General features: G+C 46.3%; 47 protein-coding genes. 33 read left to right on the top strand and 14 right to left on the bottom strand.

What is annotated here, in order from left to right; genetic code table 11:
* From HY807_09920 to HY807_09910, 3 genes are all read right to left on the bottom strand, one after another.
* Positions 1-3,473 (bottom strand): hypothetical protein (locus HY807_09920; protein ID MBI4826716.1); only part of this gene is annotated, 3,473 nt, incomplete at its 3' end.
* Between the two features lie 92 nt (positions 3,474-3,565).
* A complete protein-coding gene (locus HY807_09915; GenBank protein ID MBI4826715.1) occupies positions 3,566-5,224 on the bottom strand; it encodes a ShlB/FhaC/HecB family hemolysin secretion/activation protein in 1,659 nt (552 codons plus the stop codon).
* A 332-nt stretch (positions 5,225-5,556) separates the two neighbouring features.
* Entirely contained in the window at positions 5,557-8,181 is a 2,625-nt protein-coding gene (locus HY807_09910) for a CBS domain-containing protein (GenBank protein MBI4826714.1), read from the bottom strand.
* 272 nt (positions 8,182-8,453) lie between these two features.
* Here HY807_09910 and dsrA point away from each other — a divergent pair, with 272 nt between their 5' ends.
* The 25 genes from dsrA (at position 8,454) to HY807_09785 (ending at position 28,621) form a co-directional block, all read left to right on the top strand.
* Positions 8,454-9,644, top strand: coding sequence for a dissimilatory-type sulfite reductase subunit alpha (gene dsrA / locus HY807_09905; GenBank protein MBI4826713.1), 1,191 nt, complete (start codon positions 8,454-8,456; stop codon positions 9,642-9,644).
* A 33-nt stretch (positions 9,645-9,677) separates the two neighbouring features.
* Positions 9,678-10,748, top strand: coding sequence for a dissimilatory-type sulfite reductase subunit beta (gene dsrB, locus HY807_09900; protein ID MBI4826712.1), 1,071 nt, complete (start codon positions 9,678-9,680; stop codon positions 10,746-10,748).
* A 146-nt stretch (positions 10,749-10,894) separates the two neighbouring features.
* Entirely contained in the window at positions 10,895-11,173 is a 279-nt protein-coding gene (locus tag HY807_09895) for a hypothetical protein (protein MBI4826711.1), read from the top strand.
* A gap of 99 nt (positions 11,174-11,272) precedes the next feature.
* Positions 11,273-12,664, top strand: a complete 1,392-nt coding sequence (cobB, locus tag HY807_09890; GenBank protein ID MBI4826710.1) for a hydrogenobyrinic acid a,c-diamide synthase (glutamine-hydrolyzing) — start codon at positions 11,273-11,275, stop codon at positions 12,662-12,664.
* Positions 12,665-12,688: 24 nt separating this feature from the next.
* Positions 12,689-13,027, top strand: a complete 339-nt coding sequence (locus HY807_09885) for a hypothetical protein (GenBank protein MBI4826709.1) — start codon at positions 12,689-12,691, stop codon at positions 13,025-13,027.
* Positions 13,028-13,086: 59 nt separating this feature from the next.
* Positions 13,087-13,743 carry a hypothetical protein gene (locus HY807_09880; GenBank protein MBI4826708.1) on the top strand — a complete coding sequence of 219 codons (657 nt, stop codon included), beginning with the start codon at positions 13,087-13,089 and terminating at the stop codon, positions 13,741-13,743.
* A 226-nt stretch (positions 13,744-13,969) separates the two neighbouring features.
* The gene (locus tag HY807_09875; protein ID MBI4826707.1) at positions 13,970-14,305 is read left to right on the top strand and encodes a TusE/DsrC/DsvC family sulfur relay protein; all 336 of its coding nucleotides are present in this window, start codon (positions 13,970-13,972) and stop codon (positions 14,303-14,305) included.
* A gap of 104 nt (positions 14,306-14,409) precedes the next feature.
* Positions 14,410-14,949: an RsbRD N-terminal domain-containing protein gene (locus HY807_09870; GenBank protein ID MBI4826706.1), complete on the top strand. Its 540-nt coding sequence runs from the start codon at positions 14,410-14,412 to the stop codon at positions 14,947-14,949.
* Between the two features lie 74 nt (positions 14,950-15,023).
* Positions 15,024-16,013, top strand: coding sequence for a sulfate reduction electron transfer complex DsrMKJOP subunit DsrM (gene dsrM / locus HY807_09865; protein ID MBI4826705.1), 990 nt, complete (start codon positions 15,024-15,026; stop codon positions 16,011-16,013).
* Positions 16,014-16,017: 4 nt separating this feature from the next.
* Positions 16,018-17,664: a (Fe-S)-binding protein gene (locus HY807_09860; protein ID MBI4826704.1), complete on the top strand. Its 1,647-nt coding sequence runs from the start codon at positions 16,018-16,020 to the stop codon at positions 17,662-17,664.
* Positions 17,664-18,062, top strand: coding sequence for a sulfate reduction electron transfer complex DsrMKJOP subunit DsrJ (gene dsrJ / locus HY807_09855; protein ID MBI4826703.1), 399 nt, complete (start codon positions 17,664-17,666; stop codon positions 18,060-18,062). Before HY807_09860 ends, dsrJ begins: the two co-directional genes overlap by 1 nt.
* Positions 18,059-18,853: a 4Fe-4S dicluster domain-containing protein gene (locus HY807_09850; protein MBI4826702.1), complete on the top strand. Its 795-nt coding sequence runs from the start codon at positions 18,059-18,061 to the stop codon at positions 18,851-18,853. Before dsrJ ends, HY807_09850 begins: the two co-directional genes overlap by 4 nt.
* Complete coding sequence (nrfD, locus tag HY807_09845; protein MBI4826701.1) at positions 18,843-20,003, top strand: polysulfide reductase NrfD; 1,161 nt, start codon at positions 18,843-18,845, stop codon at positions 20,001-20,003. The genes HY807_09850 and nrfD overlap by 11 nt, the downstream gene beginning before the upstream one ends.
* Before the next feature lie 75 nt (positions 20,004-20,078).
* A complete protein-coding gene (locus HY807_09840) occupies positions 20,079-21,581 on the top strand; it encodes a tetratricopeptide repeat protein (protein ID MBI4826700.1) in 1,503 nt (500 codons plus the stop codon).
* Positions 21,582-21,595: 14 nt separating this feature from the next.
* Positions 21,596-23,041: a hypothetical protein gene (locus tag HY807_09835; GenBank protein MBI4826699.1), complete on the top strand. Its 1,446-nt coding sequence runs from the start codon at positions 21,596-21,598 to the stop codon at positions 23,039-23,041.
* An 83-nt stretch (positions 23,042-23,124) separates the two neighbouring features.
* The gene (locus HY807_09830; protein ID MBI4826698.1) at positions 23,125-23,427 is read left to right on the top strand and encodes a hypothetical protein; all 303 of its coding nucleotides are present in this window, start codon (positions 23,125-23,127) and stop codon (positions 23,425-23,427) included.
* A gap of 71 nt (positions 23,428-23,498) precedes the next feature.
* Complete coding sequence (locus HY807_09825; GenBank protein ID MBI4826697.1) at positions 23,499-23,891, top strand: hypothetical protein; 393 nt, start codon at positions 23,499-23,501, stop codon at positions 23,889-23,891.
* 101 nt (positions 23,892-23,992) lie between these two features.
* Positions 23,993-24,241 (top strand): ribbon-helix-helix protein, CopG family, encoded by a 249-nt coding sequence (locus HY807_09820; GenBank protein MBI4826696.1) that lies wholly within the window; start codon positions 23,993-23,995, stop codon positions 24,239-24,241.
* A 1-nt stretch (position 24,242) separates the two neighbouring features.
* Positions 24,243-24,596 carry a type II toxin-antitoxin system PemK/MazF family toxin gene (locus tag HY807_09815; protein ID MBI4826695.1) on the top strand — a complete coding sequence of 118 codons (354 nt, stop codon included), beginning with the start codon at positions 24,243-24,245 and terminating at the stop codon, positions 24,594-24,596.
* 86 nt (positions 24,597-24,682) lie between these two features.
* On the top strand, positions 24,683-25,309 hold the full coding sequence (locus HY807_09810) for an SET domain-containing protein (GenBank protein MBI4826694.1): 627 nt from the start codon (positions 24,683-24,685) through the stop codon (positions 25,307-25,309).
* 97 nt (positions 25,310-25,406) lie between these two features.
* Positions 25,407-25,655, top strand: a complete 249-nt coding sequence (locus HY807_09805; GenBank protein ID MBI4826693.1) for a DUF2132 domain-containing protein — start codon at positions 25,407-25,409, stop codon at positions 25,653-25,655.
* A gap of 12 nt (positions 25,656-25,667) precedes the next feature.
* Positions 25,668-26,516 (top strand): GntR family transcriptional regulator, encoded by an 849-nt coding sequence (locus tag HY807_09800; GenBank protein MBI4826692.1) that lies wholly within the window; start codon positions 25,668-25,670, stop codon positions 26,514-26,516.
* On the top strand, positions 26,513-27,190 hold the full coding sequence (locus HY807_09795; GenBank protein ID MBI4826691.1) for a hypothetical protein: 678 nt from the start codon (positions 26,513-26,515) through the stop codon (positions 27,188-27,190). Before HY807_09800 ends, HY807_09795 begins: the two co-directional genes overlap by 4 nt.
* Positions 27,191-27,289: 99 nt before the next feature.
* The gene (locus HY807_09790; GenBank protein ID MBI4826690.1) at positions 27,290-27,850 is read left to right on the top strand and encodes a hypothetical protein; all 561 of its coding nucleotides are present in this window, start codon (positions 27,290-27,292) and stop codon (positions 27,848-27,850) included.
* A 27-nt stretch (positions 27,851-27,877) separates the two neighbouring features.
* Complete coding sequence (locus HY807_09785; protein ID MBI4826689.1) at positions 27,878-28,621, top strand: NYN domain-containing protein; 744 nt, start codon at positions 27,878-27,880, stop codon at positions 28,619-28,621.
* Positions 28,622-28,636: 15 nt separating this feature from the next.
* On the opposite strand, the gene HY807_09780 is transcribed toward HY807_09785, so the two are convergent.
* Positions 28,637-29,209 carry a VOC family protein gene (locus HY807_09780; protein MBI4826688.1) on the bottom strand — a complete coding sequence of 191 codons (573 nt, stop codon included), beginning with the start codon at positions 29,207-29,209 and terminating at the stop codon, positions 28,637-28,639.
* A gap of 181 nt (positions 29,210-29,390) precedes the next feature.
* On the opposite strand from HY807_09780, the gene HY807_09775 reads away from it, so the two are divergent.
* Complete coding sequence (locus HY807_09775) at positions 29,391-29,576, top strand: 4Fe-4S binding protein (protein MBI4826687.1); 186 nt, start codon at positions 29,391-29,393, stop codon at positions 29,574-29,576.
* Positions 29,577-29,648: 72 nt separating this feature from the next.
* Here HY807_09775 and HY807_09770 read toward each other — a convergent pair whose 3' ends face one another.
* The 9 genes from HY807_09770 to HY807_09730 all read right to left on the bottom strand — a co-directional run bounded on the left by HY807_09770 (position 29,649) and on the right by HY807_09730 (position 34,707).
* A complete protein-coding gene (locus HY807_09770; protein MBI4826686.1) occupies positions 29,649-29,900 on the bottom strand; it encodes a sulfurtransferase TusA family protein in 252 nt (83 codons plus the stop codon).
* A 22-nt stretch (positions 29,901-29,922) separates the two neighbouring features.
* Positions 29,923-30,336 (bottom strand): DsrE family protein, encoded by a 414-nt coding sequence (locus HY807_09765; protein ID MBI4826685.1) that lies wholly within the window; start codon positions 30,334-30,336, stop codon positions 29,923-29,925.
* A gap of 2 nt (positions 30,337-30,338) precedes the next feature.
* Positions 30,339-30,698 (bottom strand): DsrE family protein, encoded by a 360-nt coding sequence (locus HY807_09760; GenBank protein MBI4826684.1) that lies wholly within the window; start codon positions 30,696-30,698, stop codon positions 30,339-30,341.
* Between the two features lie 13 nt (positions 30,699-30,711).
* A complete protein-coding gene (gene dsrH, locus HY807_09755; protein ID MBI4826683.1) occupies positions 30,712-31,008 on the bottom strand; it encodes a sulfurtransferase complex subunit TusB in 297 nt (98 codons plus the stop codon).
* 155 nt (positions 31,009-31,163) lie between these two features.
* Positions 31,164-31,541: a VanZ family protein gene (vanZ, locus tag HY807_09750; GenBank protein ID MBI4826682.1), complete on the bottom strand. Its 378-nt coding sequence runs from the start codon at positions 31,539-31,541 to the stop codon at positions 31,164-31,166.
* A 3-nt stretch (positions 31,542-31,544) separates the two neighbouring features.
* Positions 31,545-33,521, bottom strand: coding sequence for a ferrous iron transport protein B (feoB, locus tag HY807_09745; protein ID MBI4826681.1), 1,977 nt, complete (start codon positions 33,519-33,521; stop codon positions 31,545-31,547).
* Positions 33,522-33,540: 19 nt separating this feature from the next.
* On the bottom strand, positions 33,541-33,984 hold the full coding sequence (locus HY807_09740) for a transcriptional repressor (protein ID MBI4826680.1): 444 nt from the start codon (positions 33,982-33,984) through the stop codon (positions 33,541-33,543).
* A gap of 198 nt (positions 33,985-34,182) precedes the next feature.
* On the bottom strand, positions 34,183-34,503 hold the full coding sequence (locus tag HY807_09735; protein MBI4826679.1) for a cupin domain-containing protein: 321 nt from the start codon (positions 34,501-34,503) through the stop codon (positions 34,183-34,185).
* An 18-nt stretch (positions 34,504-34,521) separates the two neighbouring features.
* A complete protein-coding gene (locus tag HY807_09730; protein MBI4826678.1) occupies positions 34,522-34,707 on the bottom strand; it encodes a ferredoxin in 186 nt (61 codons plus the stop codon).
* Positions 34,708-34,925: 218 nt separating this feature from the next.
* Between HY807_09730 and HY807_09725 the strand changes: the two genes are divergently transcribed.
* Genes HY807_09725 through HY807_09700 form a run of 6 tightly spaced genes read left to right on the top strand, consistent with a single transcriptional unit; the run spans position 34,926 to position 40,958 of the window.
* Positions 34,926-35,783: a hypothetical protein gene (locus HY807_09725; protein MBI4826677.1), complete on the top strand. Its 858-nt coding sequence runs from the start codon at positions 34,926-34,928 to the stop codon at positions 35,781-35,783.
* Positions 35,784-35,794: 11 nt separating this feature from the next.
* A complete protein-coding gene (locus tag HY807_09720; GenBank protein MBI4826676.1) occupies positions 35,795-36,214 on the top strand; it encodes a hypothetical protein in 420 nt (139 codons plus the stop codon).
* A gap of 12 nt (positions 36,215-36,226) precedes the next feature.
* Positions 36,227-36,481, top strand: coding sequence for a PqqD family protein (locus tag HY807_09715; protein MBI4826675.1), 255 nt, complete (start codon positions 36,227-36,229; stop codon positions 36,479-36,481).
* Positions 36,478-37,527: an ATP-grasp domain-containing protein gene (locus HY807_09710; protein ID MBI4826674.1), complete on the top strand. Its 1,050-nt coding sequence runs from the start codon at positions 36,478-36,480 to the stop codon at positions 37,525-37,527. Before HY807_09715 ends, HY807_09710 begins: the two co-directional genes overlap by 4 nt.
* Positions 37,511-38,851, top strand: coding sequence for a diaminopimelate decarboxylase (locus HY807_09705; protein MBI4826673.1), 1,341 nt, complete (start codon positions 37,511-37,513; stop codon positions 38,849-38,851). Before HY807_09710 ends, HY807_09705 begins: the two co-directional genes overlap by 17 nt.
* Complete coding sequence (locus tag HY807_09700; GenBank protein ID MBI4826672.1) at positions 38,805-40,958, top strand: urea transporter; 2,154 nt, start codon at positions 38,805-38,807, stop codon at positions 40,956-40,958. The genes HY807_09705 and HY807_09700 overlap by 47 nt, the downstream gene beginning before the upstream one ends.
* On the opposite strand, the gene HY807_09695 is transcribed toward HY807_09700, so the two are convergent.
* Positions 40,947-41,792, bottom strand: a complete 846-nt coding sequence (locus HY807_09695) for a TIGR02757 family protein (GenBank protein ID MBI4826671.1) — start codon at positions 41,790-41,792, stop codon at positions 40,947-40,949. The genes HY807_09700 and HY807_09695 overlap by 12 nt on opposite strands.
* A 571-nt stretch (positions 41,793-42,363) precedes the next feature.
* Here HY807_09695 and HY807_09690 point away from each other — a divergent pair.
* On the top strand, positions 42,364-44,677 hold a 2,314-nt coding region (locus HY807_09690; GenBank protein MBI4826670.1), incomplete at its 3' end, for a delta-60 repeat domain-containing protein.

Genomic DNA, 44,677 nt, shown 5'->3' with positions numbered 1-44,677 from the left:
TCTTCCGCATCCGCTGCCGTATCAACTATCGCTCCGGCTGTCAGGGTCAGCACCACTGTACCTGCTCCTGCGTTGATATTAAGGTCTGTCAGGCCGTTTGTCTCTGTTATATATGCGTCTCTGTTGTTGGCTGCTGTGTCTGTATTCAGCGATCCTACGGATGTCTCAATTGCATCGACGGCGGTTCCTACTCCGCCTGTCGCACTGCTCGCGATAAACGTTACAGAACCTGCCGTTACATTTAACCCACCGTTGATATCCGATATATTACCGCTTAACGCTTCGATCCAAAGGTTGTTTGCCGCGCCAACATTTGCAGTGCCGAGGCCGAGGCCGTTAAACTCTGTTACATAAGCAGAGCCGGCAGAAGTGAGATTGACAAGGTTATTTACAGATAAATTAAGGGCATCTGTGGTTGAAGTGCCGACAGAAGCAGATTCTGCAATGTTGAAATTGGTTGCTGTGATATCTGTTGTCGTATCAACTCCCGCTGCGTCAGTGATCGCCCCATCAGCATATAGAACAAGGGTGGAATCTGTCGCAAGCGCGTCGCCGTTGGCATTAAAACCAAAATTATTTGAGTAAATTACAAGAGGAGCGTTTATCGTAAGCGTAGCCCCGCCGTTTGTAATGGTTGTGTTGCCGTCCTGAGCCTCAGCGCCGAACTGTAGCTGTCCGACAGTATCAGAAAGAGCAGCGATGTCAGTGGAATCAAGGGCAAGTGTTCCTGCGGCGCCTGCTCCGCTTATGTCAGCGCCTGCTCCTGAACCGAGCGTAAGCACGGTGTCATCCTCAACAGCCCTTAACGTTATAGTCCCACCGCCGGCAGTGGCATTAATTATGTCAGCCCCGGTTGAGTTAAGCTCCATCTCATCAGAAATAAGAGTTACGCTGTTAGTTGCCGTAATGGATGATGTAGCAGCAACCGTCAGAAGACTGTCAGCAGCAAGGGTGATCGCAACAGAAGAACCAGTAATGTCTCCATTAACATCTGTCGCCCCGCCTGCCGTCAGGTTAACCGCTTGGCCTGCCGCACTGATGTTATTCAGCACCATAGTGCTTGAGCCTGTGAGGTCAAGCTGGCCGGTCACTGTTGAATCAGTGACTGTCAACGCTCCGGTGTTGCTGATGTTTGTCGTTGCTGTCGTAAGGTCAAGGTTGCTTACCGTTGTATCAAGGTCTGTGTTCTGGTTGCCCATGATATTTAAGGTAGTCGCTGTTATGTTGTTCCCTGCCCCGTTGGCGTCTGTTATCGCCCCGCCAGCTGTCAGGTTAACAGTATTGCCTCCGGCATTAACATTATTCAGCGCTATAGAGGAACTATTTGTAATTGTAAGCGCTCCTCCCACTGTTGAGTTATTGACAGTCAGCGCTCCGGTGTTGTCGATATATGTATTGGCTGTCGTAAGAGCGAGGGTTGAGACTGCCGTCTCAATTGTGTCTCCCATACCAAATGTAGAGCCACCAAGTACAGTCAGCGTGGTAGCTGTTATATTTGGGTCTGCACCGCCGCCATCCGATATACCATTGCCTGATGTAAGTGTTACGGTATTGGCCCCGGCATTAACAGTAGTAATCGCGAAATCGTCAGTATCTGTAAAAGTTATCGCGTCATTACTCGTAACTGCGGTCAGTGTCTGAACATCATTGCCTGCATTAGACAGATTTACCGTACCTCCGGCATTAATATCAAGGGTAGCGATATTTGTCAGCGCGGCTGACTGGTTGATCGTGCCGGTAGTCTCAAGATCCAAATTGCCGAGGTACATATCTCCTCTAATCATAAGATCATCGCCGGCTAAAAATACATCATTGCCATTGCTTCCGTTAACATCATTTCTTACCGCAATAACTGTCTCGTCCATACCCATAAGAGTAATGGGTGACGCATCAGTACCGATAATATCGACACCTGATGCTGTCCAGTCGGACGCATAAAGCTGCACAGCCGCGGTGTTCCCATTGGATACTGAATCTGTTATCGTCCAGGTACCGCCGCTATTTTGAATTGTTCCAAAACCACCGCCTGCCTGCCAATCACCTACCGCACCGCTTTGATGGTCTGCAAGGAGATATAACGTTACATTTCCGGCTGTTGTATCAACAGTTACATTACCGGTAATCGTTATATCTGTATCTGCCCAGACTGTCGTATCAGCAGCAACGTTGCCGCTTATTGATGCATTGGCAGGATCGATCACAAATGAACCCTGATTGCCGTCCTGTGAATAGCCGAGAACAGAACCGCCAAATGTTACATGGTCAGATGAACTCAACTCAGCAGTACCGCCGTTGCCTGATGTCGTTCCGCCTGATATGTCAATGACCTGACCTGCAAGCGCAAAAGCGTCATCATTTGACCAAAGGTAGATGTCGCCGCCGTCAGAGTTTATATCAGCGCCGCGTGCGGACAAGCGGCTTGTGCCTTCAAGTGTAAGGAGAGAGCCTGCTATTACATCTATATCGCCTGCTGTCGCGTTGTCGCCTGCATCTGCCGTGATATTGCCTGAGTTTCTTATTACATCACCGGTTATTGTAACCACACCGCCGTTCGCGCCTGCTTCTGCAGCAGAGGCTGTGATCGTCCCGCTGTTTTCAACAATACCGCTGTCGCCGCCGTCAAGGACTATCCTCCCGTTATTAGTTGAAAAGGAGTTTGCCTCGATAACACCTGAATTATTAACTACTGACTTGATTACGCCATAAGCGGTGTTTGCCTTGAGAACGACCTCACCGCCATTTGCGGTGATGATGCCGTTATTCATTATATTGGAGCTGACAGGCTGGCCGTCAGGGCCGATGATGTCTTCTGTGACCGGGCCGTCAACTGTAAATCCGATGAGGCTGTCGCCGCCAAAGTTAAGGACAGCTTCTTCACCCGCGATGCCATAGACCTTGCCAAGGTTCGCGCCGATAATGCCTTCATTCATTATAGATGGGGCCAGGAGCGCTACATAGCCGCCGTTTGCCGCAGTAATAGTGCCTTTGTTAAGTATATAAGCTAAAGGAGAGTTAGGGTCCTGTGCAAAATGATAATTGCCCGCCATGAAGTCCTGACCAGAAATATTCAATGTGCTGAGGAGGAGGTTCCCCACATTGAATACGCCGGACTGGCCTACATAGATGCCTCTGCTGTTTGAGAGCCAGAAAGCGCCCTGGGCGTTAAGAGTGCCGTAGATGGAGGAGATGTCACCACCGACGTCCCTTGCCAAATGGGCGCAACTCGGGCATTGGTTCACATTGACCGTGAAGCCGTTGCCGATGCTGAAGTTGTTCCATTCAGACACGGCCCTGCTGCTACTCTGGTTGATGTCCAGATTGGTGGCGCCGGTGGTTATGGTTGCCTGGCCGCCGGTGATCGTCCCGCCTGTCGGCAGATCCGCCGCAAAGATGAACGACGGGAATACCAACCCCCAAGTTAAAAGATAGACAAGAAAAACCTGTGAGATCTTTTTCATTAAATCACTTACCATCTGAACCCTCCTCCTGACTCTTCTTTATTGTTTAATATCATAACTATCATATTTATTGTAATTGTCAACTTATGCCTTGAATTATATATGGATTAGAACTTTACGGCGTTATAGTTAACTGAGAGATAGATGATCTCATCGCCCCAGTGGAATTCACTCGTTCTGAACGGATAGCCTACGTCAAACTTAAGATCAAGCCTGTCGAACAGGTAAATCCTTGCTCCGACACCTATGCTTGACAGATAGTTGTCCTCTGCCTTGCCGATTGTCGGGTCTTCACCATTGTCAACCTCAAATACACCTGCGTGGTCACCGAACGCAACCGCGCGTATCGTCTTCTTTACATCCTCGTCACTGATCTTCTTGCCTAACAGTAAAAAGTTCTTCAGCCAGATGAACGGGTATGAAGAACTGATCTCAAGTGATGCGAGGTATCCCTTTTCACCAACGAACTCTCCAAGACGGGTTCCCCTGACAGAGTTGGCTCCTCCTATACTGAACTTCTCGCCTGAGGTGAGTATGGCATTAGAATACTGTCCTGAACCTTTTGTAAGGACGATAATGTCTTTCCACATTTTCTGCACTCTGACAACGTCAAGATTGTACTTGTCAAAATTGCCGTCCGCTCCAAAATTGCTCGAGTCAGGGTCATTCTCTTTAATACTGCCGAATACGGAATTAAAACCGTGTGAATAAGTAAGTGAGAGATAGTTCTTTGCAGGCATCTTATCCCCGAGGAATCTGTCTATGGCATCGTAATCGAGCCTGACATAACCAACGCTCAGGTCGTCATTACTTTTCTGAACATCCATATCTGTTTCAAACATATGTTTGTAATCGAAACCCATTGTTGCAGTTAAGTTATGTTTTTTTGTCTTCACAAAAGGATAAGACAGATAACCGCCGAGGATCTGTGATTCACCCTCAAGCCCGAGGATCTCAAGGTCTCCGCCCACAAGGTAATCCGCATACAAATACCTGAGTCCCCATCTTGCGCCCTGATAGCCGATAGGTGTCTGGTAATCAATCAGGCCGTAAAAGGTCTTGTCAAAACGCTCACCCATTACGCCTTTGATATTAAGTTCGCTCCCGCTGAACGGACTCATTCCGGTTTGAAGATTAAAGCCCATCCTTCCCCTGCTGATAAGAGGGTTGCCGTGGTTGTCGTAATTTAAGTCAAGGCTCAACGGATAGCTGTCCTCAACCTTTACAATAAGGTCAGCTGTGCCTGGTTTTTTACCTCTTTTGAATGCGGTGGTTACTTTTAATGCTTTTGTATCATTTACGAGGAGGATTGCGCGTTCTATATCCTGTTCCCTTACAGCATCTCTCTTAAGATGGGAAAACCAGTTCTTTACATACTCACTGGTGTAGTACTTGTTATCAGTTATCTCGATGAAACCAAGCTCACCCTCAACAACTGCGATTGTGACGATCCCGTCTTCTATCTCCTGCTTTGGTATATATGCCTTCGCAAGAACATATCCTTCCTGCTGATAAAGGTCGGTAATGCGGTCTGCGATATCCTTCAGCCCGTCAAGCGTATAATCTTTATCCTTATAATCTTCAAGGCAGGCATGTATATCATCGGTGTCCATCGCCTTATTGCCTATGATGCTGAATTCCTTTACATGGACAGTTCCCGTCAAATCTTCACTGAAGCCATTTACCGGGATAAATGCAGCTGCTATAACAAGCAAAAAGATTAAAAGGAAACCCCATATTTTCTTACCAACTAAATTCTTCATCATTCCTCCTGAGATTTATTGGAATTCTATAGTTATTAATTTTTTATCTTTCTTTGTTTATTTTTTTCTTTTGACCTGCAATAAATAATACTCGCGCAACTACACGAGTAATGTGCTTTTTTTACACCTTGTATATATATATCACTTTTTACAGTTTTAAAAAAATACCATACTTAAGTTGCCCTGTCAAGTGAATAATGTTATTTTTTTATTATATATACATAAAAAGTTCTCAAGTCACTCTAAGAAGTTTTTCCCCATGCGGGGCATTTAAGAGATTCAATATGGCAATCCAAACCACAAAGCCCTTTAAAAAAATAATTCCGGAATAAAAACTATGATCTGTTTTTTAGCGAAAACTGCTTCTTTACAAGTTTCACTTCATCCTGACGGCTCTTGACCAGCCCTTCAAGCCTCGCCTCTATGATGGCCTTGAATATTTTTTTGAAGAGAGGGCCGGTCTTATAACCCATTAATTTCAGATCATTGCCTGCAAGCTCAGTTCTGGTGCTGCGAAGCTTTACCAGGAACAGGGAGATCGCTTTCTTCTCCTCGCTTCCCTTTGCCTTTGCCATAGCAAAAAGGATGGTGGAGATCGTAAGAGGTGAAAGGATTTGATATATCTCTTTTACAGACGCTTTTCTCAATCCTTTCAATACGTTGTCAGATTTATGAATACTCTCAATAATCTCTTTTCTTGCGCTTGCCGGCACTTTCAGCCTCTGCAACGCACTCTCCCTTTCTTCAGCATCAAGCCCCTCAAGAAGCGCTATAAGAAAGAGGTGAGTTATGTTGATCTTTTCTTCAAAATACAGCAGAGCAAACCATACATAGACCTCATGAAGAGCCTCAATTTTCATCATAAGCCCGTTTGTAAGCTTGATCGAAGGGTGGATAAATCTGAGAAGATCAAATTCAGAGAGCCTCTTGATCGCACTTGCGGGTTCAGTTTCATGAAACAGGAGGTTCAGCTCGTCATAAAGCCTTGAGCCGGAAAGTTTGTCAAACAGGTTAATGCGCACGGCTGTCCTGATCAGGTTCATTGTGTGCTTGCTTATGTTAAAACCGAACCTCTCAGAGAACCTTATCGCCCTGAAAGCCCTTGTAGGATCTTCGATAAAGCTCAGATTGTGGAGTATCCTTATGGTTTTCTCCTTAATATCCCTCTGCCCGCCGAAAAAGTCGAGTAGCTGGCCGAACTTTCCGGGATTAAGCAGGACAGCCAAAGTGTTTATAGTAAAATCCCTTCTGTAAAGGTCTTTTTTAATTGAAGATATCTCAACTTGAGGCAGGGAGGCCGGAGATTCGTAATATTCTGTTCTTGCAGTAGCCACATCAAATTTAAGGAAGTCAGTTACGATCACTGCGGTTCCAAACCTCTGGTGCACCTTGACTTTTGCCTTTAGCCTCTTCCCAAGATCACGTGCAAACTCTATGCCGTCACCTTCAACCACAATATCAATATCCAGATTCGCCTCACCACGCTTTAAATCCCTGACAGAACCGCCGACCAGATATGCTGAAAACCCTGATTTTTCAGCAACTTCTCCTGCAAGCACAAGCAGTTTGAAAACTTCTGCCGGGAACTTTGCCTTCATAATTGACGCAAGGTTCCTGCCGATAGACGGTTTATCCATGAGCGGCTCACCCGTCTCAAGCCTCCCCTTTCTTAAAAGGCTTTCGTAGATAGACCTTAAAAGGTCGGTACGTGTAATGGCACCGATCACCTTTTGCCCTTCCACAACAGGCATGAACCTTTGATTCTGTTCAATCATAAGCTGCTCCACTATATTCAATGGGGTTGAAGGCGAAACTGTCAGCGTATCAGTTGTGCAAAACTCTGATACCAGGCTATCCCAAAAACCGTGAAACAGCGCTTTTTCAACAGCTTCCCTTGATATGGTCCCAAAAAATTCTGTTCCTTTGAGTATCGGCAGAACATTTACGCTGAATTTTGTCATAGTCTTTTCAGCGGCTGTTATTGAACTTTTCCAGGATATGGACTTTACCGGTCTTGTCATGATGTCAGATGCTGTCTTTGTGGGGTGTACCTTGTCATTCAGCACCTTCAGCAGCCTCTCTTCAGCATCTTCAAGCGAGATACTGCCTGCCACTGCTGACGCAGCAGCATGGTGGCCGCCACCGCCAAAGGGTTCAAGTATCTCAGCAACATTGACCTCGGCGGCATTGCTTCTTGCTATTATATTTATCCTCTCCTCCATCCTCACAATAAGAAATATGGCGTCAATATCCTTTACATCCATTATCTTATGTGCAAGATACGCTATGTCGCCGACATAGGCATCTCTTGAGGCCTTGGCTATCTTTACCCTCGCCTCATGTATGACATAGTCATTTGCCGAATGCATAAGCTCATTAAGCAGGTCTATTTCATCAGGGCCAAGCTTTCTGCTTAAAAATTTTGAAACAACATTAAGATTTGCGCCATTTTTAAGGAGATATGCCGCTGCGTTAAGATCCCTTACAGTTGTGCTTGGGAATACAAGAGAGCCTGTCTCTTCATATATACCAAGCATCATGAGAGTAGCTTCTGCAGGCGATAATTCAACCTTGTCATTGCAGAGCATTTCGGCAAAGATCGTTGTTGTGGCGCCTACAGTATGAACCACTATCTTTTGTCCCTTAATTCCATTGAGGGATGGTGGATGGTGGTCGTAAACACGCACATCAAGCCCCTTCCGGCCTAATATCTCTGAAAAGCCCCCTATTCTTTTAGAGGAATTTATGTCAACTATGATCAGCCTCTCCACATCATCAAGGTCAACATCCCTGACGCTCTTAATATCAAACTCTGATTGTGGTGATGACAGGAATTCCCGGACGCTCTTTTCCTGTGAACCTGGAAAGACCATAACCGCCCCTGGATAATACTTTTTTGCAGCTACCATCGAGGCAACAGCGTCAAAGTCGGCATTGATATGTGTTGTAATTATTTCCATATACATTGCATTATATGGCCCGGACAGCTGACTATTCAAGGAAACGGGTAAAAAGAATCGTCAAAAACTTAAGTCTGTCAGGCAAAAATAAGTATCCATCATTAAATAATAAGATTTTCTTATTTGATTTCCAAATGTTCAACATATTATCATGGCATTCTGTCTCAAGCCACACCATTGCTTATAAGCGGACTTATTCACGCTGATAAATAATTGATTTTTAATGTACAAGAGATAATTCTTGTAAACCTCAATACCACAAGGAGGAATAAATGAGTAAGTACAAAACCCCAATGCTTGACGAGCTGGAAAAAGGCCCATGGCCGAGTTTCGTCACAGAGATCAAGAAGGCAAGTCAGAGCAGCTCAATGCCACAAATGGCAGATGATGAGCTGGGCCAGGTTGAGAAGTCCTACACCACCAAGCGCGGATACTGGAAACACGGCGGTATCGTAGGAGTTCTTGGTTACGGCGGCGGTGTTATCGGAAGATACTCCTCTCTGCCTGAAGAGTTCCCCGGAGTTGCACATTTTCACACAGTAAGGCTCAATCAGCCAAGCGGATTCTTCTACACTGCCGAAGCGCTAAAGATGATATGCGACATATGGGACAAATACGGAAGCGGACTCACAAACCTTCACGGTTCCACCGGAGACCTGGTTCTTCTTGGAACAACCACAGACAAACTTGAGGCTATCTTCGCAGAATACTCATCACGCGGATGGGATCTCGGAAGTTCAGGCTCGGCAATGAGAACCCCGAGCTGCTGCGTAGGAAAAGCTCGCTGCGAGTGGGCAAATATCGATTCCATGGATATCTGCAACTCTCTTACACAGCATTTTCAGGATGAGATGCACAGGCCGTCATTCCCTTACAAGTTCAAGATAAAGGTATCAGGCTGCGCATGCGACTGCGTTGCTGCTATCGCGCGCGCTGACTGTTCAATTATCGGCACATGGAAAGGCGCTATCCAGATAGATCAGGCAGAGGTCAAGAATTATGCTGATGCCGGCATGGACATCCAGAAAGAGATAATCGAGATGTGTCCGACAGACTGCATGTCATACGAAGGCGGCAAGATAAAGATCGCTGACGCTGACTGTAACAGGTGCATGCACTGTATAGCAAAAATGACAAAGGCTTTAAAGCCGGGCAAAGAGAAAGGCGCGACCATTCTTATCGGAAGCAAGGCCCCTATCGTTGTCGGTTCACTTCTTTCATGGGTTGTAGTTCCGTTCATTAAGTGCGAAGCTCCTTATGACGAATTAAAAGACATGATTGGAAGTATAATCGAGTGGTGGGATGACAACGCCAAACCGAGAGAGAGAATAGGCGAACTCATCGAAGTAAAAGGCATGAGGCCTTTCCTTGAGGCGATCGGTGTTGAACCTCAGCCGCAGCAGGTTTATGAGCCGAGAAAAGACCCGTTCTTCTTCTGGTCAGAAAGCGATCTCGAAAAATAATAATCAATCTAAATTAATTAAGGAGGAAATTATATGTCATTACCAGCAAGACAAACAGATATAGGGCCACCCCATTACGAGAAATTTCTGCCGCCGGTCATCAAGAAAAATTACGGCAAATGGAAGTATCACGAAGTCCTTACACCCGGCACAATGGTTCATGTGGCAGAGAGCGGCGACAAGATATTCACCGTAAGGGCCGCATCTCCAAGGATCCTGAGCACCGTTACCATCCGCGAGATATGCGACCTTGCAGAGAAACATTGCGGCGGATACCTCCGTTTTACCACGAGGAACAACATCGAGTTCCTCGTATCTGACGAAAGTAAAATGGCCGGCCTTCTTGCTGACCTTAAGGCAAAGAAATATTCTGTCGGAGGAATCGGGCCGAGGATAAGCAATATCATCCATACTCAGGGATGGGTACACTGCCACAGCGCATGTACAGACGCTTCAGGCCTTGTTAAGGCTATCATGGACGAACTCCATGACTATTTCACCACAAAAGCGCTTCCTAACAAAGTCAGGCTTGCTGTCGCATGCTGCGTCAATATGTGCGGCGCTGTTCACTGCTCTGACATAGCGGTTGTTGCTGTTCACAGAAAACCGCCTGTGATTGACCATGAGATGGTTACCAAGGCATGCGAGATCCCGACTACTATCGGTTCATGCCCTACAGCAGCCATCAGGCCTAACCCTAAAGAAAAGACTATCACCATTAATGAAGAGAAGTGCATGTACTGCGGAAACTGTTTCACAGTATGTCCTCCAATTAATATTCATAACCCGGAAGAGGATGGCGTTGCAATCGTTGTCGGCGGCAAGATAGGCAGTTTGAGAACAGATCCTAAATTCTCCAAACTTGCCATCCCGTTCTTCTACAATGATCCTCCGAGATGGCCGAAAGTAGTTGACGCCATCAAGAACATCCTTGAGACCTATGAAAAGGGCGCAAAGAAGCATGAGAGGGTCGGCGAGTGGATAGAGAGGATCGGCTGGGAAGCCTTCTTTAAAGAGACAGGCATCAAGTTCACATTCCAGCACATCGATGACTTCACATTCATGAGAGACACTCTTAGGACATCAGCGGCATTCAAGTATTAACGGAAAACAGATACTGATAAAATTATGGGAAGCGGCCTGATCGGCCGCTTCCCATATGACTTTTAAACTTGACAATTCAGGGCGTAAAGATTAATTTAGTTTTACCAAAATAAACCCAATTAACATATTAAAGAGGGGGGCGCATCATGGAAGAACGTGAGATACAGAAACTAATTTATGACTACAGCACAAAGATGAAGGGCAAGAAGAAGCTTAAAGAAAAAGATATCATTAAAGAGGTATCTGGCAGCTCAGGCGAAGACAAGGATGTTGTTAAAGCAGCCATGAGAGCGCTGATCAATGAAGGCCTGCTCATGTACTCCTACGGCGGCGGCGCAAGTTCAGTAGAGATACCGGGCGAAGAGTATCTTAAAGAGAAGGGAATGGACCTAAACAGCTTATTAAAAGAGAAGGGACTCATCTAAGCAAGTTTATTTTTTTCGGGGTTCAAAAGCTGATCACTGCAATATCTGATCAGCTTTTGAACCCCGATTTTTTTCTATTCTTCCCTCTATAAAGCCATCATGCTTAAACCACTCCCAAGAATAATCATTTCCGGCCTCAGGGGCGGAAGCGGAAAGACCATCCTGTCACTAAGTTTATGCTCTGCCTGGAAGAATAAAGGGCATAAAGTCACCGCTTTTAAAAAAGGGCCAGACTATATTGATGCCGGATGGCTTGCACAGGCATCAGGAGGCCCATGCTATAACCTTGACCTCTTCATGATGGAGCCGAAGCAGATAACCGGTTCTTTCTTCTCACATGATGATAATACAGACATAGCTGTGATCGAGGGCAACAGAGGGCTGTATGACGGAATGGATCATGAGGGCACTTACAGCACCGCAGAGCTTGCGAAACTGCTTAAGACACCTGTACTGATCATTATAGACTGCACAAAAGCAACAAACACTATCGCCGCGCAGATCCTTGGATGCCAGAAGATGGACCAGGATGTTCCAATTAAAGGGGTTGTACTAAACAATGTCGCAACAAAGAGACAGGAGGCGCTCATAAGAAAGGCGATAGAAATTCATTGCGGGCTTCCTGTAGTCGGCGTGATTCCCAGATTAAAACATAATCCATTCCCTGAAAGGCATATGGGATTGACCCCTTTTCAGGAGCATGAGGAGATAAGTAATTCCATCTCCGCCATAAATGTGCTGGGTATGGAGTATCTGGATCTCGATGCAATATGGAAGATAGCTTCTGAAGCAGAACCAATGGCTGAGAAATCAGAGATCATGCATGAAGAATCAAAAATTAAGGATTCATCTATCAGGATCGGCATAATCAAAGACTCTGCCTTCCAGTTCTACTACCCGGAGAATATCGAGGAACTCGAAAAGAGGGGCGCTAAAATCATAGAGTTAAGTGTGTTGAAAGATAACAGACTTCCTGAACTCGATGCGCTCTATATCGGAGGCGGATTCCCTGAGACAAATGCGATAGCCCTTTCTGAGAATATTGGATTCAAAGATTCTCTTCGCAGATATATTGAGAAAGGCCTGCCTGTATATGCAGAATGCGGCGGGTTGATGTATCTTGGGAAGAGCCTAATCCTGGATGATAAAACATATCCTATGGCAGGCATTTTTCCGCTCGTATTCTGTCTTGAAAAAAGGCCGCAGGCTCACGGATACACGCTCATTGAGGTCAGTGAAGATAATCCTTTCTTTAAGAAGGGCTGCATATTAAAGGGACATGAGTTCCACTACTCCAAGGTAACGGATATCGGGAATAAACAGCCTGATATGTGCTTTAATGTAAAGCGCGGCAAAGGGATAACCGAAAATATGGATGGGATATGCTATAAAAATGTCCTTGCAACCTATACCCACCTTCATGCGATTGGCTCACCGGAATGGGCAGATGGTATAATAAACTGCGCAATAAAATATAAAGATCAAAATTAAGGTATACTTTTCCGACAACTTATTATGGCAAGACCAAGACCTTTACAATGCCCGTTCTGTGACAACTTCCTGGCAAGGCCTGTTGAGATAAAGTTCAAGTCTCTTGAGATAACCGGCGGGATATGCACATGCGGTTCAGTTTATGTATTTGACCGCACCGGCCATCATCTCGGCCAGATATATATGGAAGCACTGCAGTTCGTCTGCAAAGGAGACGTGGACAGGGCTCTGACCCTTAGCCCGGAAGATTATGAAGACATTGATTTGGACTATATCTTCCATTCCAATACTACCGGAAGGGGCGGTGAAGGAGAGAAGGCAGGCAAACTTCTTTTTATGAGGTTGACAGAAAAAGATAAGTAAAAAACAAGGCGCACAACTATTTGAAAATTATTAATTAACTTTGTGCCCTTCCGTTTGATATGCAGACCAGCCTGAAGAAAAAAATCATAGCCATCCTGGAATCACAGGAATATGTCCGCCTTTTTGATCTATGGCCGGATAACAGAAATATCCTCCGCCTCCTGATATCACTCACTTATGACAAGAAAAATATCCTTGCATGGCGTGCGATAGAGGGTGTCGGAATATTGTCTGCATTGATCGCTAAAGACGATTCCGGTACAGTCAGGAACCTTGTGGGCAGGCTGTTGTGGATGATAAGGGATGAGTCAGGCGGCATAGGCTGGAGTTCCCCTGAGATGTTAGGTGAAATAGTAAGGAACAATCCGGTGCTCTGTTCAGATATCGCCCCTATAATAGTATCCTTTCATGAGGAAGAGCCCCTGCTGCCCGGAATACTTTGGGCATTTGGAAGAGTAGGTGAAATGCATAAAGAACTGATGCTGCCGTCAGTAGAAGATATCCTCCAGTTTCTTGACCACACTTCACCCACAATACGCGGACTAGCCGTATGGGCACTGTGGAAAATGGCTGATACGCGGTCTATCGGAAAAATAAAAGCCATAGCCTCAGATAACGGCTCACTTATGATCTACGAGAATAACAGCCTTGTTGAAACAACCGTTGGCAAGATAGCCTCAATCGCCCTCGATCCGTGCGCCACACAAAAGACTTAACGTGCTGTTTTATTAATAATTTCTGATAGTTAGCATTAATGCTTTTATTAAATAACATATTAAGAGGGATAAATCACTTATAAATTTTTCTTATTTGACCAAACCAAGGCCTTTCTATTATATTCATTAACTTGTTTACACATAAAACCATATAGCTGGTCTTTCTTAATCAGACCGAGAGAAAAATCAAACCAGCAAATAAACTCAAATAAAAGGAGATGACTTAATGGCAACTTTAGACTTTGACGGAAAATCTTTTGAGGTTGATGATGACGGATACCTTATTGACTGGCAGGAGTGGACAGAAGGGGTTGCCACCAATATGGCAAAAGAAGACGGCCTTGAACTCACAGAGGCTCATTGGGAAGTCATCAGGTTCCTCAGAGAGTATTTTGAGAAGTTCCAGATCGCACCTATGATCAAGATACTTACAAAAGAACTTGCAAAGAAATACGGCAAGGAGAAGGGCAACACCAAATATCTTTACGAGCTTTACCCTGCCGGCCCTGCCAAGCAGGCATGCAGATACGCCGGACTTCCGAAACCAACCGGCTGCGTATAAACCTAATTCTGATAAAGAGTCTAAAGGGTTGGTATCCTTAAATATGCAAAAAATAAGGACACCAACCCTTTAAATTATACCCTTACACCTGCATCTTTTTTTAAATGAAGATCAAAGACCTTTTAATAGAAAAGAGACCACAGATAATCAAAAAGTGGTTTGATTCAATTATCGATACATCTATAGAGACTTCCGCCTTAGAGACCTCATCATTCTTAAAGAACCTCAAAAAACAGTTCAATCACCCCGCAAAGAGCATGATCATAGAGGGAATGGAAGGAATTTTTGACGGGATAATCAATGATTCAGATATTGAGAAGACAGCGCCTTTCCTTGACAACATCATAAGGTTAAGGGCTATTCAGGATCTCACACCTTCCCAGGCAGTAAGCTTTACAACGATACTCAAGAAGACAATAAGAGATGAGTTGTCTGATGATATCCGTAAACATCAACTGTTTGAGGAACTACTGGAGATTGAATCAAAAATAGACAGATTCACGGATCTCTCATTTGATATATACATGGAGTGCCGTGAAAAACTTTTCAATATAAGGACCAAAGAGGTCAAAGATATGACCTACAGGCTTATCCAAAGAGCCAATCGCACAAATACGGTTCAGGAAAAGAGACCTGGCAGCTGATATACGCTTTTTTAATTAAAATTTATATTGAGTTTTTGAAACTCACTTTAAAAAATTTAAAAGGAGGTAAATAAATGGGAATCTTTTTTTCCTTCTTCATGGTCATAATGATTGCCCTGATCGCCTATTTGGGAGTAGCGGTCGCCAATCTGCACCTGCTCTTCGGTATCATAATTCCCTATGCAGCCTTCACAGCCTTCGTAGTCGGCTTCCTGATGAAGGTTGTCAAATGGGGACGTTCACCTGTTCCGTTCCACATCCCTACAACATGCGGCCAGCAAATGACCCTGCCGTGGATCAATTACAGCAAACTGGACAACCCATCCTGCACATCAGGCGTTATATCAAGGATGATACTGGAGGTCTTCTGTTTCCGCTCACTCTTCAGAAATCTTAAGACAGGACTGCAGGGCGGGAATATCTCTTACGGGTCTGATAAGTGGTTATGGCTCGCAGGTCTCGCGTTCCATTATTCATTTGCCGTTGTTGTGGTAAGGCATCTCAGGTTTTTCATGGAACCTGTGCCGGCTTTAATAAACATCATTGACTCACTTGACGGGTTCCTGCAGATAACTGCGCCGCATTTCCTGCTCTCAGGCGGCGTTCTTCTTCTGGCTGCCGGATATCTCTTTTTCAGAAGGGTTAATAATCCGCAGGTTCGCTACATATCTCTTCCAGCTGACTACTTCCCGCTCTTCCTGATCATCGGCATAGCGCTATCCGGAATATTAATGAGATATATCGCCAAAGTTGACATTATCAAGGTAAAACAATTTACGATCTCCCTTGTCAGCCTTCAGATGAGCGCACCGGAGGGGATCGGAGTCATATTCTTCATACATCTATTTCTTATATGCACGCTTCTTGTTTACTTCCCGTTCAGCAAGCTGATGCATATGGGAGGGATATTCCTCAGCCCCACAAGAAATCTTGCCAATGACAGCCGTATCAGGAGACATGTTAATCCGTGGAACCCTGAGGTCAAGGTTCATACATATGCTGCCTATGAAGATGAATTCAGGGATAAGATGAAAGGCGCCGGGATCCCGGTAGAAAAGGAGTAATAATATGGCAAAAGGAACACCAAAACCTGAAGAATTAACATCCAGTATAGATTACAACCCGCCTAAAACAGGCTGGACCGAGACCCCTGTTGATTTCGCAGAGGGCACCTTCTGCCACGGGGCAAGGCCTGCGTATCTTGAAACAGTTGGGTTTCCAAACGCCAGGGAGTGGGCGCCTGCTGATGAAGACTGGAAGCTGCCTGAGAACTGGAAAGAGATATTTATTGAAGCGATGGGTGAACGGCTCAAAAAATACCGCTCATTCCAACTCTTCATGGACATCTGCGTAAGATGCGGCGCATGTGCGGATAAATGCCACTTCTTTATAGGCACAGGCGACCCCAAGAACATGCCTGTTCTCAGGGCAGAACTGCTGAGATCAGTATACAGAAAGTACTTCACAGCCGCCGGAAAGATATTAGGCAAGAATGCCGGTGCAAGAGAGCTGACAGTAGATGTGCTCAAGGAACTGTGGTACTACTATTACCAGTGCACCGAATGCCGCCGCTGTTCGGTCTTCTGCCCTTACGGCATAGACCAGGCTGAGATAACAATGATAGTCAGGGAGATATTCAACCTCCTCGGTCTCAATACCGACTGGATAGCCGGCCCCGTTGCCAACTGCTACAAAAAGGGCAACCACCTCGGCCTTGAGCCGCACACGATCACAAGCAACCTTGAATATCTGTTAGACGATATCGAAGACATCACAGGCATCAGGATCGAGCCGACCTTTAACAGGAAAGGCGCTGAAATACTCTTTGTAACCCCGTCAGGCGACCTCTTCGGCGACCCGGGCACTTACACCGCCATGGGCTACCTGATGCTGTTTCATGAACTGGGGCTTGATTACACTTGGAGCACATATGCATCAGAGGGTGGAAACTTCGGCTTCTTTACATCAATGGATATGGCAAAGAGGCTGAACTATAAGATATACGCTGAGGCAAAGAGGCTGGGTGTCAAGTGGATTCTCGGCGGTGAGTGCGGCCATATGTGGAGGGTGCTGAACCAGTACATGGATACATGGAACGGCCCGGCAGATTTCATGCAGGAACCGGTCTCTCCAATCACAGGGACAAGATTTGAGAATGCAAAGAGCACCAAGATGGTGCATATAACTGAATTTACCGCAGACCTGATCAAGCACGGGAAACTGAAGCTTGATCCGAGCCGCAACGACCACCTTAATGTCACATTCCATGATTCCTGCAATACAGCAAGGGGCATGGGCATATTCGAAGAACCCAGATACATTATCAACAGTGTCTGCAATAACTTCCAGGAAATGGCTGATGATGCGATAAGGGAGAAGACCTTCTGCTGCGGCAGCGGCTCCGGCCTTAACGCAGGTGAAAATATGGAGATAAGGATGAGGGGCGGATTCCCGAGGGCAAACGCGGTCAAGAAGGTCAAGGAGAAGTTCGGCGTAAACATGCTCGCCAACATCTGCGCGATAGACAGGGCTGTGCTTCCTCCGCTTATGGATTACTGGGTAGGCGATGTGAGCGTCTGCGGAGTGCATGAACTCCTGGCCAACGCCCTTGTTATGACCGGAGAGAAGAAGCGTACCCAGGACCTGAGGCTTGAAGACCTTCCCAATGTTGAAGAAGACCCGGAAACTGAAGAGGGAAAGGAGGAGACTGCGTAATGTATAACGGAAGCAAGATAATATTAGGGCTCATAATATTTTTGGCCATAGCGACCTTCCCCTTCTATTCTAACTTCGGGAAGTCAGCCGTAATGCCTTCGCCGAGCACCGACACACCTGTCATAAACCAGCTTGCTAAAAAAGAGTGTGTCATGTCTGCTGAATATATGAAGAAGGAACATATGAAGGTGCTGGACCAATGGAGAGACGAGGTTGTCAGAGAAGGCAAGCGGGATGTCATAACCGTGGGCGGCAGGGTATTTGAAAAGAGCCTGCAGAACGGCTGCATGCAGTGCCACTCAAACAAGAGCAAGTTCTGTGATGAATGTCATAGTTACGCCGGCGTGAAACCCTACTGTTGGGACTGCCACTTTTTTAGAGAGGGGGGCCAGAGATGAGCATTGATAGAAGAAAGTTCTTAAAGATAGCCGGGCTTTCCGGCATAGGACTGGGATTGTCAGCGGCAGACAGCCTGGTAAAGGGAAAAGCTCATGCATCAGAAGAAAGTTCTCTTCCTGAATCAGGGGTAAGACTGGCACTGGTCATAGACATCGGAAAGATCAGGACTGATGAGGATTACAAGAGGATTACTGACGCATGCCACAGCATACACAATGTTCCGAGCATCCCCAACACGAAGCATGAGGTCAAGTGGATTTGGACAGACAACTATGAGCACACCTTCCCTGACCAAACCAACGAATTCATCCCCCATGAGATGAAGGAGAAGCGGTTCCTGCTGCTCTGCAATCACTGCGCAAAACCGCCTTGTGTAAGGGTATGCCCGACAAAGGCCACATTCAAGAGGCCTGACGGCATTGTGGCACAGGATCCTCACCGCTGTATCGGCTGCCGATTCTGCATGGCTGCATGCCCGTACGGCTCAAGAAGCTTTAACTGGGTAGACCCGAGGAAATACCTTGATATGAATAAAACCAATCCGGACTATCCGACAAGGACGATGGGAGTCGTTGAGAAGTGCACCTTATGCGTTGAGAGACTCGCAAGGGGGCTTGAACCGGCCTGTGTTGAAGTGTCAAACGGCGCTATAGTGTTCGGCAACCTCGCAGACCCCGGCTCAAACGTCAGAAAAATTCTGAGCACACATTATACAATCATACGTAAACCGGCAGTCGGCACTCAGCCCAGTGTGTTTTACGTGATCGGAGGTGGTGAAAATGCTGGATAGAGCGCTTAAAGGAAGCAAAGGATACTGGACGCTGGTGATCATACTGCTCGGCTTCATCGGGGCAGGGTCGCTTGCATACCTCCATCAGTTCAATAACGGCCTTGGCGTCACAGGCATGAGCAGGGACGTCTCCTGGGGCTTTTATATATCCCAGTTCACATTCCTGGTCGGTGTTGCCGCATCAGCCGTTATGCTTGTCATCCCTTATTATCTCCACAACTTTAAAAAGTTCGGAAGGATAGTCATCCTCGGTGAGTTCCTGGCTATCGCGTCGGTAACAATGTGCATGACTTTCATATTTGTTGATATGGGGCAGCCGATGAGGATAATGAATGTCATCCTCTTCCCTACTCCCAACTCGATACTCTTCTGGGATGCCACCGTACTGAATGGTTACCTGTTCCTTAATCTTGTAATAGGATGGGCCACGCTTCACGCTGAAAAGAAGGGCGTACCTCCTCCGGCATGGTCAAAGCCGCTGATATATCTTTCGATACCATGGGCAGTCAGTATCCATACTGTTACTGCATTTTTGTATGCAGGGCTTCCGGGCAGGCATTTCTGGCTCACGGCGATATTAGCTGTCAGATTCCTTGCTTCAGCATTTGCAGGCGGGCCGGCGCTGCTTATCCTCCTTGCGCTTATCCTGAGAAAGTACACCAAGTTCGATGCCGGTAAAGAGCCGATACAGGCTGTGGCAAAGATAGTAGCATATGCAATGTGCGCTAACGTCTTCCTGATCGGCCTTGAGTTCTTTACCGCTTTCTACAGCAACATCCCAAGCCATATGCATGCGTTTGAGTTCCTTTACGCGCATGGCAATCTCGTGCCTCTTATGTGGACTTCCACGATCCTTGCCCTTCTGTCGCTCATCCTGATCGTTCCGCCTAAGATGAGAGGCAATGAGACTATACTGATGTGGGCATGTATCGCGATATTCATCTCTTTGTGGATAGATAAAGGCTTCGGGCTTGTGATCGGCGGCTTCGTGCCGACACCATTTGATACTGTTACAGAATACTGGCCCACATTGACCGAAACAACCATCACACTCGGTGTATGGGCATTAGGTTTCCTTGTCCTGACCGTTCTTTACAAAGTAGCTATCTCTGTCAGGGAAGAGCTCGGGACTTCCGGGCCGCCTAAGTAAGATATCACCGTATAAACCAGAAGGCGTCCCGAAATATCGGGACGCCTTTTTTAGCAAATGCAGTAAGGACCATTAATGAAATCCTCTATATCAAAAACCCTTTTTGCCGCTTTTCCATTATTTGTAATACTCATCCTCTTTTTTTCTGTTCCTGCTGTCTACCCATTCGATGTCCCTGACCCATGCGGCAGCAGTGGCTGCGGCTGTATAGGGCCTAACTGTGGTGACACAGGAGAAAGGCCTTTAGGTGGCAATATAGAATATCCCCCGCCGCCTCTTACTCCCAGAGAGCTGGCGATGAACGCCTATAACACTGGCAATTACCATTACCAGTCGGGCAACTGGGCTGAGGCTGAAAGATACTATCTTGACGCGCTTGGGATTTACCCAAACTTAGGCGGAGAGATACATTACAAACTTGGCAATGCAATAGAAGCTCAGCAACGCTATGAGGAGGCGCTGGCATGGTACAGAAAGGCCCAACATCTTGGAGTACATAGTATCCGGGACGGCAAGACAAACATTGAGAGGATTGAAGATATACTTGAACGGGAGGCAGGCAGGCGCAATGCAATCAACCTGAATGAGCAGGGAAAAGATCACTACATGCAGGGCGATTTTGAAAAGGCTGTTGAGTTTTTCCGGAATGCCATAAATAACGACCTTGGCAATGCCGATATACAAAAGAACCTGGAAGCTGCTGAAGCAGCCTTATTAAAGCAGAAAAACCGGGCCGCTTCGTCAAGGATCGAAAAGGATATTGAAAAGCAGATCGATGCGTTGGAGAACGAGTGGTCGTCAGAAGACACACCTGTGGATCTCTCCTTTACAGACCCCGACAAGCTGCCGGCTATTGTACCTGAAACAGAGCCCGGGGGACAGAAATACAAGGGTCTTAGAATAAAGGATGTCCCCTCCCCGTTCGGATATAAAAGCAAGGATGAAAGAGAAGCACAGCTTGCCATACTGACTGAACTCAGTGATGATGAACTGAAAAAAAGAATCGAGCGGACAACACGTATCCTTGAATATATGCTGAGCGATTTTCTTAAAGGCGAGAAGGAGCTTAACGAATGGTTCGCTGAGGCGCAGGATGCGGAGGAAAAGGCGCTGATAGCAAGCTTTAAAATGATGGCAGCATCGGCCCTGAAACTTCCCGGCATCAAAAAGATCGACGACAAAGCCCTCCTCCGGATAAAGCAGCTCTCTGAAAAAGGGCTGACGATCCTGGATTATGGCGATCCTGTGATGAAGTTCAATAATAACCCGTCAGACAGGGAGGCGAACCTTGAACTGGCGCGCAACATGGCAAACGACCTCTATAACATCCTCGGCGAACATCAGAATGTTTATTTTGATAAAAAAACCATATCTGAACTGGGGCCTGAGTATGCCGGGTTCGGCGGATTTCTCATTGACTATATATATGAGGCAAGCCGCTGGGCCGTGGCAGGGGCACAGATAAGGTCAATAGCCGATAACATTGATAAGCCGAAAGGCAAACTCGATGCCCAGATGGAGATGAAGCGTATCCTTGAAGACCTCATCAACGAGCAAAAACAGAGGGGAGGAAAATGACCGGCCTGAGGCGTATGGCACAAAAAAAGAACGTAAAGATCCCCCATAATATTGCCGCCGCAATACTGATAACTTTAAGCCTGATGCACGGCGCCTTCATTATTGCGCAGGCATATGCGTCAGATCTGCCGCCGGAGGCTGAAACTGCCATAAAGGAGGGGGGCAAGGCTGCAGAACTCAAACAATGGGAGGCTGCGATCGAACATTTTAATAATGCCCTGATAAATGGCGGCGAAAGGTCTCCCAGGGTTAACTACTTTTTAGCCCTCGCTTATGACAATGCCGGAGGGCGCGACCTGCACGCAATCGCCCGCTACCGCGCCTTTTTGTCGCTTTCACCGGACTCACCAAAGGCCGGTGAGATCAGACAGCGAATAGCCTTGCTGGAAACCCGGGCCATCAATACCGTGCGTAACTTTATCAGCCTCACGGACCAGGCGCTAAGCAATCTCGGCAGTTCTGCTCTTGGTAACCTTCAGATGACGGAAAGCATCTATCATCCCCTCTTCAGAGCCAAATTATGGTTGGCAAAAAAAGAGAACCGACAAATTACTGCCAATGAACTGATCCAAAATGATGATGAGCAGTATAAACTCAAATGCCTCGGCATCGTCTATGCTGAGATGCGAGATTACACAGATGCTGAAAGAATCGCCGATGATTTAGTGCAGCGTCATTTTTTAATGGCGTTATCTCTCCACCGGGAGATAGCCAAAAATAAATTTGATTCCGGTGATACCGCCGGGGCACTGGCAAGCGTTTCAAGAGCTGAAGAGCTGATTACAACCCACTTCAAGACACCTCCCTCAACACTCCTTGCGGAAAGCGCCGGATTACGAGCCGAGTTTGGTGACCTTACCGGGGCTGAAAGACTGCTCAAACAAGCAAAAGAGTTCGCTACCGGTGTACCCCCCGATGCTTTTTTTGAAGGTGTGTCGATCAAGAGCGCTATAGGAAAACTCGCTCTTGCATATTTCAGGGCAGGTGACCCCGCGGGGACAGACTCCAAGCTCGCACAGCTTCTCGAAGAAGGTGATATCAATGGCCATGATCATGTAATCATGGAGATGTCCCGAATATACGCCGGGAGGGGGGAATCCGACTTAGCTTTTAGCACGAAAAAAAGAATAAGAGAATCGTTTACTTCTTATGATCCAAAAGACTTCATCAAGAGTTGCGCCGGGTCCGGCTGCAATCAAATCAATGATGAATTTACTGAATGGATAGAATTGATCAGCAGCTCCCCCCTTAACCAATTTTCAAAGGATCTGCGCGTGATGCTTAAAGAAGCTAAAGAAGGAGATGAAAGATCACAGCTATGGTTCAAGATGATCAGTGAAGAAAAGGCCGAGCATCCTGAAGAATCGGTGCGAGCCTTGGCCTCTCTTGCGGGTGACTTTGTTGGAGCACTTCAAGCACTGGATGAAAAGGAAGCCAAATGGCAACAACTCAGAAAGTAAGAGTTTAAGGATGAATGAATTGACATTTTACTCTTTAAAAGATATTTTATCTAAAATCCGGTTGATAGGGAGAGGCTGATAATATGAAACGATTGATAATTTTCATTCTTAGTTTAGCTGTAGTAATAATATTAGCAATCAATATCTACAAATCACGGCAGCATGCAGGCGAAGGATGTTATACAGAAGAACGTTTTGTATTGCCTGATGTCTGTATCGGAGCTTGCAGTGAAGGAGAAATCTGTAAAGTGCTGAACACGCGGGGTTATATTTTCGGGCTTCTGAAGCAGCCCTCAGAGTGCGCCTGTGCGGAAAGAGGCAAGAGCGCGGGCAGCATGGGGGAGACAGGAACCGGAGTGACCGGGGTCGTTATCCCGCCGGAGTAAGTCTGATTTCAAGTTAATGGGGAATTGAACAGGTGCTATTAAGCAGTTAAATGGATAGCATATAGGAAAACATGAAAAAGTGGTCTAAACGAATATTTATATCGATTATGATTCTCATTGTAATGCTTGTTGCAGGTTTATACGCACAATTACATTTTGCAATGGGATACCACTTTAATGATCGTAAGTTTGACTCAGCTTTATTTAAGTCATTTGGCAAAAGCAATAATCCTGATAACCCCAGAGGCCAAATGTTTGACGATCTTGATAACCGCTATCTACGAAAAGGATTATCAAAGAAAGACATAGAAGGTTTGCTGGGTCCGGCAGACATGAAGTCCGAATATGATTTCTTAAGTTATAATCTCGGCATGTGGAGTGGCTTCCGTATGGACTATGATTCACTAGACTTGAAGTTTGATCATGAGGGGAAGCTGCTGAACTACCATCGAGTACAACATTAATTTTTGATCTGCGGGTTAGGCCTCAAAGAAACAAAGAATGGCGACCATTCTGGTGCATCCATGGTATTGACACAGGTATAACTATCTGTCATACTTTAGGCATGAAAACGGCCATATCCATCCCGGACACACTTTTTGATGAGCTTCAGGAAATAGCTAAAAAGCAGCATCGTTCCAGAAGCGAGCTTTTTACCGTTGCGGTCAAGGAATATCTTGATCGGATCAAATCCCAAACTCTTTTATCATCTCTCAATGAGGCCTATTCAGAACCGGAAGCTCCTCAGGATACCGCTTTAAGGCAAAAAAGCAAAAAATACTATTCCCGAAAATTGTCAAAGGAGCCCTACTGATTTGGGAATCAGGCAGGGTGATATCTTCTGGATTGATCTGGGTGAACCTCATGGATCGGAGCCGGGATATAAGCACCCTCATGTTATCGTGCAAAACAACATATTTAATCTAAGCAGGATCAATACCGTTGTTGTTTGCGCTGTAACATCAAATCTCAAACTGTCAAAAGCACCGGGCAACATCCTTCTCAAAAAAGGAGAAGGCAGCCTGAAAAAAGAGAGTGTCGTCAATATATCGCAGATAATTACGATTGACAAAGCAGACCTTATTGAAAAGATCGGCAGGCTTTCACCGGCAAGAATTAAACAAATAATCGACGGCATCAAACTCCTGATAGAGCTGCGGGAACTCTAACAAGACAATGCGCTGCTGGATAGTGACTTTTTCATATCTGATATTTTATGATATTTCACTTAACAGAAAATTGAGGAGCCTTCTGCATGATACATCCCGATACTGAGCTTAAATTCATTAATCACGAGATCGGCTACGGAGTGGTGGCTACAAAATTCATTCCAAAAGGAACCATAACATGGAGCCTGGATAAGCTGGACCGCATCTTCACCCCGTTGGAAATAATCGATATGGATGAGATATATAAAAACATCATCTCAAAATACACATTCCGCGATAAGTGCGGCAACTTTATTTTATGCTGGGACAACGGCAGGTATGTCAACCACAGCTTCAGATCCAATTGCATAACTACCGCATACGAGTTTGAGCTTGCGGTCAGGGATATTCACGCAGGTGAAGAACTGACCGATGATTACGGTTATCTCAATGTAACAGAGCCGTTCGATTGCCTGCCGGAAAAATGGAGCAGGCGGAAGCGCGTCAATCCTGATGATCCCATTTATTATCACAAGAACTGGGATAAGAAACTTCGAGGGGCATTCAAAGAATTCATAAATGTAAAGCAGCCGCTGAAGGAATTGATAGATGCCGAAGTCTATAGAAAATGCCTTGCGATATCACAGGGTGAAGCGAGAATGGATTCTGTGCTGACATGCTACTATCCCGGTTCTAACAACCTGATAGAAGATTCTTCCATCTCTATCGGCTGAAGCTTGCTAAAAAGTCCGCGAACAACACCTATCTACAATTAAAGAGCTTTTTCCTGTATTCTATTACCTGAGAATATTCAATCCATCAGGCTGAGAAATGACAGACCAACAACCCAATAACCCCCTTCACGGCATCACCCTGGAGATGATCCTTACCCGGCTGGTAGAGCATTACGGATGGGATGAAATGGGGAAGCTCATTGACATCAGGTGTTTTAATAATGACCCGAGCATAAAGTCGAGCCTGAAATTTCTGAGAAAGACACCGTGGGCTAGAAAAAAGGTTGAAGACCTTTATCTGAATTGGATCTACAGGATGAGATCAAATGAGAAGCATAAGGAATAGGATCAATTAGATATGGCTGATATAGGACGATTAAACGAACTGAGGGTGGTCAAGGAAGTTGATTTCGGTGTTTATCTTGACGGCAAGGATCTGGGCGAGATACTTTTGCCGCTCAGGTATGTGCCTGAAAACTGTAAAGTTGATGATATGCTGGAGGTCTTCATATACCTTGATTCTGAAGACCGTATTATCGCCACTACGGAAAAGCCTTTTGCCATGGTCAATGACTTTGCCTTGCTGAAGGTCGTAGCTGTTAATTCTGCAGGCGCATTTCTTGACTGGGGACTGCCAAAGGATCTGCTGGTGCCTTACAGTGAGCAGAGGCCGGTCATGAAAGAAGGAGAATCGTATGTGGTCAGGATCTATCTCGACCTTAACAGCAACCGTTTGGCAGCATCCTCTAAACTCGACAAGTTTCTCAACGACGACTCGGGCGACTTGAAACCGGGGCAGGAAGTGGAATTGCTGATATGCGAGCAGACCGGCCTCGGCTGGAAAGCCATTGTTAATAATTCACATTGGGGTGTGCTTTATGATAACGAGATATTCCAGCCGTTAAATAAAGGGCAGAGAATAAAAGGTTTCATCAAGAAGATAAGGGATGATAAAAAAATAGACCTCTGCCTGCAGAAACCCGGATATGAAAAAGTCGATGACATATCAGAGACGATCATCGCCGCGCTGAAAGAACAGGGAGGATTCATTCCTGTCACAGATAAAAGCTCGCCGGAGATCATTTATAAATTGTTCGGCATAAGCAAGAAGACTTACAAAAAAGCGATAGGCGCAATTTACAAGAAGAAACTTATTACCATTGAGAATGACGGCATTAAGCTGGTAAATAAAGGCAAGATGAAATGATCCCATGGGAATTTATCGACAGCGCGAAGATACCCGGTAACAGCGATGAAATGCGCCTTTACAAGCGGGGCGATGAGTTCTCTATCAGAGTGGGCAATTGCGAGTTAATGAACAGCAGGGTCTATGGATCTGAAGATGCGCTCGGTGAAATGACAAGCGCAAAGGTCGCCAAACATCCCGGCCCGAGGTTATTGATCGGAGGGCTGGGCATGGGATACACTGTGGCTGCGGCTCTGAAACGGCTTAGGGCTGATGCAAAGATAGTAGTGGCAGAACTGGTGCCTACGGTAGTGCAGTGGAACAGGGGCCCGCTCGCGCATCTTGCAGGACACCCGCTTGATGACGAGCGTGTCACTGTGAGAGAGATCGATGTTGCTGAAATCCTTCGTTCCGAGAAACTGGCGTACGATGCCATTATGCTGGATGTGGATAACGGGCCTGAGGGCCTGACCCGGAAGCGTAACGACTGGCTATACACACCGGAGGGGCTGAAGGCGGCATTTAAGGCGCTGCGGCCTGAAGGCGTCCTGGCCGTATGGTCTTCCAGTCCTGACAACGCCTTTGTCCGGCGTCTTAAGCAGGCCGGATTCAAGGTAGAGGAAGTTGCTGTACGCGCGCGCGGTACACACGGTGGAGCGCATTACACGATCTGGTTCGCCACACACGCTTCCTGACCTGCAAAAAATACCACCCTGCTTACATTATCCCCCTACACATAAAGAGTTTTTTCCTGTATTCTATAATTTACAATTAACAAATCAACAGGAGGTGTCATGCTGGAACCTAAAAAGATCACCATGTATTCAGGCGGCCACAAAGGAACTGAGGAGTATTTCGGGATAGCTGCGGAAAAGTGGGGCATAAAGGAAGTCACATTTAATTTTGAAGGGCATGAGATCAGCCGCGAAAAGGGGCTGAGGATATTGACTGATGCGGAACTTCTGCGCGGCGGCGTAAGCCAGGATATCATCAACAAACGCATGGAACGCTCATTTGCGCAGACGCCGACTATGCAGAAGATATTTCAGACGGTATTCCATATAATTAACAGCGGCTATCAGGTCTTTGCTGTCGGCTGGCTGTTGTCCAATGGAACGGTCAAGGGCGGCACAGGATGGGGAGTTGAACTGGGAAGGTTATTCAACAGGCCGGTGCATCTTTTTGAGCAGGAGAGGAAAGAGTGGGTCTCGTGGGTACATAATGAGTGGGTCACTGACGAACCTGTTATATCTCATAAAACGATATCAGTCACCGGCACGCGGAATCTGACCGACGAAAGCATGCAGGCTATTGATGAGCTGTTTGAGCGTTCATTCAATGCGCATAAGAAATAACTAACCTCAATTTTACAGGAGATATTTATGTCATCCTCAAGCAATACCGAAAAACGGTTAACAGTCCTTATAGACGCAGACAACGCCCAGGCTTCCATTATTGACGGGCTTCTCGCGGAGATATCAAAGCACGGGGTCGCGAGCGTGAAACGCATATACGGCGACTGGACAAAACCGCTTCTCAAGAACTGGAAGGATGTGCTTCTTCAACACGCCATACAGCCGATACAGCAGTTCAGCTACACAAAGGGCAAGAACGCGACTGATATGGCGATGGTCATAGACGCGATGGACCTGCTCTACTCAAACCGCTTTGACGGCTTCTGTATCGTGTCAAGCGACAGCGACTTCACGAGGCTTGCGTCAAGAGTCAGGGAAGCGGGTTTGCTTGTATACGGATTCGGCGAGAAGAAGACTCCTCAGGCATTTGTCTCTGCATGCGACAAATTTATTTACACTGAGATATTAACAACTGCAAGCGAGCCGAGCAAAAAGATGACTCCTAAAAACACAACCGAGCTGAAGAGAGACACACGCCTGGCAAACCTCTTCAGGGGAGCTGTGGAATCGGCTGCCGATGATTCAGGATGGGCTAACCTGGCAACGGTCGGGAACAAGATAGTAAATCAGGCGCCTGAATTTGATTCAAGGAATTACGGTTATGCCAAGTTAGGCGAATTAATTGACGCCACGCAGCTGTTTGATATAGATGTCCGCACTATCGGGAAAGAAGGGCATAAGGTTACTTACATAAAAGACAAAAGAAAGTAATTTCCGGCCGGCGGTTCACTCAACCAGCTTCTTCAGCTCTCCGGGGTATATCTTCCTCTCACTCTCAGGCGTATCTTTATTTTCTGAAGGCCATTTATCTGACTGGGGATCAACACCCTCAAGCGTGACAGCTGAAGGGTGAGTATCTACAATCCTCGGATTCTTTGAAAGGTCAACGCCTTCAACCCTGCAGGCGAACTCAAGCTGTATGTTGTTAGGGTCGGTTGTAAATATTGAATGTATAAAACCGTTGTCAATGACCTCGGACACCCAGAAGTCCGCAGCCTCAAGCCTCTCCTTCAGCTTCCAGAGCTCATTCTCATCTGTTACTTCTATGCATAGATGGTCAAAGACGAACGGGCCTTTCACAGGCCTTCCGGGATCCTTGTCAGGAGCAGGTTCCACTCCTTTCCATTCAAAGAAGGCTGCCATCACATTCTTTGATATCTCAAAGAAATACTGCCTGTTGCCGCCATCTCCAAGGCCGGCTATAAGCCTCATGCCAAGAAGGTCCCGCCAGAAGCTTATGGTTCTGTCCATATCCCCTGTCGCCAAAGCTACATGGTTTATCCCGCGGTAATTCAGCATGCTCCTCCTTTATCATTAATTATACTTTTATTTTTTTATATCTCACAATAAATTCATAGGTTGGCCTCATAACCTTATAAGACTATTTACATCCGGCATCGATTTATACTTATTGAAATTCCCCTAAGTGATGGGTTATAATTTATTCCACTTTCAATATCATTCTTTTAAGGAGGCAAGCATGTATGTAGTCACTGTTGATAAAGCAAAATGTGATGGTTGTGAAGAGTGCGCCAATCTCTGTCCTTCAGAGGTATTTGAGATGCAGAACGGCAAGTCTGAGCCGGTTAACGCTGATGAGTGCGTATTTTGTCTGACATGCGTTGAGGGATGCCCCAACGGAGCTATCACTGTAGTAGAGATGTAACCAATTTGAAAACCAACAAAAAAAGCGTCCCGACTGCTCGGGACGCTTTTTTTTGTTTAAAGTAATCAGTTGTCAGGATTTCTTGATGTAGATCTCCCAGTAGCCTTTGTCCTCGATCTTGATGAGCTCATAAGGATAGTTATTCTTCTCACAATACTTTGGTATTGTGTCTTCAGCAGATGCCGGAGCGTCGCAAAGAACCTTAAGCAGCGTGCCGGGCTCTGCCTTCTCGATAGTCTTCTTGGTCAGAACGAGCGGGAAAGGACATACCCTTCCAAGAACATCGAGTGTCTGAGTTGGTGCCTGTGATTTTAAATCAGCCATTATTGCCTCCTGTTTTTAAGCTTTAAAAGAAAAGCAGATGTTTAGATTCTTCCATCATTGCTGCTATTTCTGCATAAGGAACTACCTTGGTCTCGATGTCAGCCCCGAACTCCTCTGCGTCAATTACTATATCATCCTCAGAAAGGCCGAACCTGTCAAGGTCCTCCTTGCAGATAAGCACATTGATATCAAGCAACAGCGCCATCTTCACCTGAGTCTCAGTGCTGGTCAGGCCGTAAATGTCAGCGGCCTTCTGGTCTTTTAAGCAGTTTAAAACTCCGTCGCCGACAAAGGCGATGTCGCAGGTGACGATGTCACCATCCTCAAGATATACCTCAACAGACTGGCTTGCGATCGCGTGTGTAAGGGCAAGCTTCGGATTCTCGCTTTTGTACGGTGGCCTCTGAACTATAAACCCAAGATTAGTAGTCGCCATGATTACTCACCTCCTATATGCAGGACCCTGTCAGCATCAAATGTGCTTGCAAGATACCAGTCCATACTTTTTCTATCAACGCCTTCAAGCGTATTGTCCTTATGATAACCCCTTGCCTCGGCGCATGCTTCACATGCGGTGACCTTAAGGCCCTTTGCCATAAGTTCTTTGAGGGGTTTTTCCAGAGAAGAGTAATCCTTGAATGCACGCTGCTTATCGATTGAGAGCATTGTGGCGTTGCCGGAAAGCCAGAGGTCAACCTTATGCCCCTTCTCAAGAGCCGCGCCTGCAAGCTTAACGGTAAAATCAAGGTTCATTGAACCAACCAGTGATGCAAAACATCCTATAGTAAGTTTTCCCATTTCTATTATCCTCCTATAACCAGGCTAACTTTTCGTAATCATTGAAGATAAGGTCTACCACACCGGCGTAGTTAACGACCTTTACATTGTCTGCGATATCCTTGCTGCCAAGGCCTCTTGAGTCAAGATCCTCTGAAAGGGCATAAAATTCAGCGGACTTGTCGAGCAAAGAAGAAGCCTTGCCTTTGTCCTTGATGCTGGCATGATAAACGCCGTTGCCGACGAGAATGATGCCGAGTTTGTCTGCGGTCAACCTGTCAAGGGTATCAACCGTGAGTCTGTAATCACTCACAAAAACTGCCAGCTTCATATGAAAACCTCCTTAAGGCGAGAATTAAAAAACAAGAGATTTTATCTATAATAAATAGTATTTGTCAATGTAACGATTATCTTATAAGAAAACTTTATAGATTTCTGAGACAATTGCCTGATGTTCATAAATATATAACGCTGCCGCATCTGGACTTAATCTTTAAATATCAGCTTAAGCGACAGGGCGCCTGCGGCAGACCCGATAAAATCGGCAGCCACATCACCGATTCCTGCAAACCTTCCTGCCACATAACTCTGGTGATATTCATCAGTAATGCCGTAACAGGTCGCAAGAACGATCGAAAGCAGTAAAATGTTCGAAATGACCCCGCTTTTCCTGAAAGAGATATAGTAAAGCACTGAAAGAACGGCATACTCAAAAAAATGGATGGCCTTGTCCGAAAATTCCGGAAGGTCCCCGATATCCGGAGATTCGACAGATGAGAGAAAGAATATGAGCGCCATATAGCCCAGGGTTAACAGCCAGAAAAAGAGGGCTGTTTGCCTGTTCTTCTGAATCAGCTTTTTCATTTATTATCCAAAAATATTCAGCCACATGAGCACTCTGTGAAGGATACCGCCCACTATTATTGCAAACGGAAAGATGAAGAGAGCGATCACCAGCCCTGTCCTTACGCCCCTCTCCTTTATGATCATGAAGAGGTTCGCGATGCACGGGATGAAAAGTGTTATGGTAACAAGGCTCACAACGACCTGCTCGGCATTTAAAAGCCCATCTTTCTGGAGTCTGAAGAGCCCTGCCGCGCCGTAATCGCGCCTGAGAAAACCCATTATGAATGACTCTGTCGCCTCAGCCGGAAGGCCAAGGACAGTGACTATCAGAGGAGATGCCATCTTCTGAATAGCTGGAATTATCTTCAGTTTGTCTGCTGTAAAGAGTATTAATGTCCCCAAAATAAACAGCGGGACAGCCTCCTTCAGATACCATTCGATACGCCACAGCGTCTTTATCAGGACATTTGAAAGCTGCGGCTTTCTTATAGGCGGAAGCTCAAGAATAAAGTCCGCCCTCTCGCCCGGTATCAGCTTAGCAGAGAGAAAACCGACAAAAAATATCGTCAGGATAAGGACAGAAGCCCAGATAATAAAAGCCATGACAGGCAGGTTGCCGAACATTCCGAGAATAACGCCAAGCTGGGCTGAACACGGCACTCCAAGCGCAAGCAGTATTATGACAATAAGCCTCTCCTTTGGCGTGTCCAGAATCCTTGTCGTAAGTGTTGCCATTGTGTCGCAGCCAAGCCCTAACACCATCGGCAGCACCGCCTTTCCGTTAAGCCCCATCAGCCTGAAGACCTTGTTCAGCATAGCTGCGAGGCGGGGGAGATAGCCTGAATCCTCCATAATTGAAAAAGCGAGAAAAAAGGTCGCGGTTATAGGAAGTATTATCGCGATAGCGTAAGTGAGCGCCATCGTGATGATGCCGTACGGCCCGATAAGAAGCTCCTGTACAAAAGTAAACGGGATAACCGCCATGATGATCTTCAATGCCCACGGGTTCAGGTATTTTCCGAAGAGTACATCCTCAAACCAGTCAACAAGCACGCCTGCGCCAAAAACTCCTACAAACTCATACATGAGAAACATCACCAGCAGGAGAAAGGGTATCCCGAGCACAGGATGCGTTGTTATATTGCCGATATATTGAGCCAGCCCCTTTCTGTCCGGCACTGTCCTTATTACCACTTCATCTGTGATCTCATTTACCTTGGCAAGCCTCTGGCTGCTGATAATGAAGCTCAACTGCTGCGAATATTTCTGCGATGCCTCATCCCTTAATTCTTCCAGCCTGTTTATCTTATCTTCGGAGAGATTATCAAAGAGCCAGGTCTTCAAGGTCCTGTCACCGGAGAGTATCATCAGCGCAATGGAACGCCTTGATATGTTCGACTCAGGCAAAAGAGGCTCTATCTTTGAGATATACTCCTCAATAGTCGCGTCATACGAAAACCTGTAATGCGAGACATCAGGCTCCAGAGCGGCCTTTTTTAAAGATGCTATCCCCTTCCTCTGAACCGCGATGGTTGAGACAAGCTTGATGCCGAGCCTTTCCTTGAGCAGATCCTCCCTGACATCTATCCCGCGGCTTGATGACTCGTCCCTCATATTCAGGGCTATGACAAGCGGCAGTCCCATCTCAATAAGCTGCAGCGTGAGCGAGAGACCCCTGCGGATATTCTTTGTATCAACAACCTGGATTACCGAGGTTGCTTCTTCCTCAAGCAGGATGTCCCTTGTGACCTTCTCATCCTCGCTCATCGGGACAAGGCTGTTTACCCCCGGAGTGTCAATTATCTGGAACGTCTCCTTATTAATGACCGCTTCGCCCTTTGTCACCTCAACGGTAGTTCCTGGATAATTCGAGACAGTGACATACCTGCCTGTGACCAGGCCGAATATCGCGCTCTTGCCCACATTCGGGTTGCCTACAAGAAATATCCTCGGGCAGCCGCTCGTTGTCTCTTTTTTTGTATGACAGTGGTCGTGCATAATTTATCTCTTCAGTCCTTTATTTCCTGCAGTTAGAGCAGTAACCGTAAAACTCCATCTTGTGATTTAATATCTGAAAGCCGAGATCGTCAGCTATCTTTATCTGCATATTCTCCAGCCGGGTATCCTGAAATTCCGTTATCGAGCCGCAGGTCAAACATATCAGGTGGTCATGATGCTCTTCACCTGAGAGCGACTCATATCTTGTGAGGTTGTCAGCGAAAACCTGCTCTGCCGCAAGCCCTGACTTGGCAAGCAGTTTGAGAGTTCTGTAAACGGTCGTAAAGCCGATGTTCTTGTGCTTTTTGATTATCTTTCTGTAAAGCTCTTCAGCCGTCACATGCCCGTCAGTCTTCAAAAACTCCGCAGTTATGACGTCCCTCTGGCGCGTGGACTTCAGCCCCTCGGTCTTAATGAATTCGCTCAGCCGTTCCTTCTTTTCAGCAAGCTTCTCTTTGTCCATAAATAAATTAATCCGGTTTACTCAAAGTGACGATTATATATTCCGTATGAACTTTTATACCACGGCAGAAAAGGGAATGTCAAGGAAATTGAAATTCATTTTCAATTAGACGGCAAACTGCGTCTCCCTTTTATAAGGAGAAACACAGAGGGGTACTGCCGTTAAACTGTTGCACAACAAACGGGATTTGTTCTGTTTCTACTCACTATCAACCGGCGTGACAACCGCCATCACAACAAGCTTCTCGCCTTTATCAGCGTCAAAGCCATGTTCAACCATCGGGTCGCACGGGATGCAGGTCTTTTCATCAGCCTCGAACTTCTCTGTGCCGACGGTGAAGGTGCCCTTCCCTTCTACAACATACATCATCAGCCTCATCGGTGCCTTATGAGGCGTGAGCTTCTGGCCGGGCTCAAGGCACATCAGCGCCACCCTCATCTCAGGGGAATCAAAGAGCATCTCTCTTGTTAATTTGTCTTTTTTGAATGTTATCAGATCCTTCAGATCATAAGTCTTCATGGCCTGTCTCCTTTAACCTTACTCAAATGTTATCGCCTCAACCGGGCACATATTCGCTGCGTCCTCGCAGTTGCATGTGCCGCACTTCTCAGGCGCTTTTACATACGCCTTTTCATCGCCCTTGAGTTCAAATACATCCGGACAAACCTCCACACATGTGCCGCATCCGATACAGAGATCATAATCAATAACCGGTTTTTTCATTTCAGCCTCCTTGATATATTTATTTTCTTCATGCCTTATTGTGATGCTTTGAGATAAGTTATGGTATGAGATAAATCATATGTCACAATCTCTTCTTTAGCAAATGGCAGTTTCCATGGGTAGACAGGGCTGTAATCAGGTGAATAAACATTTATATTTTCATAATTGATTCACATTCTTCATGTTAAAATATGAATATAAAAATACAGGAGGAAACAATGTTGAAGAAATTTATCATAGTTTTACTGTCGATGTTCATCGCCTTACCGGTTTTCGCAGAAGAAAAAGGAGAGGCGATATCTGTCTTCGGGCATATTACTTACGGTTCTTATTCAGGGAGTGCTGAGAGAGACGATATCATATCGGAGACCCTGAATCTCTCTTATATCCCTGCCCCTGAATACGGCGCAAGCCTGAAGATCAATAATTCCAATCTTAACCGTAAATCCCCTCTGGGTGACATCAATGGGACAAATGTCGGCCTCACATATTTTTTGATGCCTAAAAGGGCAGACGGGAGTGCTATCGGCGGAAAAGTCAGTATCCTGCACATCAGCAGTGATGATATAAATTCGGACAATACCTTTATCCCTTATGTGTCAGCCATATATAACTCCGCTGATTTAAGGAAACACCTTGATCTTGGATATGCCCGTACCGAGTATACCGATACAAGGGCAGACCAATTCACCATTACAGGAGGTGTATCGCTTTTTAACGACTGGATATGGTCTCAGACAAGGCTTTTCTATATTGATTTATCAGAAAAGGTTCAGGATAAAGAAAACGCCTTTGCTGTTGAAGAACGGCTTACCTACTATGCAATACCGAAGCAGTTAAGCATCTCTCTTTATGGAATGTTAGGGCAGAGGATATTCGCCTATGACCCTGACCTGAATACAGCATATAACCTTTCTGATGTCCAGAACGGCAGCGCAGGGGTATCGGTGAATTATAACCTCTCAAAAGCAGTATCTGTTTACGGAGATGTAACTTATGAAGCTTACAAAAATAATTATATAGCAGATCGTTACAATATAACATACGGCACGGCGGGCGGGCGGATCAACTTTTAAAGGGGGCAATAATGAAGAGGTTTTTAACAGTATGCATCATATTAGTATCCGGTTTAATCCTTACAGCGCCCATGTCATTTGCAGAGGGGAAGAGCTATTCGCTCGGCTATGAGATCAGCAAGGAACCCTCAGGCATCATGAAGCTCACTATAAATACTTCCGCGCTCGCATCCGGACTGTGGCTTGGCGTGACATTCTATACCCCTGACGCAATGACAACTGAAAACCACATCTTCCCGATCAAATTGGGAAAGGGCGTTACCGAGATGGTGATCAATCCGAAGTTTGTGAACGGCACTTTTGAGGCGGCAGTTTGGACAAAGAGGCTCTCAATAGATGAGTGCGCCAAGACCGATGATTTCTGCCAGAAGAACGGATACAAGGCAACCGGCATGGTCGCTTATATATGGAGATACATTACAAGCCCGTAATGCGGAGAGCTTATGGATACAAACAAGCTTAAAGACCTCGCTGTCAATGAGAGCGGGCTGATATTCGATCCGTCAACAGGATATATATTTACCTCTAATGCCCAGGGGATATTGATAATGAACGCCCTGAAAGAAGGCAAGGGCATAGACGAGATAAAGCAGATAATCCTTGATGCCTACGATGTAAATGCCGATACAGCAGAGAAGGATGTCTTTGATTTTCTCGGCCAGTTAGCCAATTGCGGGCTTATAAAGGATACGGCATGAACATTGCCATAACAGGGCTCAACGCGGTAGACACCCCCGGCCCAGGCGTCGCTGTGGCAAGAAGCATAAAAGAAGATCCCGGATGGGAGGGGCGTATCGTCGGGCTCGCTTATGACGCGCTTGAACCGGGCATTCTTGACAGCGAATTGATAGACGCGGCATATCTCATGCCCTATCCGAAAGCAGGCAGAAACGCGCTTTTGGAAAAACTGCGTTATATCCATGAGCAGGAGCATCTTGATGTCATCATCCCGACCCTTGACTCAGAGATAATGAACTTCATACAGATCGAGCAGGACCTCTCAGCAATGGGGATCAAAACGCTTCTGCCGACAGAGGAGCAGTTCACAAAAAGGTCAAAGTCGAACCTGCAGAAACTCCAGGAAGAATTCGGGATACAAACTCCTGAGACTCATCTCATATCAGATGTAAACAGGATACATCAGCTTAAAGAAAAATTTCCTGTGATGGTGAAGGGGATATTCTATGACGCATACCTTGCGCATACAGTTGATGAAGCAACGCATTTCGCCCTTAGAATAGCTGCCAAATGGGGATATCCCATTCTCATACAAAGGCATATTGAGGGAGAGGAGTTCAACGCCGCTGCCGTCGGTGACGGTGACGGCGGGGTGATGGGAATAGTCTGCATGAAGAAGATGGTGCTTACGGATAAGGGCAAGGGGTGGGCATGTGTGAGCATAAAAAATGACGGCCTCATGGATTTGACGCGGAAGATCGTCAAGTCGCTGAAATGGCGCGGGGCGCTTGAGGTAGAGGCGATATATTCAAAAGCAGACGATGCCTTTTATCTTATCGAGATAAACCCGAGATTCCCCGCGTGGATATATCTGGCAAAGGCCGCCGGCATGAACCTGCCTTATATGCTTCTGCAAAAAGCTGTTAACGGGAATAAAGCTGAAGAAGCTCTCCATTACAATACAGGGATTGTATTCACCAACTATACCGTTAACCTCATAACTGACCTGGCAAGGATACAGACATTATTCACAGCCGGAGAGATCGTCTATGAAAAAGCCGTATGAAAAACCCTTTATAACGCGGCATCACGGCGGCATCATCAACAAGTTCGGGGAGCGCCCTGCGGCGCAGGTCTATGACTCTATCGAAGGCATAAAGGTAACTGACCTCATCGCTCAATTCGACAGCCCGCTTTTTGTCTATTCAGAGAAGAAGATGAAGGAGCAGTACAGGCGTCTTATAGACGCCTTCACACTCCGATATCCGAAGGTCCAGCATGCCTGGAGCTATAAGACCAATTATCTGAAGGCCATCTGTAAAACATTTCACCGCATGGGTTCATGGGCAGAAGTCGTCTCTGAGATGGAATATGAGATGGCAAAGGGTCTCGGCATCGAGCCGTCGAAGATAATATTCAACGGGCCTTTCAAGCCGTACCATATCCTGAAGGCCGCCTTGGCCGAAGGCGCTATGGTGAACATAGACAACATGGATGAGCTTTATGACGCGGAGAAGATAGCCAATGAGACAGGCGATTCAGTGAATATCGGAATAAGGCTGAACATGAATCTCGGGGCATATACCGCATGGGACAGATTCGGATTTAATATAGATTCAGGAGAGGCGTACAGGGCGGTAAAGAGAGCGGTCTCAGGAGGCAAGCTGAATATAACAGGGCTTCACTCCCATATCGGCACCTTCATCCTTGACCCTGAACTATACCGTATGGAGATAAAGAGCCTCATCGGATTCAGCAAGCTGATAAAAGAGGAGTTCGGCATAACTGTAAAATATCTTGATATCGGCGGAGGCTTCGCATCCCGCAATAAACTCAAAGGCTCATATCTCCCGACAAATGAGACCGCCCCTGCGTTTGACAGATACGCAGAAGCGGTATCTGATGAACTGCTCTCGGCATTCAGGCCTGACGAACTCCCCCTTCTCATACTTGAGACAGGCAGGGCTTTGATAGACGAATGCGCCGTACTTGTCTCTTCCGTATGCGCTGTGAAGAGGCTTGCAAGCGGCATGAGGGCGCTCGTCATAGATGCAGGCGTGAACATCCTCTTTACCGCGTTCTGGTATGACCATGACATCGTGCCCGCCGTTGACAGAGGGTATGCTTCTGAAGATCACGTGGTCTACGGCCCGCTGTGCATGCAGATCGACGTGATACACCCGCTGATAAAGCTCCCTCACCTTGAAAAAGGCGATGCTGTTATTATAAAACCTGTCGGCGCTTACAATAACACCCAGTGGATGCAGTTCATACAATTGAGGCCCAATGTGGTGATGATCAGAGAAAACGGAGAGGCAACAATCATCAGAGAGGCGGAGACCATTGACTACCTTCAGGCAAAAGAGAGATTCCCTGACCAGCCTGATTAGGCTGATCTCCGGATCGATCCCGCTAAGCTACTCAAACATATTCTTCTCAAACAGCAGGCTGCTGGGCATCTTAATAATTGCCGCAACTATGCTCTTTCCTCTGCACGGCATCACGGGCATCCTCGGAGCCCTCTTTTCAGGCTCATGGGCATATCTTCTCGGAGCAGACAGGCAGTCCATAAAAAAAGGGTTCTACGGCTTTAACGGCGCGCTGACGGGACTGGCAGCGGGATATTTTTATACCATGGATATGCCTCTGCTTCTTTTCCTGCTTCTAACAACGCTCTTCCTCACGCTCCTGACCATCTTTCTTAATAATGTCTTTGATCAACATTTCAAACTGCCAGCGCTGAGCATGCCTTTTAATATAACCGCTTCCATGATCATGTTAGCGGGCGCTGCGATATCGCATCTCACTCCCGCAGAGAACATGCCTCTTATTAACATGCAGCCGCCTCTTCCGTCTGATATGGATACATTCCTCTCTTCGTTCAGCGCCATACTCTTTCAGCCCAATCCCGTTTCAGGGCTCCTTATCGCAGCGGGAATACTCATATACTCAAGGATCGCTTTTACCCTTATGGCGACAGGCTTTCTCGCGGCTTATTACATACATCTATTTTCAGGAATTGATATGAACATCATCAATGCAAAATATCTCGGCTTCAATTACATGTTCTCATCTCTTGCCATAGGCGGAGTCTTTGCAATATCAGGCGCAGGCAGCTTTGTTCTGGCACTGCTGGCATCTGCCGTAACAGTGATCATCACCGCTGCATGCGTCATGCTGCTGCCCTTCCCGCTCTCTCCGCTTGCGATCCCGTTCAATTTAACGGTCTGGCTCTTTTTATACGCGCTCCGTTTCAGGATATATCCCTGTTTGAATATTAATCTCTCTCAAAACAGCGTACTCTCTCCTGAGGAGAGCCTGAGGAAGCACCATGAGATACTCAAACAATGGAAGAAGAGCCCGATAACGATCGCCCTTCCGTTCCACGGTCGGTGGCAGGTCACACAGGGCATAGACGGTAAGGTCACGCACAAGGAGGACTGGCGCTTTGCCTATGATTTTCAGGCGGTGGATTTCAACGGCAGGAGCTACAGGTCAGACGGGCTGGAACTTGAAGACCATTATTCATTCGGCCTGCCTGTTATATCGCCTGCGGACGGAAGGGTTCATTCAATAAAAAAAGATGTCCATGACAACAGCATCGGCAAAGCAAATACAGAAGAGAACTGGGGCAATTACATCATTATTGAACATGCCCAGAATTACTACTCCTGTCTCGCGCACCTAAAAAAAGGGTCAATAAAAGCCGCTCCCGGGCAGGATATAAAAAAGGGCGAGATAATCGCGGCATGCGGCAATTCAGGACGCTCGCCTTATCCGCACATACATATGCAATTCCAGGTGCTTCCTAAAGCCGGGGCTCCCTCGAGCAGTTTTGAATTCTCAAATGTGATGACAGGAGATGAAGGCCGTACCTTTATCCCTCAGGGAAACATCAGTGAAAGTTCAATAGTTCAGAATATGGTCCCTGCTGCTGACTATGAAGAATTCTTCCCATATTCATTGAACAAGATCTGGACATACAAAGTGACCGGCGGAAAGAATGAAAAGATTGAAGAGTGGCACACAGATCTGGATTTTTACGGCAACACCTTTTTAAAGTCATCGCCTGAAGAGGCAAGGCTCTATTTTCAATTATCAGGAGGTGTCCTAAGCGTAAAGGCTATCGAAGGAGATGACGCGGCAGGGCTTTCGCTCATGGGAAGTTTTATATCAGAGATACCTTTCACAGCCAATGATCAAGAGATAACATGGAGATCGTTCGAGCCTGCTGATTACGGCATACCAACGGTATTTAAAGCGGCTATCGATGTATTGTCACTCGTTGGCGTCAGCCTTATGGCAGACCGCCTTTATACAGCGGAAACCATCAATGACGAGATGATGCTGAATATAAGATCATCCCTGAGCCTTAAGATCCCGTTTATGACCTTTCGGCTGAAGGAATTGCCGGTGGTTGATATGGTATTCAAAAGAAAGGCAGGGATGAAGTCGTTAAAGATAGAGGGCGGGAAGGAGATTGTTTTAGCGCCTTAACAGACAACTGTCGCATCTATTGCTGCCGCAGGCCCCTGAAATGCCTTGATGGCAGAGGGCAAAGTCATACTTTATCGGGTCTTTCGGGTCAAAACTCTTTAATGATTCTGTTATCTCTTTGGCAGTCTTCCAGTCAGAGGCCGTCCTCTCTGTCAAGCCGAGGCATCTTGATATTCGCGCTATGTGAGTATCAAGAGGGATGATGAGTTTTGAAGGCGGTATCTCATCCCAGATGCCAAAATCGATGTCCTTTGCCCTTACCATCCACCGTAAAAACAAGTTCAGCCTCTTGCACGCGCTCCCTTTGGTTGGAGAAGGGAAGAGATGCGTCACTCCAAGAGGTTTGATATTCATATCGTATATTTTTGATGTATCCAGACTGAGAAAACAATCTGCAAAACCTGTCAGCGCTTCTTTGACATCTTCATGTTCAGAACGGTAATGGTTAGTAAAGAGTTTCTTCAATGACCCCCATTCTTTGAGAGAGTTGCTCAGCATATAGACGTAGCAGAGAACATCCTCCTCTGTGCTGAACCTGTATTTGATGCCTTTCAGATATTTTTTATCTTTCTTAATATCGAAGTTGAGAATAAAAGATGCCGGGTGCTTTCCGCCTGGCTGGAGTATCTTTTCTATCACCGGCTTAAATAACCCAACCTTGCCATAGGCAAAAGACGAGGCGATAAACCCTGCTATCTCGATGTCCTCAGGCTTTGCATAGCGGTGCGGGAACTCGATCGGGTCATGCTTCAGCCGTTCCTGGAAGTCAAAGTCTTTGTAAAACTTTTCAAGGGCCTTCTTGAGGGCAGAACCTTTCTCAGCGCTTACCGGCATAACCTATATTAACACGCATTTTGAAGCCTGAACGATACTCTCATTGCGCATAGACTTTAATGAGAGACAATCAAATCTGCGTTTGTAAGCAAATAAATATTAATTATGCTAATACCCCCTATAAGTCTGTAGTATTAATTTTGTTCGTTAGCTATTATCTTATTACCAATAAGTTATTGTACTGCAATAGTGTTATTAACTAATACAAATAACCAGACACAGGAGGCTTGCTAAAATGAGATATCCCATAAAACACTATATGTTTTTTGCCTTTTTGTTGGCTGCGGTATTTGTTCTTCCGCAACGCTCAGATGCAGCTGATTGGGACATTATCACAATTCATCAGAATAATCTACAGGTCACGCCTTCTCCTCCTCCTTATAGACCTTCAATCGATGTAGACTCTTCATACAAACCTCATATTATTTATTTGATAAAAGATCAAAATAGAACAGATTATTTCTGCTTATATGAACAGGATTATTTATTAATGAATTTGAATTATGTAATAATCGAGGGGAACAATTTAGCCCATCAAACGGGGGTGCGTTACATACAAGCCGACTTTCCAGTGGCGGCCATCAGTCCTACTTTTTTATCTCTTGATGCAAATAATACCCCTCATGTCAAATACCCGCATAATCCCAAAACGAACGGCAACTGCATCAGCATTGACAAATACAAATCCTATAACGGCACCTCATGGCAGGATGAAGCTTATTTCGAACACAGAACCGACAATGCAATGGATTATGACTCACAGCAAAGAGGACATAAATGCGAGATAGATAAGACCGGCGGCTTGCCTTATGAAGTAAAATACTCTTACCAGGATGCAGCTGGCTTGTGGCAATCCGAGACTGTTTTTAATCTTCACAAGGATGGTAATACTGAGTGTTCAATAGCCATCGGCCCTGATGATGAGCCCCATCTGGCTTTTGCAGGCCCTGATGGAACCAATTCTGTCTTATATTACGCTAGACATGCTAAATATAATAGACATTCATTGCTTATCAATAAACCCGGCTTAGGGATCGGGACTGTGACGAGCAGTCAGGAAGGAATTAACTGCGGAGCAGACTGCTTCGAGGAATACAGCCCTGGGACATCAGTTACGCTCACGGCAACACCTTCCACAGACTCGACATTCACAGGCTGGTCAGGAGGCGGGTGCTCAGGCACAAGCACATGCACTGTGACAATTGATGCCGCAAAATATGTCACGGCCACATTTACGATCCCAATAGTTGACGGCTTCAATACATATGTGCATGGCATAATTTCCAATTATTGGGAGGGAAGTTCTGTCAATTCCATAGCGTTGCAGACAGACGGTAAAATACTGATAGGCGGAGCTTTCACGACAATAGGCGAAATTACCCGCAACGGGATAGCGCGGCTGAATTCGGACAGCAGCCTTGATGCCGCATTCAATCCTAATGCAAATGACTTTGTCAGTTCCATAGCAGTACAGGCAGACGGAAAGATTCTCATAGGCGGATATTTCACGACAATAGGCGGTGTGACCCGTAACCGTATAGCACGGCTGAATTCGGACGGCAGCCTTGATGCCGCATTCAATCCTAATGCAAATGACTTTGTCAGTTCCATAGCAGTACAGGCAGACGGCAAAATACTGATAGGCGGAGCTTTCACGACAATAGGCGGTGTGACCCGTAACCGTATAGCGCGGCTGAATTCAGATGGCAGCCTTGATGTTGCATTCAATCCCAATGCAAGTAGTTCTGTCAATTCCATAGCATTACAGACAGACGGCAAAATACTGATAGGCGGAGCTTTCACGACAATAGGCGGTGTGACCCGTAACCGTATAGCGCGGCTGAATTCAGACGGCAGCCTTGATGCCGCATTCAACCCCAATGCGAATGGCAATGTCAATTCCATAGCATTGCAGGCAGACGGAAAGATACTCATATGCGGATATTTCACGACAATCGGCGGAATTACCCATAATTATATAGCGCGGCTGAATTTAGACGGCAGCCTTGATGCCGCATTCAACCCCAATGCGCTGGGCGAGGTATATAAGATATCAGTGCAGGCAGACGGAAAGATACTCATAGGCGGATGGTTTAACGCAATGGGCGGCACTATCCGTTTTAACATTGCACGTCTGAATGTGACTGCAGACACAAACATTTTGGCCGTCAGTAAAGAGGGTACAGGAAGCGGAACTGTGACAAGTTCACCGGCAGGCATCAACTGCGGAGGCGACTGTACTGAGACGGTCAACTACAACACATCCGTCACTCTCACGACAGCACCTGCAACAGGCTCGACATTCACAGGCTGGAGCGGGGGCGGATGTTCCGGCACTGGAACATGCACTGTGACAATTGATGCCGCAAAACAAGTCACCGCAACATTCACGCTTGATGCAACCTACACCTTAACCGTCACCAAATCCGGCACAGGAATCGGGACAGTTACAAGTTCACCATCAGGCATTGACTGCGGAGGTGACTGTACTGAGACACTTAACTATATGACCTTTGTCACATTCACGGCCACACCCTCGGCAGGCTCTGCATTCACAGGCTGGAGCGGAAGCGGATGTTCAGGCACAGGCACTTGCATCGTAGCCATGACCACAGATAAGTCCGTAACCGCCGCATTTATGCCTAATCATACATTGACAGTCACTTCAGCATGCGGAACTGTTACCAGCTCCCCTTCCGGCATCAACTGCGGAGCAGACTGTTCAGAGGCATATGATGAAGGAACTGCTGTAACACTTAACGCAGCACCAAATGCGGGATATTTGATATCCGGCTGGAGCGGCGATGCTGACCGTGCTGACGGGATAGTTACCATGAATGCTGACAAGAGCTGTTCAGCAACATGTGTTGAACTTCCTTCAGTAT

Source organism: Nitrospirota bacterium (assembly GCA_016207885.1).
Taxonomy (GTDB): Bacteria; Nitrospirota; Thermodesulfovibrionia; order UBA6902; family UBA6902; genus JACQZG01.
The sequence above is the reverse complement of the archived record's forward strand: the minus strand, read 5'-3'. Positions and strand labels throughout refer to the sequence as shown.

Bases quoted from the DNA above. Each gene is read 5' to 3' on its own strand.
- HY807_09740 (MBI4826680.1), bottom strand. From the start codon at position 33,984: ATGGACAAAGAGAAGCTTGCTGAAAAGAAGGAACGGCTGAGCGAATTC.
- HY807_09770 (MBI4826686.1), bottom strand. From the start codon at position 29,900: ATGGCTGATTTAAAATCACAGGCACCAACTCAGACACTCGATGTTCTT.
- HY807_09835 (MBI4826699.1), top strand. From the start codon at position 21,596: ATGGCACAAAAAAAGAACGTAAAGATCCCCCATAATATTGCCGCCGCA.
- HY807_09765 (MBI4826685.1), bottom strand. From the start codon at position 30,336: ATGGCGACTACTAATCTTGGGTTTATAGTTCAGAGGCCACCGTACAAA.
- HY807_09795 (MBI4826691.1), top strand. From the start codon at position 26,513: ATGATCCCATGGGAATTTATCGACAGCGCGAAGATACCCGGTAACAGC.
- HY807_09870 (MBI4826706.1), top strand. From the start codon at position 14,410: ATGAAGATCAAAGACCTTTTAATAGAAAAGAGACCACAGATAATCAAA.
- vanZ (MBI4826682.1), bottom strand. From the start codon at position 31,541: ATGAAAAAGCTGATTCAGAAGAACAGGCAAACAGCCCTCTTTTTCTGG.
- HY807_09695 (MBI4826671.1), bottom strand. From the start codon at position 41,792: ATGCCGGTAAGCGCTGAGAAAGGTTCTGCCCTCAAGAAGGCCCTTGAA.
- HY807_09810 (MBI4826694.1), top strand. From the start codon at position 24,683: ATGATACATCCCGATACTGAGCTTAAATTCATTAATCACGAGATCGGC.
- HY807_09760 (MBI4826684.1), bottom strand. From the start codon at position 30,698: ATGGGAAAACTTACTATAGGATGTTTTGCATCACTGGTTGGTTCAATG.
- HY807_09825 (MBI4826697.1), top strand. From the start codon at position 23,499: ATGAAAAAGTGGTCTAAACGAATATTTATATCGATTATGATTCTCATT.
- HY807_09820 (MBI4826696.1), top strand. From the start codon at position 23,993: ATGAAAACGGCCATATCCATCCCGGACACACTTTTTGATGAGCTTCAG.
- HY807_09830 (MBI4826698.1), top strand. From the start codon at position 23,125: ATGAAACGATTGATAATTTTCATTCTTAGTTTAGCTGTAGTAATAATA.
- dsrA (MBI4826713.1), top strand. From the start codon at position 8,454: ATGAGTAAGTACAAAACCCCAATGCTTGACGAGCTGGAAAAAGGCCCA.
- HY807_09885 (MBI4826709.1), top strand. From the start codon at position 12,689: ATGGCAAGACCAAGACCTTTACAATGCCCGTTCTGTGACAACTTCCTG.
- HY807_09705 (MBI4826673.1), top strand. From the start codon at position 37,511: ATGAAAAAGCCGTATGAAAAACCCTTTATAACGCGGCATCACGGCGGC.
- dsrB (MBI4826712.1), top strand. From the start codon at position 9,678: ATGTCATTACCAGCAAGACAAACAGATATAGGGCCACCCCATTACGAG.
- HY807_09850 (MBI4826702.1), top strand. From the start codon at position 18,059: ATGAGCATTGATAGAAGAAAGTTCTTAAAGATAGCCGGGCTTTCCGGC.
- HY807_09725 (MBI4826677.1), top strand. From the start codon at position 34,926: ATGTTGAAGAAATTTATCATAGTTTTACTGTCGATGTTCATCGCCTTA.
- dsrH (MBI4826683.1), bottom strand. From the start codon at position 31,008: ATGAAGCTGGCAGTTTTTGTGAGTGATTACAGACTCACGGTTGATACC.
- HY807_09730 (MBI4826678.1), bottom strand. From the start codon at position 34,707: ATGAAAAAACCGGTTATTGATTATGATCTCTGTATCGGATGCGGCACA.
- HY807_09800 (MBI4826692.1), top strand. From the start codon at position 25,668: ATGGCTGATATAGGACGATTAAACGAACTGAGGGTGGTCAAGGAAGTT.
- HY807_09840 (MBI4826700.1), top strand. From the start codon at position 20,079: ATGAAATCCTCTATATCAAAAACCCTTTTTGCCGCTTTTCCATTATTT.
- HY807_09910 (MBI4826714.1), bottom strand. From the start codon at position 8,181: ATGGAAATAATTACAACACATATCAATGCCGACTTTGACGCTGTTGCC.
- HY807_09880 (MBI4826708.1), top strand. From the start codon at position 13,087: ATGCAGACCAGCCTGAAGAAAAAAATCATAGCCATCCTGGAATCACAG.
- cobB (MBI4826710.1), top strand. From the start codon at position 11,273: ATGCTTAAACCACTCCCAAGAATAATCATTTCCGGCCTCAGGGGCGGA.
- dsrM (MBI4826705.1), top strand. From the start codon at position 15,024: ATGGGAATCTTTTTTTCCTTCTTCATGGTCATAATGATTGCCCTGATC.
- dsrJ (MBI4826703.1), top strand. From the start codon at position 17,664: ATGTATAACGGAAGCAAGATAATATTAGGGCTCATAATATTTTTGGCC.
- HY807_09805 (MBI4826693.1), top strand. From the start codon at position 25,407: ATGACAGACCAACAACCCAATAACCCCCTTCACGGCATCACCCTGGAG.
- HY807_09735 (MBI4826679.1), bottom strand. From the start codon at position 34,503: ATGAAGACTTATGATCTGAAGGATCTGATAACATTCAAAAAAGACAAA.
- nrfD (MBI4826701.1), top strand. From the start codon at position 18,843: ATGCTGGATAGAGCGCTTAAAGGAAGCAAAGGATACTGGACGCTGGTG.
- HY807_09775 (MBI4826687.1), top strand. From the start codon at position 29,391: ATGTATGTAGTCACTGTTGATAAAGCAAAATGTGATGGTTGTGAAGAG.
- HY807_09720 (MBI4826676.1), top strand. From the start codon at position 35,795: ATGAAGAGGTTTTTAACAGTATGCATCATATTAGTATCCGGTTTAATC.
- HY807_09785 (MBI4826689.1), top strand. From the start codon at position 27,878: ATGTCATCCTCAAGCAATACCGAAAAACGGTTAACAGTCCTTATAGAC.
- HY807_09780 (MBI4826688.1), bottom strand. From the start codon at position 29,209: ATGCTGAATTACCGCGGGATAAACCATGTAGCTTTGGCGACAGGGGAT.
- HY807_09895 (MBI4826711.1), top strand. From the start codon at position 10,895: ATGGAAGAACGTGAGATACAGAAACTAATTTATGACTACAGCACAAAG.
- feoB (MBI4826681.1), bottom strand. From the start codon at position 33,521: ATGCACGACCACTGTCATACAAAAAAAGAGACAACGAGCGGCTGCCCG.
- HY807_09875 (MBI4826707.1), top strand. From the start codon at position 13,970: ATGGCAACTTTAGACTTTGACGGAAAATCTTTTGAGGTTGATGATGAC.
- HY807_09715 (MBI4826675.1), top strand. From the start codon at position 36,227: ATGGATACAAACAAGCTTAAAGACCTCGCTGTCAATGAGAGCGGGCTG.
- HY807_09915 (MBI4826715.1), bottom strand. From the start codon at position 5,224: ATGATGAAGAATTTAGTTGGTAAGAAAATATGGGGTTTCCTTTTAATC.
- HY807_09860 (MBI4826704.1), top strand. From the start codon at position 16,018: ATGGCAAAAGGAACACCAAAACCTGAAGAATTAACATCCAGTATAGAT.
- HY807_09790 (MBI4826690.1), top strand. From the start codon at position 27,290: ATGCTGGAACCTAAAAAGATCACCATGTATTCAGGCGGCCACAAAGGA.
- HY807_09710 (MBI4826674.1), top strand. From the start codon at position 36,478: ATGAACATTGCCATAACAGGGCTCAACGCGGTAGACACCCCCGGCCCA.